47 protein-coding genes and 1 tRNA gene (1 of these 48 running past the window's edge) are annotated in these 57,671 nt (G+C 61.3%); 27 read left to right on the forward strand and 21 right to left on the reverse strand.

Annotated elements, in window-relative coordinates:
- Positions 1-436: hypothetical protein (locus ACR0DA_RS00005; RefSeq protein WP_480752484.1), on the reverse strand; the 436-nt coding region annotated here is incomplete at its 3' end.
- A gap of 45 nt (positions 437-481) precedes the next feature.
- On the reverse strand, positions 482-1,186 hold the full coding sequence (locus tag ACR0DA_RS00010) for a lysophospholipid acyltransferase family protein (RefSeq protein ID WP_480752486.1): 705 nt from the start codon (positions 1,184-1,186) through the stop codon (positions 482-484).
- 144 nt (positions 1,187-1,330) lie between these two features.
- Between ACR0DA_RS00010 and ACR0DA_RS00015 the strand changes: the two genes are divergently transcribed.
- The 8 genes from ACR0DA_RS00015 (at position 1,331) to lptF (ending at position 14,049) form a co-directional block, all read left to right on the forward strand.
- A tRNA-Trp gene (locus ACR0DA_RS00015) sits at positions 1,331-1,406 on the forward strand.
- Between the two features lie 204 nt (positions 1,407-1,610).
- A complete protein-coding gene (locus tag ACR0DA_RS00020) occupies positions 1,611-4,925 on the forward strand; it encodes an adenylate/guanylate cyclase domain-containing protein (RefSeq protein WP_480752488.1) in 3,315 nt (1,104 codons plus the stop codon).
- A gap of 123 nt (positions 4,926-5,048) precedes the next feature.
- The gene (locus tag ACR0DA_RS00025; RefSeq protein ID WP_480752490.1) at positions 5,049-6,608 is read left to right on the forward strand and encodes an FAD-binding oxidoreductase; all 1,560 of its coding nucleotides are present in this window, start codon (positions 5,049-5,051) and stop codon (positions 6,606-6,608) included.
- Between the two features lie 44 nt (positions 6,609-6,652).
- Positions 6,653-8,353 carry a hypothetical protein gene (locus tag ACR0DA_RS00030; RefSeq protein WP_480752492.1) on the forward strand — a complete coding sequence of 567 codons (1,701 nt, stop codon included), beginning with the start codon at positions 6,653-6,655 and terminating at the stop codon, positions 8,351-8,353.
- Positions 8,346-10,103 (forward strand): ferritin-like domain-containing protein, encoded by a 1,758-nt coding sequence (locus tag ACR0DA_RS00035; protein WP_480752493.1) that lies wholly within the window; start codon positions 8,346-8,348, stop codon positions 10,101-10,103. The genes ACR0DA_RS00030 and ACR0DA_RS00035 overlap by 8 nt, the downstream gene beginning before the upstream one ends.
- Positions 10,100-11,407 carry a radical SAM protein gene (locus ACR0DA_RS00040; RefSeq protein WP_480752495.1) on the forward strand — a complete coding sequence of 436 codons (1,308 nt, stop codon included), beginning with the start codon at positions 10,100-10,102 and terminating at the stop codon, positions 11,405-11,407. The genes ACR0DA_RS00035 and ACR0DA_RS00040 overlap by 4 nt, the downstream gene beginning before the upstream one ends.
- Positions 11,408-11,418: 11 nt before the next feature.
- Complete coding sequence (gene qhpG / locus ACR0DA_RS00045; RefSeq protein ID WP_480752497.1) at positions 11,419-12,858, forward strand: flavin-dependent monooxygenase QhpG; 1,440 nt, start codon at positions 11,419-11,421, stop codon at positions 12,856-12,858.
- Positions 12,859-12,909: 51 nt separating this feature from the next.
- Positions 12,910-14,049, forward strand: coding sequence for an LPS export ABC transporter permease LptF (gene lptF / locus ACR0DA_RS00050; RefSeq protein WP_480752498.1), 1,140 nt, complete (start codon positions 12,910-12,912; stop codon positions 14,047-14,049).
- Positions 14,050-14,051: 2 nt separating this feature from the next.
- Here lptF and ACR0DA_RS00055 read toward each other — a convergent pair whose 3' ends face one another.
- Positions 14,052-14,894, reverse strand: a complete 843-nt coding sequence (locus ACR0DA_RS00055) for a LysR family transcriptional regulator (RefSeq protein WP_480752499.1) — start codon at positions 14,892-14,894, stop codon at positions 14,052-14,054.
- 98 nt (positions 14,895-14,992) lie between these two features.
- Here ACR0DA_RS00055 and ACR0DA_RS00060 point away from each other — a divergent pair, with 98 nt between their 5' ends.
- On the forward strand, positions 14,993-15,583 hold the full coding sequence (locus tag ACR0DA_RS00060) for an HD domain-containing protein (RefSeq protein WP_170339515.1): 591 nt from the start codon (positions 14,993-14,995) through the stop codon (positions 15,581-15,583).
- On the opposite strand, the gene speB (ACR0DA_RS00065) is transcribed toward ACR0DA_RS00060, so the two are convergent.
- The 10 genes from speB (ACR0DA_RS00065) to ACR0DA_RS00110 form a co-directional block, all read right to left on the reverse strand.
- On the reverse strand, positions 15,580-16,422 hold the full coding sequence (gene speB / locus ACR0DA_RS00065; RefSeq protein ID WP_480752500.1) for an agmatinase: 843 nt from the start codon (positions 16,420-16,422) through the stop codon (positions 15,580-15,582). The two genes, ACR0DA_RS00060 and speB (ACR0DA_RS00065), sit on opposite strands and share 4 nt — an antisense overlap.
- The gene (gene nspC, locus ACR0DA_RS00070) at positions 16,419-17,588 is read right to left on the reverse strand and encodes a carboxynorspermidine decarboxylase (RefSeq protein WP_480752502.1); all 1,170 of its coding nucleotides are present in this window, start codon (positions 17,586-17,588) and stop codon (positions 16,419-16,421) included. The genes speB (ACR0DA_RS00065) and nspC overlap by 4 nt, the downstream gene beginning before the upstream one ends.
- Before the next feature lie 128 nt (positions 17,589-17,716).
- Positions 17,717-18,928: a saccharopine dehydrogenase family protein gene (locus tag ACR0DA_RS00075; protein WP_170405316.1), complete on the reverse strand. Its 1,212-nt coding sequence runs from the start codon at positions 18,926-18,928 to the stop codon at positions 17,717-17,719.
- Between the two features lie 23 nt (positions 18,929-18,951).
- The gene (speA, locus tag ACR0DA_RS00080; RefSeq protein WP_170593099.1) at positions 18,952-20,841 is read right to left on the reverse strand and encodes a biosynthetic arginine decarboxylase; all 1,890 of its coding nucleotides are present in this window, start codon (positions 20,839-20,841) and stop codon (positions 18,952-18,954) included.
- A 99-nt stretch (positions 20,842-20,940) separates the two neighbouring features.
- On the reverse strand, positions 20,941-22,029 hold the full coding sequence (locus ACR0DA_RS00085) for a DUF1513 domain-containing protein (protein ID WP_480752503.1): 1,089 nt from the start codon (positions 22,027-22,029) through the stop codon (positions 20,941-20,943).
- 3 nt (positions 22,030-22,032) lie between these two features.
- Positions 22,033-23,043, reverse strand: coding sequence for an imelysin family protein (locus tag ACR0DA_RS00090; RefSeq protein WP_170599026.1), 1,011 nt, complete (start codon positions 23,041-23,043; stop codon positions 22,033-22,035).
- A 3-nt stretch (positions 23,044-23,046) separates the two neighbouring features.
- Entirely contained in the window at positions 23,047-24,582 is a 1,536-nt protein-coding gene (locus ACR0DA_RS00095) for a di-heme oxidoreductase family protein (RefSeq protein WP_480753890.1), read from the reverse strand.
- Positions 24,554-25,039: a bacterioferritin gene (bfr, locus tag ACR0DA_RS00100; RefSeq protein WP_149776400.1), complete on the reverse strand. Its 486-nt coding sequence runs from the start codon at positions 25,037-25,039 to the stop codon at positions 24,554-24,556. The genes ACR0DA_RS00095 and bfr overlap by 29 nt, the downstream gene beginning before the upstream one ends.
- On the reverse strand, positions 24,987-25,280 hold the full coding sequence (locus tag ACR0DA_RS00105; protein WP_480752505.1) for a (2Fe-2S)-binding protein: 294 nt from the start codon (positions 25,278-25,280) through the stop codon (positions 24,987-24,989). The genes bfr and ACR0DA_RS00105 overlap by 53 nt, the downstream gene beginning before the upstream one ends.
- Before the next feature lie 116 nt (positions 25,281-25,396).
- On the reverse strand, positions 25,397-26,668 hold the full coding sequence (locus ACR0DA_RS00110) for an imelysin family protein (protein ID WP_480752506.1): 1,272 nt from the start codon (positions 26,666-26,668) through the stop codon (positions 25,397-25,399).
- 284 nt (positions 26,669-26,952) lie between these two features.
- Here ACR0DA_RS00110 and ACR0DA_RS00115 point away from each other — a divergent pair, with 284 nt between their 5' ends.
- On the forward strand, positions 26,953-27,471 hold the full coding sequence (locus ACR0DA_RS00115) for a ZrgA family zinc uptake protein (RefSeq protein ID WP_480752507.1): 519 nt from the start codon (positions 26,953-26,955) through the stop codon (positions 27,469-27,471).
- A gap of 12 nt (positions 27,472-27,483) precedes the next feature.
- Here ACR0DA_RS00115 and speB (ACR0DA_RS00120) read toward each other — a convergent pair whose 3' ends face one another.
- Positions 27,484-28,449: an agmatinase gene (gene speB, locus ACR0DA_RS00120; protein ID WP_480752508.1), complete on the reverse strand. Its 966-nt coding sequence runs from the start codon at positions 28,447-28,449 to the stop codon at positions 27,484-27,486.
- Positions 28,450-28,799: 350 nt separating this feature from the next.
- Here speB (ACR0DA_RS00120) and ACR0DA_RS00125 point away from each other — a divergent pair, with 350 nt between their 5' ends.
- Positions 28,800-32,468 carry a flavoprotein gene (locus tag ACR0DA_RS00125; protein ID WP_480752509.1) on the forward strand — a complete coding sequence of 1,223 codons (3,669 nt, stop codon included), beginning with the start codon at positions 28,800-28,802 and terminating at the stop codon, positions 32,466-32,468.
- On the opposite strand, the gene ACR0DA_RS00130 is transcribed toward ACR0DA_RS00125, so the two are convergent.
- Complete coding sequence (locus ACR0DA_RS00130; protein WP_480752510.1) at positions 32,449-33,621, reverse strand: hypothetical protein; 1,173 nt, start codon at positions 33,619-33,621, stop codon at positions 32,449-32,451. The genes ACR0DA_RS00125 and ACR0DA_RS00130 overlap by 20 nt on opposite strands.
- Positions 33,622-33,662: 41 nt before the next feature.
- Positions 33,663-36,962, reverse strand: coding sequence for an adenylate/guanylate cyclase domain-containing protein (locus ACR0DA_RS00135; protein WP_480752512.1), 3,300 nt, complete (start codon positions 36,960-36,962; stop codon positions 33,663-33,665).
- A gap of 281 nt (positions 36,963-37,243) precedes the next feature.
- Between ACR0DA_RS00135 and napF the strand changes: the two genes are divergently transcribed.
- Genes napF through ACR0DA_RS00175 form a run of 8 tightly spaced genes read left to right on the forward strand, consistent with a single transcriptional unit; the run spans position 37,244 to position 43,741 of the window.
- Positions 37,244-37,756 carry a ferredoxin-type protein NapF gene (gene napF / locus ACR0DA_RS00140; RefSeq protein WP_480752514.1) on the forward strand — a complete coding sequence of 171 codons (513 nt, stop codon included), beginning with the start codon at positions 37,244-37,246 and terminating at the stop codon, positions 37,754-37,756.
- Positions 37,753-38,046 (forward strand): chaperone NapD, encoded by a 294-nt coding sequence (locus tag ACR0DA_RS00145; RefSeq protein ID WP_170365080.1) that lies wholly within the window; start codon positions 37,753-37,755, stop codon positions 38,044-38,046. Before napF ends, ACR0DA_RS00145 begins: the two co-directional genes overlap by 4 nt.
- Positions 38,043-40,535 (forward strand): nitrate reductase catalytic subunit NapA, encoded by a 2,493-nt coding sequence (gene napA / locus ACR0DA_RS00150; protein WP_170420114.1) that lies wholly within the window; start codon positions 38,043-38,045, stop codon positions 40,533-40,535. The genes ACR0DA_RS00145 and napA overlap by 4 nt, the downstream gene beginning before the upstream one ends.
- 27 nt (positions 40,536-40,562) lie before the next feature.
- Positions 40,563-41,381 (forward strand): ferredoxin-type protein NapG, encoded by an 819-nt coding sequence (gene napG / locus ACR0DA_RS00155; protein WP_480752515.1) that lies wholly within the window; start codon positions 40,563-40,565, stop codon positions 41,379-41,381.
- Entirely contained in the window at positions 41,378-42,295 is a 918-nt protein-coding gene (gene napH, locus ACR0DA_RS00160; protein ID WP_170365084.1) for a quinol dehydrogenase ferredoxin subunit NapH, read from the forward strand. Before napG ends, napH begins: the two co-directional genes overlap by 4 nt.
- Before the next feature lie 12 nt (positions 42,296-42,307).
- The gene (locus tag ACR0DA_RS00165) at positions 42,308-42,745 is read left to right on the forward strand and encodes a nitrate reductase cytochrome c-type subunit (RefSeq protein WP_170339556.1); all 438 of its coding nucleotides are present in this window, start codon (positions 42,308-42,310) and stop codon (positions 42,743-42,745) included.
- A gap of 30 nt (positions 42,746-42,775) precedes the next feature.
- Positions 42,776-43,471: a NapC/NirT family cytochrome c gene (locus ACR0DA_RS00170; protein ID WP_170356964.1), complete on the forward strand. Its 696-nt coding sequence runs from the start codon at positions 42,776-42,778 to the stop codon at positions 43,469-43,471.
- A 12-nt stretch (positions 43,472-43,483) separates the two neighbouring features.
- Positions 43,484-43,741, forward strand: a complete 258-nt coding sequence (locus tag ACR0DA_RS00175; protein ID WP_093964456.1) for a hypothetical protein — start codon at positions 43,484-43,486, stop codon at positions 43,739-43,741.
- A 14-nt stretch (positions 43,742-43,755) separates the two neighbouring features.
- Here ACR0DA_RS00175 and ACR0DA_RS00180 read toward each other — a convergent pair whose 3' ends face one another.
- The 3 genes from ACR0DA_RS00180 to ACR0DA_RS00190 all read right to left on the reverse strand — a co-directional run bounded on the left by ACR0DA_RS00180 (position 43,756) and on the right by ACR0DA_RS00190 (position 45,668).
- Positions 43,756-44,226, reverse strand: a complete 471-nt coding sequence (locus ACR0DA_RS00180) for a phage holin family protein (protein WP_170599010.1) — start codon at positions 44,224-44,226, stop codon at positions 43,756-43,758.
- Between the two features lie 11 nt (positions 44,227-44,237).
- The gene (locus ACR0DA_RS00185) at positions 44,238-44,513 is read right to left on the reverse strand and encodes a hypothetical protein (protein ID WP_170339561.1); all 276 of its coding nucleotides are present in this window, start codon (positions 44,511-44,513) and stop codon (positions 44,238-44,240) included.
- A 72-nt stretch (positions 44,514-44,585) separates the two neighbouring features.
- Positions 44,586-45,668 (reverse strand): AI-2E family transporter, encoded by a 1,083-nt coding sequence (locus ACR0DA_RS00190; protein WP_480752517.1) that lies wholly within the window; start codon positions 45,666-45,668, stop codon positions 44,586-44,588.
- Between the two features lie 173 nt (positions 45,669-45,841).
- On the opposite strand from ACR0DA_RS00190, the gene ACR0DA_RS00195 reads away from it, so the two are divergent.
- From ACR0DA_RS00195 to ACR0DA_RS00210, 4 genes are all read left to right on the forward strand, one after another.
- Positions 45,842-47,335: a BCCT family transporter gene (locus ACR0DA_RS00195; protein ID WP_170440402.1), complete on the forward strand. Its 1,494-nt coding sequence runs from the start codon at positions 45,842-45,844 to the stop codon at positions 47,333-47,335.
- A gap of 473 nt (positions 47,336-47,808) precedes the next feature.
- Complete coding sequence (gene xylB / locus ACR0DA_RS00200) at positions 47,809-49,263, forward strand: xylulokinase (RefSeq protein WP_480752519.1); 1,455 nt, start codon at positions 47,809-47,811, stop codon at positions 49,261-49,263.
- Positions 49,263-50,216 (forward strand): aldose epimerase family protein, encoded by a 954-nt coding sequence (locus ACR0DA_RS00205; protein ID WP_480752521.1) that lies wholly within the window; start codon positions 49,263-49,265, stop codon positions 50,214-50,216. The genes xylB and ACR0DA_RS00205 overlap by 1 nt, the downstream gene beginning before the upstream one ends.
- The gene (locus ACR0DA_RS00210) at positions 50,213-51,514 is read left to right on the forward strand and encodes a cytochrome-c peroxidase (RefSeq protein WP_480752523.1); all 1,302 of its coding nucleotides are present in this window, start codon (positions 50,213-50,215) and stop codon (positions 51,512-51,514) included. The genes ACR0DA_RS00205 and ACR0DA_RS00210 overlap by 4 nt, the downstream gene beginning before the upstream one ends.
- Here the strand turns inward: ACR0DA_RS00210 and ACR0DA_RS00215 are convergent, their stop codons facing one another.
- Together ACR0DA_RS00215 and ACR0DA_RS00220 are read right to left on the reverse strand one after the other, a co-directional pair.
- Positions 51,515-53,026 (reverse strand): CRTAC1 family protein, encoded by a 1,512-nt coding sequence (locus ACR0DA_RS00215; RefSeq protein WP_480752525.1) that lies wholly within the window; start codon positions 53,024-53,026, stop codon positions 51,515-51,517.
- A complete protein-coding gene (locus tag ACR0DA_RS00220; protein WP_480752527.1) occupies positions 53,016-54,233 on the reverse strand; it encodes an ROK family protein in 1,218 nt (405 codons plus the stop codon). Before ACR0DA_RS00220 ends, ACR0DA_RS00215 begins: the two co-directional genes overlap by 11 nt.
- Positions 54,234-54,384: 151 nt before the next feature.
- Between ACR0DA_RS00220 and xylF the strand changes: the two genes are divergently transcribed.
- From xylF to xylA, 4 genes are all read left to right on the forward strand, one after another.
- A complete protein-coding gene (gene xylF, locus ACR0DA_RS00225; RefSeq protein WP_480752529.1) occupies positions 54,385-55,404 on the forward strand; it encodes a D-xylose ABC transporter substrate-binding protein in 1,020 nt (339 codons plus the stop codon).
- A 63-nt stretch (positions 55,405-55,467) separates the two neighbouring features.
- Entirely contained in the window at positions 55,468-56,766 is a 1,299-nt protein-coding gene (locus tag ACR0DA_RS00230; RefSeq protein ID WP_170339578.1) for a sugar ABC transporter permease, read from the forward strand.
- Between the two features lie 71 nt (positions 56,767-56,837).
- Positions 56,838-57,569 carry an ATP-binding cassette domain-containing protein gene (locus ACR0DA_RS00235; RefSeq protein WP_093965003.1) on the forward strand — a complete coding sequence of 244 codons (732 nt, stop codon included), beginning with the start codon at positions 56,838-56,840 and terminating at the stop codon, positions 57,567-57,569.
- A 9-nt stretch (positions 57,570-57,578) separates the two neighbouring features.
- On the forward strand, positions 57,579-57,671 hold the start of the coding sequence (gene xylA, locus ACR0DA_RS00240; RefSeq protein WP_480752530.1) for a xylose isomerase. The gene runs 1,215 nt beyond the window's last position; the window shows 93 of its 1,308 coding nt (coding positions 1-93); the start codon lies at positions 57,579-57,581; its stop codon lies off the right edge, out of view.

The raw sequence follows: 57,671 nt of genomic DNA on the forward strand, positions 1-57,671 counted from the left end.
GGTTGCGGCAGGTGGTTTTCCAAAGCGAAGCCAGCCGAAAGCAACTCGGTGAGAAACAAAAGAAGGCCGTCCCAAACCGGGGCGGCCTTTTCTTATTGGGAAGCAGATCAGACTGTTCCAAGTCGGCCAGTGTTTTCGATTTGATGGTGCCCCCGACCCTCGGCTTGAGAAATCTTAACCTTCCGCCCATCTGCTCCAGAAGCTGAATGTCTACCTGATGTGCAACGCCGGCAGCGACCTGTGCACGCTCGGCAGAATGCCCGACCAGCAGGAGGACGCGATGTTTGGCTTTGAGTTTCTGAATTACGGGGCGCAAATCCTTCACAACAAGGACCTTGAAGATATGCGCGAGGCCATTCTCAGCGACGATGGTCACGAAGTCGACTGCACCGTCAGCGACTTTTGTCGGGAACGCAGAAGGCTTGGGGGTAAGCAAACCGGCGCCCCGCGCCGTGACTTTTCCGGAAAGCAGGCGGGCTGATCAGAGCTTCGGTTTCCACGGGGCGCGACCGACCATAAGATCGGCCTCGGCGGTGATGTCATTCATGTGCTTCTCGAGGCTTTGGCGCAGTTGCTCGATCTGCTCTTCCGAGGCCTTGCGGGGTACGGTCTCAGTCCATTCACGGCAAAGGAAGACGCCTTCGTTGCGCCAGGGGCGCGGCAGCAGCAGCCGGTCCCAGGTGCCTGCCTCACGGCCATGGCGGGCCGAATAGGTGATGCCAAAAACGCGTTTGCCCGAGCTGCGCGCCCAGACCAGCGGGACGGTCGAGCACACCCGTTCCGGGCCGCGTGGACCGTCGGCAGCTATGCCGATCGAGATCCCCTGTTTCATCTTGCCCAGCACTTCACGCGACAGGGCCACGTGACGCTTGTGGCTGGACATGGCGATGGTGTCCATGCCGAAGAGCTTCTGCACCCGGCCCACCATGCTGCCGGCGCGCGCGGCCGATGTGATCGAGCAGATGCGCCCCTTTTCCAGCGGAAAGAAATAGGGCGATTGGGCCAACCGCTGGTGCCACAGCACGACGATGACCGGCTCGCCCTGTTCCGCGAGCTTGTCCAGTTCGTCATAGCCGGTCCGCTGCCATTTGGTGTTGCGATGGACCATCCTGATGTAGCTGGCGATGCGGCGCGCGGCCCAGTTCAGGGTCGTCTCGCTGTCGGCAATCTTCTTGCGAAGGCTCAAGGGTAATTTCCTCTCGGTGGGCCGAACCTTGTCTTATAGAACTGCACGACGCACGCAACTTCTTTGTCTAATGCATATGTGTCCGAGAAACTGAAAAAGCCTCTTGAGTCCGTCGCGCCGCTGGCATATCTGATGGCGCACCACAGGGGTATAGCTCAGTTGGTAGAGCGACGGTCTCCAAAACCGTAGGTCGCGGGTTCGAACCCTGCTGCCCCTGCCATTCTCCAAGCAATTCAGCAATGCTGCCTCCAAGGTCAACCGTGCTGTGCCGGTTTGGTTCGCCAAACCTCTTGACGTGCGGGTAAAGAACGAAAAGGCTGTTCAGTCAGTTGGATAATGAACGGGCCACGGTTTGCGACGCGCGATCTGCGCGGGGTGGACCGAGCCAAAACAAACCGGCGTTGGACAGGCCGTTGGGGGAGAAATGACGGATATCGCCGCTTTTCTGGAGAAGTTGGGGCTATCCAAATACGCCCCGGCCTTCGCTGCGGCAGAAGTGGCCTTGTCCGACCTCGTTCATCTGTCCGAGCATGATCTGATCGATCTCGGGCTGCCGCTAGGGCCCAGACGTCGCCTGCTTGCCGCAACCGCGCGTTTTGCCCAGGACACGGCCGGTGACGCCGTGCACACTCGCCGACAGGGCAAAATCGTGGCCGAGCGCCGGCAATTGACGGTCATGTTCGTTGATCTCGTCGGCTCGACGGCAATGTCCGAGCGCCTGGATCCGGAAGATCTGGGCGAGCTGGTGCGGCGATTCAAAGAGACTTGCACAACCGCCGTTTCGAAATTCGGTGGTCACATCGCCTGTTTCATGGGGGATGGCGCGATGATCTATTTCGGCTATCCGCACGCGCAGGAAGATGCGGCCTCGCGCGCGATCGAGGCCGGGTTGCAGATTTTGGACGAACTGCCTGCGATCGACCGAAAGGAAGAGCTGCAGGCGCGGATCGGAATCGCCACGGGACTTGTGGTGGTCGGCACCATCTATGGGGACGGGTTGCGGGAAAACGACGTGGTCATGGGGCGGACGCCGAATCTGGCCGCCCGTTTGCAGGGTCTGGCCGAACCAAATTCGCTGATCATCAGCCCCTCGACGCGCCGCCTGATCGGGGGCGCTTTCCGGCTGAAGGATGCCGGCAGGCATGTTCTCAAGGGGTTTGCGGACGAGATTCAGGCCTGGACCGTGGAGGGTACCGCGCGGATCGAACGGCGGTTCGAGATCAATCCCGAAGCGGGTTCCGGCCGTCTGATCGGTCGCGGCTCCGAGTTTCGCAAGCTGTGTGACAAGTGGAACGAAGCCAGTCACGGGGCGGGTCAATCCGTTCTGATCTCGGGTGAGGCGGGGATCGGAAAGTCGCGGCTGATCGAAGGGTTGGCGCACGAGTTGCAGGGTCAGGACATTCTGCGTCTGAATTTTCAATGCTCGCCGTTGCACTCAAGCAGTGCTCTGTATCCGATCGTGCAGCAACTGGAACGTTCAGCCGGGTTCGCGCCGGCGGATACGGACGCCCAAAAGCTGGACAAGCTTCTGCCGCTGCTGCGGTACCTGACGTCTGAACAGCAGCGCCTGATTGCGGATTTGTTGAGCATCGATGCCGATGATGCACTAGGACCCTTGGACTTGCCGCCGCAGGTCAAGCTTGAAAAGACGCTGGAAGCTGTCACGCAGCAATTGGTGTCGATGGCGCGAAGCAAACCCGTTCTGTTGCTGTTCGAAGATGCGCATTGGGTGGACCCGACCACGCTTTCGCTGACGGATAGGGTGATCGAGCGGATTCGTGACCTGCCGGTTCTGATCGTAGTTACGGCCCGGCAGGGATTCGACCCTAGCTGGGGGCACCACCACAACACGTTGCACATCCCCCTGACCCGATTGTCGAATGCCGAGGTGGCGGAAATCGTCACTGATGTTGCGGGGGGCAAATCTTTGCCGGGACCGGTCTGCGACCTGATTGCCGCCAAGACCGACGGGATCCCGCTCTTTGTACAGGAGGTGACGCGCGGCCTTCTGGAATCCGGCCAGTTGCGGCTGACCGAAGATGGCTATGTCCTGCGCGGTCCGCTGCCGTCGCTGTCGGTACCCAGCACGCTCAAGGATTCGCTGATGGAGCGTCTCGACCGCCTGGGTATGGCAAAGGACGTGGCGCAGACCGGTGCGGTGTTCGGGCGACGCTTTTCGGTGGCTCTGGTTGCGGCGGTCTCAATGCTGCCGGCAGCCTCGATGCAGGCCAGCCTGGAACAATTGGCCATGGCGGGCATCATCCAGCGGCCACCGGACGGGGCCGAGGACGAATACCTGTTTCGCCATGCTCTGATCCGGGACATGGCCTATGACAGCCTTCTGCGGTCCGAGCGGCAGGTCCTGCACGATCAGGCTGCGGGTGTATTGCTGGACCAGCAACCCTATCTTGCGCAGACCCAGCCCGAAGTTCTGGCCCAGCACTATACGCTGGCAAACCGACCCGAAGAGGCCGTTACCCATTGGCAAAACGCCGGTCAGAGAGCGATCGAGCGGTCGGCCCTGTCCGAAGCACTGACCCATTTGTCCAAGGCGCTTGGTCTTGTGTCTGAGCTGCCGAAAAGCCGCGACCGCGACTTGCGCGAGATTGATCTGCAAGTACTGCGGGCGGGTGTCTTGCGCTCGACTGACGGGATTGCGGGCGAAGCGACAGGCGAAGCCTATCGCCGGCTGCGCGAGCTGTGCCGCCGGGCCCGCGAGACGGAACGCCTGTTCCCGGTTCTCAATGGGCTTTATGCGTTTCACCTTGTGCGGGCCGAGTACCGCCTGGCCGGTGAGGTGGCGGACCAGATCCTGGACCTGGCCGAAGTCAGCGGCCGGACCGAGCATCGGATGGTAGGGCACCGCGCCATGGGCGCCGTGCAACTGCACATCGGCAATCTGACAGATGCCAGAGCGCACCTTGAGCAGGCCTGGACCCTTTACGATTTCAAAACACATGGGAAGCTGGCCTATGTCTACGGCACCGACCATGCGGCCATCACAGCCGGCTTCCTGGGGGTCTGTTACAGCCTGATGGGTGAGCCGGCCCGCGCGCGGAGGGTTCAGGCGCAGGCTCTGGAGTGGGCCAATGAATTGCAACACGCGCACAGCGTGGCCCAGGTCCTGACCTATACGTGCATGGTCCATCTGTTGCACCGCGATATCGACGCACTGGTCGCGACCGTCGCACCGCTGGAGGAGATTTCTCGCGAGCACAGGTTGGCCTTCATGTCGATCACGGCCCGCATGTGGCTCAGTTGGGCACGGGCGCACCAGACCCCGGACGCCGAGCACATCGCGGCCCTGCGGCAGGCGTCGGATGACTGGTGGTCCAGTGGCGCCGGAAACTACAAAAGCTTCTTTCTGTCGCTGATCGCGGAACTTCTGGTGCGTGCCGGGGGGCTCAAGGCCGCCAAGCAGGCGCTGACGCAGGCCGAACTTTGGCGCAAAGACACCGACGAAGGATGGGCCGATGCCGAGGTTTTCAGGGTCCGCTCGTTGCTTGACGATCATGGGCGGAAAGATCCCGAACCGATGCTCAAACAGGCGGTGTCCGAGGCGCGCAAATGCGGGGCCAGCCTGTTCGAATTGCGCGCAGCCGTGGCGCTGACCCGCCGCGTATCCAAAACCGGGGGGCGGCCGGGGCCATGGCTGTCCGATGCTCTGGATCGTTTCGACCCAAAGGCCGAGATTCCGGAATTGCTCGAAGCCCGGGCATTGCTTGAAACGATCTCTTGACCGGCACGGAAACTTTCTGCCAGCTTGGGACGGGCAGAAATGGGTTGATGGAAAGACCGTAATACGTGCGCGCAGTGTTTTTTCCCTGCGCGTTCTGCATGTTATGCCAAGGGAGCGTCCATCATGCGCAAGATAAGCAAGACCATTCTGGCCAAGGATCGCGTCGCCTCCAGCCGAACGGACCTGTCGCTGCAGCGCTATCATCCGATCACACCCGAACAGATCCGGGAGTTTGAAAAAGGCCTGGTTGGTTCGGTCGTTTTGCCGACGGATCCGAACTACAACACCGATCGTCAGCTTTGGAACCCGGCCTTTCAGGACTACCCGGAAATCATTGTCTATTGCGAAACCATTCAGGACGTGCGGGCCAGTCTGGCCTTCGCGCGGGCCCATGATCTGTGGGTGGTCAGCCGATCGGGCCGGCACAGCACGGCGGGGTACTCGGTCAACAATGCGATGGTGCTGGATACCAGCAGGATGTGTTACGTGACGGTCGATCCAGATACCCCGATGGCCTATGTCGGCCCCGGTACCCCGTTCAAGATCCTGAACTCGGTGCTGGATTCCTATCATCTGCATGTGCCGGGTGGCGCGTGTCAGGATGTCTGCGTGGCCGGATTCATGATGGGCGGAGGATACGGGTTCACGTCGCGCCTGTTCGGAATGGCCTGCGACAATGTCCTGGGCGTGACGGTGATGCTGTGGGATGGCAGTATCGTGATCGCGGATGACACGACCAACCCCGATCTTTTCTGGGCGATCCGGGGAGGCACCGGCAACAATTTCGGGGTGCTTCTGGAAATCCGGTTCAAGCTGCACAACCTGTACGAAGTTTGGGGCGTTCATATCAAATGGCCGCTGGACAGGGCTGCCAGGGCTTTGGAGTTTCTGCAGGCCAACTACATGAAGGACGGTCTCTCGGACAAATTTGGGGCCTACATCTTTCTTGCGTATCAAGGAGACCAGAAGGTTCTTTTGGTCTCGGCCCTATATCACGGGCCCGAAGACGAAGGGCGCCGGGTCCTTCAGCCGCTGCTGGACGAACCCATTGGCGGCCACATGGAAAACAGCAAGACAGGAACCTACCAGCAGATCAATTCCTGGCTGTATGACGAGAAATACGACATCCCGGTGGTCCCGGACCAAGCCCGCGAAGACAAACAGGGCGGGTATATCGCCCGCCAGTTGTCGCAAGATGAATGGCAAAGGGTCGTCGATTATCTGGACAGCACGCCAAACGCCTACGGGGCGGTGGCGATCGAGCCGTATGGCGGGGCGATCAACCGAATGCCGGTTGGCAAACAGGGAAACGCCTTCATTCACCGCGACGTGTCGATGAATTTCTACGTTGACGTGTTCTGGTTGTCCGAGGATGAGAAAGACGTCGTGGTCCCGTGGCTGGATGGGTTCATGCAGATGATGACGGACGAGGGGTTCTTCATCGACCGCTGTTATCAGAATTATCCGCGGCGCACTCAGTTGAACTATCGTTGGCTGTATTGGGGCGACAACTTCAACTCACTTATGTTCGTGAAGCAGAAATTCGACCCCCATAACTTCTTTCACTACCAGCAGAGTATTTCTCCGGTTCCGGACGAAGCGCCGCCGGACATCATTCGGGACAAGTCGACTCCGTTCTTCTCGGACCCGACGATCACCTATCAAAGCTATTCGTACCCCTGAAAACGGGTTGCGGACCGGCATGGCCAAACTGGAGAGGGCCCGGCATGGACACGATACAGGAAATCTTCTTTCTGCCGCCGATGGCCGTTGCCAGGCTTGGCCCGGGCGAGACCCCGCTGGAAAGCTACGAATGGCAGCAGGATCTGGACGCGCATGGCAACAACAAGACGGTCATACGCTCGAACGTGACTATGCGGGAAAACGAGGATGGGAGTGTCTCGGCCTACCTGCCGGACCCGCGGAAGATCCGATTTCGGGATGAAGGCACCGGCGCCCTGCGCCCGGTCGCGCCGTTCTTTGAACTGTGGGCGCGGATGTTCGATGCTGAAACCGGCGAGGCCTATGAAACTCCTGTGACTCTGAACCTTCTTGAAGGGCAGGGGCTGTCGCTGAAGAACATCCGCTACACGGTCGCTGTAGGCAACCAGAAAGCCGCCCGTCGCACCGGAGATGCAGCCTGCGGGTTTCGCGCCCGGGTCGAGATCGCGGCCGAGGATTTTACTCCCAAACCCGTGCTGGCCTTCAGTCCGCACACGTCGGAACAGCAGCCGCTGGTCTATGAACACAACCCGATCCCGCTGGGCTCGGTGCGGGTTGTCCGCCCGGTCCACGGGACGGACGAGCCGGTGCCCGGCGAGATGGTGGACCGCAGTCTTCTGCGTTTGCGGTTCACTCCGCCCAAGGGCGAGGTCTACGGCCCGCCCGATGCCGCCTTCGGCCCTGCAACCCTTGCTGTGCCGGGATACAAGAATGATCCGCCCAAATCGGAATACGGCCGGATTCATGAGATCGTGCCGGCGCAGAACCGCATCCTGAACCCGGACACGCCCTGGTCGAAATGGATCATGATGTCGGGGTTGTCTGATGATCCCGAACCGCATGACAGTTATGATGGTGCCAGGGTCGGCAACGATCAGTCCTGGGGGGTGGTTGACGACACGTGTGATGGAACGATCGAGGCCACGCTGGCTGTTCGCGGTCAGCGTTTGGTCGCCCGGGCGCGCATCTTCACCGGACCGCCGGATTTCGCACCGGATTGCCGGCCTTTCTACAGCCTCGAAGACGATCTGGCGGATCGCGACATGTCGTTGATCTCGGTTACCGCCGAAAACTACGTTGATGCAAAAACCGAAGTGGTCGACATCTTCCGAAGGGCGTTCGAGACCAACAGCCTGATCAATCTGGATGACATCCGGGCACAGGGCCTTAAGGACAATGCCTCTCTTCAGGTGCAGACCAATATCGCACCTACACCGGGCCTGCCGTCCACCGATGCGGCATCGATGACGGAAAAGGACGCGGTGCCGCCCGACAAGATCGACGAGTTGATCCGCCCACAGCCGGTGTCGGTTTTCTCGAACTCGGTCCCGAATGAACAGCTGCCCTATACGGTCGCCACCAAGTTTGTGCACGAGCAGTTGATCGATGAGGAAAACCTTTTGGATTTTCTGCGCCGCAGGCCTGATTTCGTTCGGCGATTGATGCGCCCACCCTTTGGCGTTCTGGCCCAGTTCGAAGAGGACCCGAACCCTGACCAGACACCCGATCCCGCCTTCCGCGACCCGCGGATCGTGCGCGACATGATGCACGACGCCCGCATGCCGCCCTACATGCGGGATTCCAACTATTTTCCGCTCTCGCTGTCACGGCGGCAGTACCATCTGGTGATGTCTTTCATCGATTACCTCGAGGCGCACCCGCCCGCGCCCGGAACCGAACCGGTAGGAGAGCCTCGGGATGTCTGACAAACCAGCGCCGATCCGCATCAAACCCCGCAATCTGACGGCCCGTGCGGCCTACAAGGTGCCCGGCAACCCTGACAACACTCGGCTGGACGGGTCGGTCGGAAATTGTTTCCCGGGGCTGGAAATGGACGTACGCGACCTTGATCGCCGGTTCTTTCCGGGATTGGTTTTCAATGCCGTACGTGTCCCGCTGAACCCGGTTCCGGAAGCACCCGAAAACACGCAAGGGTTTCATCTGGTCTATGTCGACTATTTCTATGACCCGATGTTGCCCGATGACAGTTCGGCACCTTGGGTGCAGGACTTGCTTGACGCCTATCGTGGCGAAATCGGCGCCGAGCTGTCCAGCGCCCGGTGGTTTCTGGCCTGGGTCGAACAAGGCGGTCGACGTATCTCGTTCCGTGATGACAAGGGCAAACCCTACGACGGCATGCTGGTCTGGCGGTTCATCCGCAGCCTTGAATGCGGCGACGACCATCCGGTGACCATCGCACTGGAGCGGCGCAATCACGACGGTGTCGTCGACGCACCGCCGGTCGTCCTGCACGGATACCGCCGGCAGTACCGCACCGAAGCCGGCGTGTTCGATACGGCCTACGACCCCGGAGAGCTGACCCAAAGCCTGTGCAATCCCTGGTCGCATGACTTTCGGGATTGCGGCTGCCACTACTGGCCATCAAACCACCCGGATGTGGTCACTGCCGAAGTGCCGCATGACACCCGCCTACCGACTGGTGCGCCTGACGATCCGGTCGTGGCCGAAACCTATCTGGACTGGCTGCGTTCGGACAAATCGCCCTCGGGCAATGTGGCGGCGTTGAATACCGTCGAACAGAACCGCCCGTTCCAGATCGACCACTACGAGGTCAACCAGATGTGGAGCGACCTGCCGATCGTCGTCGAGGGACGCGAGACCGGCGAAGTCTATGAGGCCGACACGGACCTGCCCGGTGTAGAACCGTATGAAAGCGTTGCGGCGATGGTCCAGGACCTGCAGACCCGTCTGGCGCCGATGGAGATGACGCTCAGCCTGCAATACCTTTATGCCTATTTCTCGCTGGCCGATCCCGAAACCGTCGATTCCGAGCGCTGGCCAACGCTGAAGGATGATCTGATCTTTGCTCGGCGCGCCCTGCTTGAAGTTGCGATCGGCGAGATGACCCACATGCGCTGGGCAAACCAGTTGCTGTGGTCGTTGCAGGGCAAGGATTACGAACCGGTGCTAACGCCCGCGCTTGCCCTGCCCATCGGACCCAAGCGGATCATCCCACGGTCGTTGCGCCCCCTGACGCCCGAGGCCATCGATGACTTCATCGAGATCGAACGCCCCGACGGCTTCATCGACCGTGCTTATGCCCAGTGCGTGGCGACACTGGAACACAAGGCGTTCACCGATCGGCGTCTGTATGCTTTGGCCGTGCGGATCGACACCGACGGCGACGAGCATTTTCTGCGGTTCCGCCAGATGAAGGACGTTCTGGCCAAATACCAAACGGGCCGCGGCACACCTGCCTATCTGCGCCCGATCCAAGTGGGCTCGGAAACGCAGGCGAAAGAGGCACTGGATCTGTTCCGCCGCATCACCGATGGGCTCGAACAGGCCTATCAAAACGAGGCTCAGAACCGATTTACCGAAGCGCAGAAGTATATCCAGCAGGTGCGCGACACGATGAAAAGCTTCCGGGTCGCCGGTGAAGCCTTGGCGGAAAAGGGTATCGGTATCCCGTTCTGGCCCGAGGTCGAGACATGACCGACCCATCTGCCGAGGTGCATTTTTTCGAAACGACATTGGGCGAGCACATGCTCGCCGTAGATGGCTCGCGCGTGTTCGATGTGCCCGAAGGAACGGCGGATCACTTCGCCCGTATGGCCGCCGAAAGTCAGCGAGAGTTTCTGACGCAGATGGGTCTTGATGGTGTGCCGTTCATTGACGACGCGCCGCCGCGCCGCATGCCGGTCAGGTCTTTGTCGCTGGCGGTCGCGCAGAAATGCAACTTGGCGTGCACCTATTGCTATGCCTCGCAGGGCAGCTTTGGTGGTCCTGCCCGCAGTATGGAATGGGAGGTCGCGAAAGCCTCGGTCGATCGGCTGATCATGGACTCGGAACCCGGCACCCGGATCAATCTTGCCTTCCTGGGAGGCGAGCCGTTGATCAATCGCAACCTGATCCGAAAAACGACGGTTTATGCTGCTGAACACGCGCAACGCAACAAAGTGGATGTGGGATTTTCGATCACGACGAATGGCACGTTGCTGCGCCCGGAAGACGCTGAGTTTTTCGAAGACCACGCCTTTGCCGTCACCATCAGTCTGGATGGCGTTGGCAAGGCACATGACCGGTTGCGCCCCAACCAGGGTGGGCGCGGCAGCTACGACACCATTCTGCGCAAGGTGCAGCCGTTGCTGGACAAACAGCACCGCATGCAGGTGGGCGCTCGGGTCACCGTGACACCGCGCAACATCGAGCTGCCTGAGACCCTGAGCCATTTCATAGGCTTGGGTTTCCACTCGGTCGGGTTCTCACCCATGCTGGCTTCGCCAACCGGGCACGAAGAAATGAGCAGCAAGGACATGGCCGAAATGCTTTCGCAGATGATCCGCTGTGGACGGGCTTTCGAAGACGCCGTGCTGCAGGGCCGCCGCTTTCCCTTCTCGAACATGGCCGCCGCAATGCACGAGATCCACCGTGGCACGCACCGGCCCTACGCTTGCGGAGCCGGTGGCGGATATTTCGGGGTTTCGGCGGATGGCGATCTGTTCGCCTGCCACCGCTTCGTCGAGGATGACTTGGCCGCGATGGGCAACGTCCATGACGGCCCGGATGCGCGGCGAGAAGCCTGGCTGGCCGAGCGCCACGTGCACAACCAATCGCCGTGCAACATCTGTTGGGCACGGTACATGTGCGGTGGCGGTTGCCATCACGAGGTCATTCATCGTGGCCGCCCGGCATGTGATTATATCCGCGGTTGGCTGGATTATTGCCTGCAGGCCTATGTCCGGCTGTCGGCTGCCCGCCCGGATTTCTTCGGCGACGCTGCCCGCCGTTCGGCCTGAGGGCGCAGCGGATGGCGGCCGAGATTGAAGCCGAGATCTGCGTGATCGGCGGTGGTCCGGCCGGGGCCGTAACGGCGATGCGGCTGGCACAGCTGGGGCGACGAGTCTGTCTGCTGGAACGCGCCACCTTTCCACGCCCACACATCGGCGAGTCACTGCCTGCCTCCATCTGGCCCATTCTGCGGTTTCTGGGTGTGGGCGATGCTATGAAAGCTGCGGGATTCCTGCAATCGTCGGGTTCCGTCCTTATGTGGGGTGGGGCGTTTGAAAGGCGGGGTGAACCAACTGACGATCCGGGCCTTCTGGTGGATCGCGGCCAGTTTGATGCCATCCTGCTGGACGCTGCACGCCAGTCGGGTGTTCGTGTGTTGCAACCCGCACGCGCCTATCGACCACGGCGCACCGGGGCCGGTTGGGAGGTTCCGATCCTGACGGCCCGGGGGAAAAGCCGACTGCGCGCTGACCTTTTGGTGGATGCGGCGGGCAAGCATGCGGGACTGGGTCGGAGGTTCCGCCCGGCCTCAGCGCCATTGACGGCGCTCTATGCCTATTGGCAAGCCCCTCCGGGTTTTGGCACACAGGCTCGCGTGGAGGCTGGTGATGCCCATTGGTATTGGGGCGCAGCACAGCCGGATGGTACGGTCAACGCTTGCATTTTCATCGACCCGTCGGATTGCACTGGTTTGTCGCCGGCGGCCCGGCGTGATTTGTATCTGAACCTTCTGGCACGATCGACTCTACTGGCCAGCTGTCTGGAGCAGGCGCGAATGGGCCCGGTGCGCCGGTGTGATGCCAGTAGCCAATGTGAATTGACCCCGCCCGCCGATGATCTGCTGCGCGTGGGTGAAGCGAGTTTCTCGGTCGATGCGCTGTCATCGCAAGGGGTGCAACTGGCTATGGCGCAGGCCATGCAGGCCGCAGTGGTTGCGAACACGATTCTGACTCGGCCCTGCGACACCAACATCGCGCTGGGGTTCTATTCGGAACGACAGCGCGAACGCGTCGAAACCCACGCAGAACTGACGGCGGCATTCTATGCACGTCACCACGAGGTCACCTCTGGGCCGTTCTGGAGCCAGCGCGCACAGCCGCTGGACTGGCTTCGCCGCCCGCCTGCGGACCTGCAGAATGCCGAGCTGTCCACGGGCGAGGTGCTTCGCCTGTCGCCGGAGGCGAAGCTGGTACAGGGTGGTGTGCAAGGCGACGCATATGTTGTGCGGTCAGAGATTCTGACCCACCCCAATTTGCCGCGCCCGGTCCACTCGCTGGCGGGGGCCGAGCTGGCGCCGTTGATATCCGATTTGCACGACCCACGCTCTGTGTCCGATATTTTGCAGCGATGGTCGAGCCGCATCGGCCCCACCTCGGCGGCACAGGTCCTGCGGTGGCTGTGGCACACCAAAATCCTTGTGCCGGCCGGTGAGCTGGGGCGCAATCGCGGTTCCCCTTGACTGGCGAATGGCCTAATGTCCCGCCAGGATAAGACAGGCGAAAGAGGTCACATGTCGCGCTTTGATGGGTATTTCCTGCGGCAGCTATTGGTTCTTTTCGGCTTTTTCACGCTTGTTCTGGTGGGCGTGTTCTGGATCACCCGCTCGGTCAGCCTGTTCGAACACGTCATAAGCGGCGGCCAGTCATCTATGGTGTTTCTGGAGTTCACGGCGCTGACCCTGCCGACGCTTGTCCGAACGGTCATGCCGATGGCGGTCTTCGCCTCCGCAGTCTATGCCACCAACCGGCTGAGCCGGGAAAGCGAGCTGACCGTGATGCTGGCCACAGGGTCCAGCCCATGGCGGCTGGGCCGGGCGGTGTTGCTGTTTGGTCTAGTGGCGGGGCTGATGATGGCGATCGTCAGCGTCATTCTGCGGCCCGCATCCGTGGAACAGCTGGAAATGCGCCAGGCCGAGGTGGCAGGTGACATTACCGCGCAGTTGCTCAACGAGGGGGAGTTCATGCACCCGGCTCGGGGCGTGACCGTCTATATCGGTCGGATTGATCTGGATGGCACATTGCACGAGGTGTTCGTGTCCGACCGTCGCGATCAGGAAAACCCCGCCACATACTCCAGCACGTCCGCCTATCTGGTGAACAACGGATCCGGCGTTCATCTGGTCATGGTGGATGGGGTTGCACTGCGGCTGAACAAGGAAGGCAAGACGCTGTCGTCGACCCTTTTCGACGATGCATCATACGACATTTCGGAGCTGTCCCGAAACACCGACAATGGACGCCGCAGTCTTGAGGCGATTCCGACGATCGAGTTGTTGGGCGATCTTGACGCTGTCGCCGCGGCGGATGGCTACCCGTTGGGGGAATTGGTGGAAGAGCTGCACCAGCGGTTTTCCTGGATCGCGATCTGCATCACCGTGGCGCTGGTTGGGTATTCCACGCTGATGCTGGGCAGTTTTTCCCGGTTCGGCCTTTGGCCACAGATATTCGCAGCATTCACGATTCTTGTCTTGTTGGAAGGCGTACGTGGGTTCGTATCTCCGGTGGTGATCAAGGATGCGAAGCTATGGCCGCTGCTCTATGGTCCGGCCGTTGTCGGGTTCGCAATATCGGCCGTGTTCCTGGCTTTCGCCGGAAGACCGATCATTCGCCGGCGGGTGAGAACTGCCGCACCCGCGCCGTCCCCGGCCTGAGGTCAGCCCCGCAGCTCTGACAGGCACTGGTGTAATTCATCCAACAGTTTTGGGTGGTCATCCTCGGCGCGCGAGACCAGGTGGACCGGTAGAATTAGTGGTGCCGCTTCCTCGACTTTGTGCAGCGCGCCACTTTCAAGGTGCGGGGCGACGACGCTGTACGGGAAAAAACCGCGCCCGCCGCGTTGCAGGATATAGCGCAGTGCCATCATGCAATTGCCCAGAAACACGGTTTGCCCAGCAGACAGCCGGGCCAGACCGCGTACATGCTCCTGATAGCCTTCACCAAGTTCGAGATTGATGAAAACAGGATCGGTACCGGACCCAGCCAGATGGGGCGTCTCGACAAGGATCAAGTGCTCGGGCGGCAAGTCCTGGCACGAAATCCCGGACCGCGATGGCCTCTCATGTGTCAACGCCACGTCCAGAACGTGCGAAGCAACGGCCTCGGCCATGTTCAGCGTGTGGTCATAGTTGAGCGTCAACAGAAGTTTGCCAAACCTCTGCTCGAACCGGACGGCCAGATCGACCAGAAGCGGGTCCCAGATGCTGAGCTGAGCGCCCAGGCGAAGGGCCACACGACCTTGACTTTGGGCCGGCAGGTCCTGCGAGGCGAAGGACCAAAGCGACAGCATCTGTTCGGCATAGGGTTTGAACTGCGCCCCGAAGTCGGTGAGGCTGGTACCGCCGGCACCACGTGAAAACAGGGCTTTGCCCGTGGCGGCCTCAAGCTGGCGGATCCGTGCACTGACAGCCGTCTGTGTCACGTTCATCCGTCGGGCCGCAGCATGGAACCCACCGGTTTCCGCCACGCATAAAAACGTTTCGAGCTCACGCATCTGCATGTGAAACTATTTTTTGATCGACGTGATAAAATCAATTTATTTTTTCTATTGGCTGGTAGCGGCTAGTCTGGCTGTGACCCGCATACAAAGGACCCGCCATGCTGGACAAAAGCCACAAACCCACCTGGACCAGTTTCGAAGAGGCCACCAAGGCCGATTGGGACGCCGTCATGGAATATGAAGAGGCCTATAACGCGGCTTTGCCCGACCGAATTCTGGATGCGATCCGGTCCTTGGACGAGGAATGGACGCCCTATCCGGTCAACCGGTATCAGCACAGCCTGCAGGCCGCGACGCGGGCCTATGAGGATGGCGCGGATGAGGAACTGGTCGTTGCGGCCCTGATCCATGACACCGGGGACATCCTGTCGCCTTACAACCACGGTGAGCTGTCAGCGGCGATGATGAAGCCCTATGTCAGCGAACGGACCCATTGGATTTTGAAACATCACTGCGTGTTCCAGGGCTATTACTACAATCACCATCTGGGCGGAGACCGCAATGCGCGCGACAAGTATCGCGACAGCCCTTACTGGGAGGACTGCCGCTATTTCTGCCACGAATACGATCAGAAGGCGTTCGACCCGGACTATCCGACCAGGCCACTGGAGTTCTTCGAGCCCATGCTGCGCCGCGTGTTGAACAAGGGCGAGGGGCACATGGAACTCAACGAAACCGCCGAGGACTAGCAGGACGCCATCAGGCGATAAACGATCTGTGCCGTGGTGAAATCCCACGCCGCGTTGCCGTCCGGGGCCAGTTCGACCACGTCGAAGCCCACGCAGCGGCGGCCTTTCAAGGCGTGTTCGACCAGATGCAGCGCCTGATAGTATCCCAGCCCGCCCGGAACCGGCGTGCCGGTTGCGGGCATCAATGACGGGTCCAGCCCGTCGACGTCAAAGCTGACATAGACCAGTTCGGGAAAGTCCTCGGGCAGGTCGACGGCATGGATGTTGCCGGTCACCAGTTCTTCGGCATCCACATGGAAGACACGGTTCCTCAGACGGCCTTTGGCTTCTTCGGTCGAGAAGGCGCGTACGCCGAATTGCGCCAGACGGACGCCTTCCTCGGCCAGCAGATGCATGACCGAGGCGTGGCTGTGTTTCTCGCCATGATAGGCGTTGCGCAGGTCGGCATGGGCGTCGATTTGCACGATGCCGAGGGGCTGACCCAATGCGCGGGCCACGCCCATCACCGCGCCATAGCTCAGCGAGTGTTCACCGCCCAGCGTGACCGGCACCTTGCCGGCGTGGATCGCAGCCTCGGTGCGCTGGGCCAGACGCTCCATGACGTCCGGCAGCGGGCCGGTGCAATCCAGCGAAGGTTCGGTGAAGATGCCATCAACACAGGGTTCGGAATGGCCAGTGATGCGTTCGAGTTCATTGCTGGCTGCGATGATCGCGGCGGGACCGCCTGCCGTGCCCGAACCGTAGGAGACCGTGCGCTCCAGCGGTACCGGGATTACACGGAACCGGGCATCTTCGCTGCGTTCGGCCTCGGTCAGTTCGCTGTCGAGAAAAATGCTCATGAAAGCCTCTCTTTGAAGTCGTCGTAGCCGAATTCCCTGATGATCTTCAGGTCATCGGTTTCGCTGTTCCACAGGGCGATGGTGGGCAGGGGCACGCCGTTGAACGTGTTGGTCTTGACCATCGAGTAATGCGCCTGATCGAGGAAGGCAAAGCGCTGCCCGATCTGCAGCGGCTCGGCCCAGGTGTAGTCGCCGATCACGTCGCCCGCCAGACAGGATGGACCGCCCAGACGATAGGTGTGGCCCGCCTCGGCCTCGTCCATCAGGGCGGGGCGATAGGGGGCCTCGATCACGTCGGGCATGTGGCAGGTGGCCGAAATGTCGGTGATCGCCAGATCCATGCCGTTGTGCGGCAGGTCGAGGATTTCGCCCACCAGGATGCCCGCGTCCAGCGCGACCGCCTCGCCGGGTTCCAGATAGACCTCGACGCCGTATTTGGCGCGGATGTGTTTGATGAAATCCACCAGCCCGTCGCGGTCATAGTCGCTGCGCGTGATGTGGTGGCCGCCGCCGAAATTCAGCCATTTCAGGCCATTCAGAAAGGGGGCGAGTTTAGGTTCAACCGCTGCCCATGTGCGTGCCAGCGGCTCGAACCCCTGTTCGCAGAGCGTATGCATGTGCAGGCCATCCACGCCCTCCAGCGCCTTGGCGTCCAGTTGGCTGACCGGCGTCCCGAGGCGCGAGCACGGGGCGCAGGGGTCGTATTTCGCAACCTCGCCTTCGGAGTGTTCGGGGTTGATGCGCAGCCCGACCTGCCGCCCGGCGGCTTGTGCCTCGGCCAGAAAGCGGTCTTTCTGCGCCGGGCTGTTGAAGATGATGTGATCCGAAAGCGCCAAGATTTCGTCAATGTCGGAATCCTTGTAGCCCGCGCAGAAGGTTGCGACCTCGCCGCCATATTCCTCGCGGCCCAGCCGGGCCTCGTAGATACCGCTGGCGCAGGTGCCGCCGAGATACTGGCGCACCAGCGGGGCCAGCGCGAACATCGAGAATGCCTTGAGTGCCGACAGGATATGCGCGCCGGACCGCTCGCCAATATCGGCCAGAACCGCAAGGTTTCGCTCCACCGCCTTTTCGTCGACGACGAAACAGGGTGAGGGGACGCGGGTCAGGTCGAAGTGGCGGAAGGCGCCGGCGTCTCCGGCCTGGGTCTGCATCAGTTGGGTCATGTCCGGCGTCTCCGATTGGTGGGTAGGACGGGGGTGCGACTTGTCGCCATTGTCGCTCGGACCAATGGCGCCCCCCGGATATTTTGGGCCAGATGAAGTAGGGCGGTCGCGCGGACCGCCCCGAGGGTTCAGAACTCGACCGGGCCGTCGAGTTCGTGGACCTGCCAAGGAAGGCCGTGGGTGTTGAGCATGTCCATGAAATCATCTGGGTCCAGCTGTTCCATGTTCCACACGCCCGGCTCGCGCCAGTTGCCTTTCAGCACCTGTGCCGCGCCGATCATGGCCGGGACGCCGGTAGTGTAGCTGACGGCCTGACTGCCGACCTCGCGGTAGCATTCCTCGTGGTCGCAGATGTTGTAGATGTAGTAGGTCTTTTCGCCCGAGCCGTCCTTGGCCTGGCCGGTGGCGATGTCGCCGATGCAGGCCTTGCCCTTGGTTTCGGCGCCCAGATCGCCGGGATCGGGCAGCAGGGTCTTCAGGAACTGGATCGGGATGATCTCGACCCCGTTGTGAACTACCGGATCGATCCGGGTCATGCCGACATTCTGCAGCACCTTGGCATGGGTGATGTAGGCATCGCCGAAGGTCATCCAGAAACGGGCGCGTTCGATCTCGGGGAAGTGGGTCGAGAGCGACTCCAGTTCCTCGTGATACATCAGGTACATGTTCTTGGGGCCGATGCCGGGGAAGTCAAACTCGACCTTGTGGGTCATGGCCGGCGTCACTTTCCACTCGCCGCCTTCCCAGTGGCGGGCGTCGGCCAGCACTTCGCGCAGGTTGATCTCGGGGTTGAAGTTGGTGGCGAATTCCTGATCGTTCTGACCGCCATTGGCGTCCAGCACGTCGATCTGGCGGATCGTGTCCAGCTTGTGTTTCTTGAGCCACTTGGCGAAGACGCTGGTCACGCCCGGGTCAAACCCCGAACCCAGAATGGCGGTCAGGCCGGCCTGCTTGAACTTGTCCTGATAGGCCCACTGCCAGTGGTATTCGAACTTGGCCTCGTCTTCGGGCTCGTAGTTGGCGGTGTCGAGATAGTGGCACCCGGCCTCGAGGCAGGCATCCATCAGCACAAGGTCCTGATAGGGCAACGCCAGGTTCACCAGAAGCTCGGCCCCGGTGTCCTTGATCAGCTTGACGGTGTCGGCGACCTTGTAGGCGTCAAGCTCGGCAGTCTTGATGTCGACGCCGGTGCGCTCCTTGACCGATTTGGCGATGGCATCGCATTTCGCCTTGGTGCGGCTGGCCAGCGTGATCTCGGTGAAGATGTCGGAATTCATCGCCATCTTGTGCACGGCGGCGTGGCTGACGCCACCCGCGCCAACAACCAGTGTCTTGCCCATGGGAAATTCTCCTTTCGCCGGGGTTATTCGTAGTAGGTATAGCCGTTGATGCTGTCGCGATAGGCAGTCATCAGGGTTTTGCGTTCATTCGCCTTGAGCGTACCGGTCGAGATCGCCTCGTCGACCATCTTGCGGAAGGCAGCGATGCAGTCGCTTGGGTCGAACTCGACATAGGACAGGACTTCGCTGATCGTGTCGCCCTCTTGTTCATGCAGCAGGTCGAACCCGCCATCGGGGCGCAGGTCGATGGTGACCACGTTGGTGTCGCCGAACAGGTTGTGCAGGTCGCCTAGGGTTTCCTGGTAGGCGCCGACGAAGAACACGCCCATGTAATAATCGCGATCTTCGGGCAGGGAATGCACCGGCAGGCTGGGCGAGACGCCGTCGGCCAGAATGAACCGGTCGATCTTGCCGTCGCTGTCGCAGGTGATGTCGGACAGTACCGCGCGGCGGTCGGGCGCTTGATCCAGCATCTGCAAAGGCACGATCGGGTGCAACTGGTCGATCGCCCACACGTCGGGCAGCGACTGGAACAGCGAGAAGTTGCAGTGATAGATATCGGCCAGCTTTTCCAACTGGTCGTCCACATCGGTTTCGACCTCGTCCGAGGCCGCCAGCGCCTTGATCCGCGCCATCAGCGACAGGTAGATGCGCTCGGCCCGAGCCATCTGGCGCAGGTCGACATAGCCGCGGCGGAACAGGGCGCGCAGTTCGTTGCGGTAGAAAGTGGCGTCGTTCCAGCATTCTTGTAGCCGGTCGTGGCTGAGATAACCGTTCACTGCCGCCAGATCGGACACCATGTGGTGGTCGTCGGGTTCCACCTCGGGGCCATTGGGTGCGTCATAGAGCGTGCTTTCCAGCACGTTGAACACCAGCATCGACGAGGTCGCCACCACCGCGCGGCCGCTCTCGGTCACCAGCGTGGGGTGGTCCACTTCGGCCTCGTCCATGGCATAGGCCACTGTTTCCACCACATTGGCGCTGTATTCCTCGACCGTGTAGTTGATCGAGTTTTCGGTCGCCTTCTTCTCGCCCGTGTAATCGACGCCCATGCCGCCGCCCAGATCCAGGTGCGTCAGCGGCACGCCCTCGCGGGTCAGTTCGGTGTAATATCGGCAGGCCTCGCCCACGGCGCGGCGCACGTCGTTCACGTCGGGCACCTGGCTGCCCAGATGCGAATGCTGCAGTTTCAGGCAATGCAGCAGGCCCGCATCGCGCAGCTTGTCGACGACCGCAACCAGCTGATCGGTGTTCATGCCAAAGGTCGACCGATCCCCCGAGCTTTCCTGCCACTTGCCGCTGATCTGGTTGGTCAGTTTCACCCGCACGCCAAGCAGTGGTTCGATGCCCAGCCGTTCGTAAACCTCGATGACCGTGTCGGCCTCTTTCGGGCTTTCCAGAACGATGACCGTGTTGAACCCGATCTTGCGGCTGAGGATGGCCAGCTCGATGAACTCTGCGTCCTTGACGCCGTTGCACACGATCAGCGCCTCGGGGGCCAGACGGTGCGCCAGGGCGATCACCAGTTCGGGCTTTGAACCGGCCTCGAGCCCGTAATTGAATTGCTTGCCGAACTCGACGATCCGGTCGACGACCTGCGCCTGCTGGTTCACCTTGATCGGGAATACGCCGCGATAGGACCCCTTGTAGCCAGTACGCGCGATCGCATCGCGGAAGCTTTCGTTGATATGCGCGATCTCGCGTTCCAGATACGAGCTGATGCGCAGGATCATCGGTGCCTTGATCCCTCGCTGATCAAGGTCGTGCAGAATGCCGGGCAGGCTGATGGCCGCCGCATCGGGTGCCATGGGATTGCGCAGACCGATCTCGCCGTCCTCCGTCACCTCGATGAGACCCTTGCCCCATTTTTCAACCCCGTAGATGGAATGCGGTGCGACGGGCGTTTGTTTCAATCAAGTCAGTCCTTGCGTTGCAGGCGTGGAAATTTCGCCCGCCAATACGGCAGCCGTTCGATTCTTCCAAGTGTAATCTGTATCGGAGGTTAGCCCAATTCAGATCGCAGGGCGAATGGGAACCAGATGGTTGTCCCAACGGACCCGAGGATGGGGCGATACCGCCGGGTTTGACCCAACCAGATGCCCCACATCGCCATGCCCGGTGGTAAAGACAAAGCCGGATGGCCCGGGGCCCAACCCGCACACGTCGCTGAGCGAATGGGCGCGGTCAAAACGAGCTGCCTCGGCATCAAAGACGTGCAGCGCGTTGCCGCGTGGGCAGGTGATGGCGACCTGCCGCCCCTCGGCGGAAAAGGCGACACTGCCTGCATAGCCGGCCAGCGTCGCCTGAATGTCATCCGGCGCGGACAGAAGGTGGTAGCGGCCATCCCGCCGATGCAGCCCCAGCAGGGCCGGCTTGTGGGACAGGTCGCCCTGCCACTGCATCGCAAAGGCCATCAAGCCATCCGCGCGAACGGCCAGGTGCCGGATCGAGTTCTTGTGCAGCGCCGCGGGCAGCTCGACCTGTTCCAGAACCGATCCGTCGAGGCTGACATAGGTCAGGTTCGGGCGCATGGTCGGCAGGTTCAGCTTGGTGCGCCCGGTATCCGGATGGGTTTCGATGCCGCCGTTGGCGATGGCCAGAGATTTGCCGTCGGGCATCAACACCACGTCATGGGGGCCGACCCCCGCCGAAGAAAACTCGCCCAGCCGGGCATAGCTGTTGGCCGCGTCCCAGACGCCGATGACCCCGGTGCCTGCCTCATAGTCGTTTTCGGTGGTGAACAACCGGCGGCCGTCGGGCGAAAACGCGCCGTGGCCGTAAAAATGGCGCCCGTCCGGCGCGTCGAGCCGGGTCAGCTGGTCCCCGGTCGCGCAATCGATCACAAGCGCAAATCGCCCCGGACGGCGCGCGAATGCAACGGCCCGCGCCAGATGGGGATGGGCGGCGGCGGCATGCCCGCGGCCGGGCAGGGGGACCGAGAACCGAAACTCTCCTGAACCGGTCAGCCCGACCAGGCGGTACGACCCATCGTCGAACAGCGCAGCCGACAGGAAATCGGGCGAACCGACCTCAGCCCAGCCCGGCAGGGGGGCAAGAGTGGTCGCTGCCAAACCGGCCAGGAATCCTCGGCGGCTGGTCATCGGTCAGTCTCCGTCCAGCGAATTGAACCCGGCACTGATGCCGAGGGTCGGGCCCAGCTGTGCGGCGGCCAGGCTGCGGATGTCGTTGATCGACTGTTGCAGCGCCTCGACCCGCAGCCGCCCCTGGGGCTCGGCCACGCCGGCCAGCGCGGGATCGTCCAGCGCCTGCGCCCGGGCAATGCTGCGGGCAAAGGCATCGTCCAGCGCGGCGGCAATCTGCGGGTGGTCGGCCGCCAGCCGCGCCGCCAGATCGCGCAGCGCCACCAGCGACAGTTCCACGTGCCGCAGCGACCGCAGCGACCGGCGGGCCTCGGCCCGGTTGGGGCGGGCGCGGTCGAAAGTGCCCATCGGGCGGCCCAGGCGCGTATCGGCCGTAAACTCGAGCCCGGTGGTCAGGGCCTTGTAGAGCTCCTGCAGGGCTTCGTCGGAGGACCGATAGGGGCTGTCCGGCCCGGGTTGGGTCATGATGCGGGCATGGCCGTACCAGTCCCGGTCGATGGCCCGGGCGGTGCGATGGATGTCGGCGGCGATGGCGCGGATCAACCCGCAGCGATAGGCCGCATCGCCCTGATCGGCAAAGGCCGGGTCGTACAGCATCCTCTCGAGCGCGAGGAAGCCGCGCCCCGCGATCGAGGTTTCGGCAAAGGCATCGGGGTCGGCAATGGCCGGGTCTTCGGCCGCGATCATCGCCGACAGCGCCTTTGGCGTGAACCCTTTGCTGTCGGGCCAGAAGGCCAGAGCAAAGGCACGGTCTCCGACCTCGGTCGGGCCGAACCGCAGGTGGCTGTCGGATATCCAGGCGTCGAAGGCGGCGTGATAGGTCGCGCGCAGATCGGCGGACCCCGGCGCGCAGTCGGCGCGTGCGGCAGCATCCAGCGTGGCCGTCGCTTCGACAAGGTGGTCGAAACGCGGCAGGATATGGGCTTGGGTCACGTCGGTCAGGATCGCATCGCGGCTTTGTGCCACCGCGCAGAGCGGCATCAATGCGGAAAGGATCACGGCAATCAGGCGCATCGGTCAGAGGCTTTCAAGAAATTCGATCAGGGCGTCCCGATCCGGTTTTGGCATGGAAACGACTGCATCGCGCGCGGCCCGGGCCTCGCCGCCGTGCCACAGGACCGCTTCGAGAAGCGAGCGCGCGCGGCCGTCATGCAGGAACTGAGTGTGCTCCGAGACCCGTTTGGTCAGGCCGATGCCCCATAGTGGCGCGGTGCGCCATTCGCGGCCTGTGGCGCGGGCCTCGGGGCGGTTGTCGGCCAGTCCCTCGCCCATGTCGTGCAGCAGCAGGTCCGTGTAGGGCCAGATCAGCTGGAAACTGTGCTCGGGCCGGTCGGGCAGGCGGTGGGTGACGAAAGCGGGCGTGTGACAGGACGCGCAGCCAATGGTGTGGAACACCTCTTTCCCGCGCAGAACCTGCGGGTCATCCACATCGCGCCGGGCGGGAACGCCCAGGTTGCGGCTGTAGAAGGCCACCAGATCCATGCCTTGCTGGTCGATCTCAAAGCCGCGTTCGTCGCCGTCACCATGCGGTGCGGTCTGGCAATCGGCCTGCGCCGGGGTGCAATCGCCAAATGGCGCGGGGTAGAGCGGGCTGGAAATGCCGATATCGCCGGCGAAGGCCGCAGCCGACTGCTCCATGATCGTCGGCATGCCCGCCTTCAGCCCGAACCGGCCCAGCATGGGTTCGCCGAATTCCGTCGACCACACGATGTTGGGCCGCCCCGAGATCCCGTCCCCATCGGCGTCGTCGGGGTCGGCCTTGGCCAGGATGTCCTCGGCCGGGATCGCCTCGAGCAGGCCCAGACCGATCATCTGCGGCGCCACGCGTGGGCTGAGCATCGCGTCCGGGTGCAACGGCCCATAGCCCAGATCGGCCGCTCTGTAGGTGGGCTTGCGCAGCGACACGGCTTCGCCGTCGGACAGTTCCACCGGGATTTCTTCGTAGGTGATGTCCAGCCGGTATTCGGCCTGGTGGCCGGGCAGGGCGAAATCCTGCATCTGGCCGCCATAGGTGGGTTCGGGCAGGGTGGCGAGATACCCCGCGATCTCTTCCGGCGCGTCCGCGGGCATTCCGGGGATGGAAACGCGCAGGAACATCGAAATGGCGTTGTCTTCGGGTCCGGCCGGGGTGTGGCCACGCCCGTCCTTGATGTGACAGCGTTGGCACGACCGGGCGTTGAACAGCGGCCCTAGCCCATCCGAGGCCAGAGTCGAGGACGGAGACGACACCCAGACCTTCTTGAACAGCCCGTTGCCGACCTTGAAATCCAGCTCCTGCTCAAAGCTCAGGTTGGCCGAGGGTTGCGAGAACGCATCCGCATCGGTCCGGGCGCGCACCGTCGCGGCGCCTGCCGGCAGGTCCTCATAGCGCTGGGGCTGCGTGAAATCCGACGGCGCTGCGGTGACTGTGGCGATCCGTGCCCGTTCAGCGTCGGTTCGGGGGAGGGGGTTCAAATGACTGTCCCGCAGATCCTGAGACAGGGAGGGGGTGGCCGCAAAAACGGCCACCACGAAGAGGCCCGTCTTATTCGGCCTCGTCCATTTTCGATGCATTGAGTTGCGCATAATTTGCTTCGCCGAGTCTTTCGTACAGATCGAGCTGGGTTTCGAGGAAATCGATATGGCCTTCTTCATCGGCCATCAGTTGTTCGAACAGCGCCATCGACACGAAGTCGCCGGCCTGTTGGCAGTATTCGCGCGCTTCCTTGTACAGGGCCCGGGCGTCGATCTCGGCCGCAAGGTCGCATTCCAGCGTTTCCTTGGGCGTCTGGCCGATGCGCAGCGGGTCGAGCTTTTGCAGGTTGGGGTGGCCGCCGAGGAAGATGATCCGCTCGATCAGCTTGTCCGCGTGCTGCATCTCTTCGATGCTTTCCTCGCGGCTTTTTTTGGCCATGTGGCCCAGGCCCCAGTCCTCCTGCAGGCGGTAATGCAGCCAGTACTGGCTGACTGCGGTCAATTCATGCCGCAGGGACTTGTTTAAGTATTCGATGACTTTGGGGTCGCCCTTCATCTGCACTCTCCTGTGTATCATCCACGCGCAGGGCGCGGAATTGCATGGGTACTTCGAGGTTATCGGTTGCGCGCATCGTGTCCAGAAACAGCGGCATACACCCGCCACAATCCGCCGATTTTCCCAAAGCATGGTAAATCTTGCCCGGCGTGATGATGGTTTGAGGATCTGCCGCGCGCATCCAGTCGATTGCCGCGCGGATCTCGCGATCCGTGATGTTGGTGCAGTGGCAGACGATCATGGCGACTCGGCCTTTCGTAATTCCTAGTCAAATAGTAGGGTATTTGCTTCGGGTCCAGACACAGCTTGTCGCAGGGTCGGGCGCAAGCGGTCGCTGCGCCCGGCTGCTTTGGTTCATCAGTGGAAAACGGCGTCGGGGTTGTCGAGGCTGTCGGACCCTTCGAATGCGACATTTCCCAAGCCCAGCACGGACACGATACGTTCGATCGTCTTGGTCTGATCGATCAGGCCTTCGACGCCGCCCATGATCAGCGTTTCGCCACCGACATTCCCGCGCTCGAGCATCTGATCGTAGGCAAATCCACCCTCGGCTGCGGTTTTGATCTGGCCCAGCGCGTACATTGTGTTGGCCAGCTTTGTCTTCATCTCGGTGTCCAGAGCCGGCTCCGAGGCCGCAACCAAATCCGACAGGGACGGACCCGAAACCGGAGTGCCGTCAATCCGGACATACCGACCCAGATAGACGTTCTGAATCCCCAACCCGTCATAGTAGTGGCTGTTGTGCGTGTTGTCCGAGAAACAGTCATGCTCTTCTTCCGGGTCGTTCAGCATCAGTCCAAGGCGCATGCGCTCACCAGCCTGTTCGCCATAGGACAGGGATCCCATGCCCGTCAGAATTGCACTGATGCCCGAGTCAGCGTCGTCGGTCAGGGCCGCCCGCGCGGCACCGTCGTCCTGCCATTGCGCGGCCATCCACTCCAGATCCGAAACCAGCAGGTCGGTCGCCGCCACCAGATACTGGGCTCGGCGATCGCAGTTGCCGCCGGTGCAGGACTCGTCCTGCGCGTAGTCCGTCCACGGACGGTTGCCGGCGCCCTCGCCGTGACCGTTCAGATCCTGGCCCCACAGTAGGAACTCGATGGCGTGATAACCCGTTGCCACATTGGCCTCGATCCCGTCGGCCTCGTGCAGGGTCTCAGACAGCAGTTCGGGCGTGATCTCGGTCGCGTCGACCGGCTGGCCAGACAGCTCAAAGCTGGGCGAGGCAATCACGTTCAGAACCGCAAGCTCGTTTTCGTCCGTCGCGCCGCCATAGGCCGCATCCACATAGTCGATCAGTCCCTCGTCCAGAGGCCACGCGTTCACCTTGCCTTCCCATTCGTCGACGATGGGATTGCCGAAGCGATAGACCTCGGTCTGTTGATACGGAACACGTGCCGCAACCCAGGCCTGGCGTGCTGCGGTCAGGTTTTCAGCAGAAGGCTGGTCAACCAGCGCGGCAACGGCGGCCTGCAACTTGCGGGCAGCACGCAAACTGTCGTCGTATTTTGCTTCGGCAATGTCAGCATAGGTTTCCAGAATGTCGACCTTGGCGGGGGCGTCGCCGGCGGCTGCCGCTGTTGCCATCAGCAAGGCTGCCAGGCTGGTCGTCGAAAATACGCGGGTCATGAAGTTCAGGCCTTCCTGTCGAAATGAATGGGCAAGAGCACCCGGTGCGGGTGCAGAGATGAATATTAACTGAGTGAAATTGTAAGTTATGTCAACCCGAGTCTTTAAGTCGGAAATTAATTGTGAAACACGCCGTTGTTTTGGCAAAATACGGTTTGGCTGGATGGGTTCTCTGGATCTGCCTAGCCATTTCCAGCGGGGTCAGACGGGGTTGCGCGCCGTTGCCTGCCGATTGCGCGCAGATACAATGATGGTGTGATTCTTGAGTTGGTGGTGGTTGCGTGATGAGATCCCTGGCGTTTGCCCTTTGCGTGTTTCCCCTTGCGTTGGACGCGCAGCAGGAAAGGGCGCCAAAACCCGCAGCGCTGGAGATCGCGTTTTTGGATTCGGGGTACACGCTGTCCCTGTCTGTTCCTGCGTCAGAAATCGTTGGCTTTGAACTTCCCGCTTCGAGCGCAGAGGAAAAGGCGAAGGTCGCGGTCGCCATTTCGGACCTGTCACAGCCCATGACCCTCTTCGCGGTCACCGCCGAGGCGGGTTGTGCCACGGCCACGGCGAACGTGGCGCTGGTCGGCGGCGAAGCCGGTTCGGCCTTGGGGCCTGACGATCACCGGCCCGAATTTCAGGCCGAATACACGATCAGGTGCAGCAACCTTCAGGCGCTTGGTGAAATGAGATTTGACTACTTCGACCGGTTTTCGCAGGCTGAACATATGGACGTGCGGGTTCAGTCCCCGGGTGGTAGTCACACCGTCACGGTTACTCGAGAGACCCCGTTGGCTGATCTCTCCGAGTTGATGTGACCGGAGTTTCTTTCATTCTTTGTGGTGAAAGATGAAGCCGATGAAGTTCAGCAACAGCTGCGCGGCAAGGATCTGCGTGCTTTCGGTCGGGTCATAGGCCGGGGCAACTTCGACAAGGTCGATGCCGGCGACCTGCCCTTTCCGGGCAAGGCCCTGCAGGATTTCCAGAACGTCGTAGTACAAAAAACCGCCGTGGCTTGGCGTTCCGGTGCCCGGTGCAATGGATGGGCAAAACGCGTCAATGTCGATGGTCACGTAGTATCGGACGCCCGAGGGGATGCGGTCCAACACCCCTTCGGTCCCCAGCTTGCGGACCTGCCGCACCGACAAGATGTCGGAGCCGCGCGCGCGTGCATCCTCGTAACCTTCTTTCGCGGTCGATGAGACGTTGCGGATGCCCAGCTGGGTCATACCCGAGACATAGTCCTTCTCGATCGCCCGCCGCATCGGGTTTCCATGGCCCGCCGTAACGCCATGGCGCTCGTCCACGAAATCCAGATGTGCGTCGATCTGGACCACGTGAATGGGACCGTTTCGGGCGCAGTCCTGATCAAAGGCGTTGATGCAGGGAATGTTGACGGAATGGTCACCACCGATCGTTACGGGCAGAGCGCCGGCCTGAAGGATCTTGCGCACCCCGTATTCGATATTCGCGTGGCTGGCTTCGGTTTTGGTGTGGATGATGTCTGCATCCCCCAGATCGACGATGCGCACCTCTTCGCCCAAATAGGTGGCATCGTCCTCGTGATCATAAGCACCTGCATGACCAAAGCTGAACAGAGTCGATGCCTCGCGCACCGCACGCGGGCCGAACCGGGCTCCGGACCGGTATTGGCAGCCGAAATCGAACGGGGCGCCCAGGATGGCGACATCGGCATCGACCCGGTCCCAATCCTGCACATATGGCTTCTTGCCGAATGTGGCGATGCCGACGAACGGCAGATTCAGGCGGCCGGATTCATATCCATGTTTTGACATTGGGGGCTCCGTTGCTTTGAACCGGCCGCGGGTCTGGCGGGTTGCTTGCACGTTGGCGTCTATCACCCGATCAATCAAGGCCGCTCTGCCCCAGCGGTGCATCAGGTCGCGAAGCTGGGTAAACCCCACAATCCCAGTGATTTTTCTGAAAATCTGTACTAAGAATGCAGGTATCGCTCGTATTGCCTGCGCAAATTGAGGGGTGGAGCCAGCATTGAATGGCGCCACGCGTCGGGCGGCCTGCCGTTTGTCCGGCGGGGGAGACTGCAAAATACAAATACTGATTTCAGGAAAGTGACCACGAAATACGAAACCATTGCGCCACTGACTTTTTGGGGGAGGAACTGGCCGTGACCACACAAACGATTTCCAATTCAAAACCGATTGAAGCCACATCTGCCGATTGGGAGAAGATATTCGCAGTCCTGCCCGGCGAAAAGGTGCGGCAGAGCGCCGAGCGGCTCAGGCAGCATTTCGATCTGTTCGAAGTTCTTGAGGACACGGTTCTGCCGCCGCGCGGGATGTATGTGGTTTTGGACGGCATCGTGAAGCTGCGCCAGAACGACGTTGATCTGGCGACCGCCGATACCGGGGACTATTTCTACGAGGAGCATCTGGAGATCCGCGACATACCGGTCAGCCTGCAGGCCGTGGCCTTGCCCGGCACTCGGCTGGCCTTTCTGGCCAGTAACGAGTGGCTGGATATCCCCGCGGAAATTCGACGCGAATGCTACGCCACGCTGTTCGGCGATTTGGTCAGTGTGCATCTTCAGAATTTCCAGCAACCCATCAACTGCTGCAGCGTGACCGCGGCCGCGCTGAGCATGTCGGCGCTGGGCTTCAGCTGCGAGGTGAACGACATCTTCCGCGTCTGCGAACTGCCCACCAGCTTTGTCGTCAATGACGGCATCTCGCTGGGTGAACTGTTCGACGTGGCGTGCACCTATATCCATTCGCAGGGTCTGCGCGACCTGGTGCAGGTCCAGGCCTATTTCATGGACGAGGCCACGACCTCGGTGCCGCTGCTGCTTGAGGCGATTGACGAATCCAATCGACTGGGCGGAGACAACGACATTCTGGTGGCGAATTTTCAGGTTGGGGTCGCGCATGGCAAGCCCACCATGCCCGGCGGCCATTTCGCGGTGATCGCCAAGTGCAACCCCAGCACCGGGTTGGTGCACATGATGGACGTGCATCCCGAAAAATACGGCAAGCTGTGGGTCACCACGATCGACCGCCTGTACGCTGCCATGTCCGACCGCGACGGCACTTCGATGCGGGCGCGCGGCCTGCTGCGGTTCTCTGCACGCGAAGCGGTACAGACCACGCTGCAGACCTTCCGGCAGGACTGCAACTATGTGGACAGCACCAGGTATCTGGCCCGCGATCCCAAGAAGCGCCGCAACCTGTTCCGGCGGGCCAGCCCGAACATGAACAGCCTGGGCGTTCTGGCCGAAAGCCTGCAGATCTTGGGCGATGTCCAGGTCACCGAAGACAAGCTGCTTATTGCGACCCAGACCTCGTACACCGAGGCGCTGAGCCGGGTATCGACCGCCAAGAAGATGAGCGAGATGGCCCAGCGGTATCTGGCTGGAACGTCCGAGGTGCATATCGGCAGCACGTTCCGCAGTTATGCCGAACGATCCGGGAAGGACAAAAGGTCGCCGCAAGACTGGTTCCGGGATCAGCTGCGCAGCCTGAACGAACATGAGGGGCGCCACCTGATGATCAACATCGACTTCAACCGCGTGTTGGGGTTCGAGGTGATCCGGCCGCCCGAAAACGTGTTCCGCGAGACGGCGCTGCTGGAAGAGTTCTGGTGCTTGTGCGTGGCCTATGATGAAAAGGCCGATCTTGTAACGGTCGTAGATATGAGCCCGGCGACTTCGCAGGTTTGGCAGGCGCCGCGCGGGCATATCTTTCGCGGGCTGCGCGACCTGAAAAGCCCGGCCATGCTGGTGATCGAGGAGACCCAGCCCCCGGAAGACCCCAGCGACGTGGCTCGGATCGTCCGGGAAAACCCGCTGGTTCTGTTCTACGAGGATGAGGACCCATGGTCGAACATGCTGAAGAACATTCTGGCCAATATCGGCGCGACCGGTCTGAAATTGGTCGATGTCGCCGGACACGGGGCCAACGCCATGAAAATGCGCAGGCAACTGGTGGCGGAAAGCGGCAAGGAAAAGGTGCCTTATCTCTTCTTCCATGGGAAATGCCTGGGCAAGCGCAGCGATATCGTTGACATGATCCTGGAAGGCGGCCTGCAGGAAGACATGAAGAAAGCCGGTCTGCCTGTCTTGCTGCGCCACGAGTCGCCGAGCCTCGACAAGAACATCTTCGGGTATCCCAAGGGCGGTTTGACAGCCCCGCCAAACGGGCGCCGGAACGTTCTGCTATGCGCCTGCGGCTCGTCGGCTGCGGACAAGGTGCCTCAGTTGGTCGCCCGGATCACCGAGGCAGGTCACAATGTGAAACTGATACCTTCGGTTTCGGCCGAAAAGTTCTTTCGCGATATCGGGACCGACAAGGCCAGCGAGGCCCGCAAGGCAAAAAAGACCGGGAAGAAAAGCAAGACAGTCGACGACTACATCACCCACAATGACTACTACCGCGACGATGACGAGTGGAACTTTCGCTATACCGAGTTCGGAATGCCCTTGCGCGCCTCGCATCTTGCGCTGTGCGACTGGGCCGATTGCGTCATTGTCGCGCCGGTCACCTGCAACACGATGGGCAAGATCGCCAACGGCATTGCCGACAACCTGCTGACCTCGGTTTTTGTGGCCTGGCAGTACCGCAATAAGCCGGCGATCCTTTGCCCGGCTTGCAACACCAACATGTGGAACAACGTCACCACCCAGAACAATGTCGAAAAGCTGCGCGATCTGGGGATTGATCTTGTGGGTCCCCGCAAGGGGCGCTTGTCGAACGGGATGATGGGCATCGGCATGATGGCCACGCCCGACCAGATCATGGAGGTGTTGGAAGAAGCCTTCGAAGAGCTGGAAAACCACGAACACAACATCTGCAAATGGGCGCAGGATGCTGCGGCCTCGGATGACTTCGCCCAATGGGAGCCGGTGTTTCAGGCCATAGATGATGGGGTCGCCGGTATCGACATTGTCGATGACCATAATGGCGACACGCTGCTGCACTATGCGGCAGGCGGCGAGGGGGAGTTGACCGAGAACGGGCAAGACCTGGGAAAACCGGACATCGAGGCTGCCAAAGCCCTCATCGCAAGAGGTATCAACGTGAACGCGGTCAATGATCACGGATTTACCAGCCTGCATGTCGCCGCGATGAACAACTCGGCCGAGATGGTCGAAACCCTGCTGGCGGCGGAGAGCATCGATGCAAGCCCTCTGATCCACTTTCTGCAGGATCCGGTGCGGTCCAGGGGCATCAGGGTGTCGGACGAGATCCGCGCGATGCTGGACGAATGGGCCAACACGCACGCCCTGTCAGAACCGGAAGAGGTGGAAGACGAAGACGACCTGATCGATGAACGCGAAAAGACCTATCTGTATTTTACCTACGGATCGCTCAAAAAAGGATTTCCCAACCACGACACTCATGCGGACGTCCTGGATGATTTCGTTGGACAGGCGGTCACTCGGCAGCCCATGCCCCTGATCGTTCCGAAAGAGCCGTTTTGCGACAACCCGAACTGTGCCTATCTGCACCGCATGGCCACACTGGTGGATCGCAAGGGCACTGGCCGTCCAATCAAGGGCGAGGTCTACCGGGTCACCTCGGGCGGGTTGAAGGAACTCGACAAGCTCGAGGGTTTTCACGGACCGGGCGCGGCTGACAATGTCTATGTCCGCAAGCGGATCAATGTCCTGATGGATGGCGTAAAAAAACCGGCCTATGTCTACGTCATCGCCAATCCGGAAAAATACCTTGCCGAACTGGAAAGCGGTGCGTCCGAGTTGGTCGACGAATACTCGATCGACATGGCCACAGGGACGCTCAAGCCCGGGTATGAGGCGGCCGCTAGCCGTCCTGATGCGTGATGGCCTCGGGAGCATCCGTTGGCGGAGGTGACTTGAGGCTGAGGTTGTAGGCGGTGATCGCGATCATGCAGCTCAGGACAAATGGCCAGAACGCGGCCTTTGGAATCAGGTTGTCACGATAGTGGATCAAGCGCAGCGACGGTGCGGACTCGGAGACGAACAGATAGGTGTTCACCGAGACAACAAGCAGCATGAAGTACATCAGGAAAAAGAAGGACTCCATGTAGATTACCGGTGACCCGGCAAAACCCTCGCGCAATTGCACATGGGCCAGCAGGATCACGAAGAACAGGACCGAGCAGGTTCCGATCACGCTTGAGGTGCTGAAATCGTGCCGTTCGACCAGGTTCGGCTTCCGCGTCACCGTCATTACGGCGCCGAACAGAAGCATCGTGACTACGATCAATGGGATCATATGCACCACGAAGGCGTTCGCAAAGTTGCGTTTGATGACAAAGTTGTAGTGCAGTTCGGGCAGTCTGGTCTGAAACTCGTTCTGGTTGATGCCCAGCGTCGTGTCCAAATCGGACAGCTTGTAGTCAAAATAGGTGTTTTCGCGTTCCCAGGTGCCCATGACGATGCGGTTGTCGATCCCGAAAATGTCCTTTGGCCCAGTCGCGGGATAAGCGTCGAAGTCGGGAACCAAGGCGACGTTCACGTCAAACCGGCCTGGCCAGAACCGCACCCAGACGGTTTTGTGGTCGAAAGGATAGCTGGTGTAGTCGAAGGACTGGCGCAGGGTCTGCTCAAAGTACCAGCCGATCACTTCGCCACCGGGTTCTGGCATCCGGTAGGCTTCTTCGATAAGGCCGCTCCCGACATCCACGGACTCGGGCAGAAGGAACCCGGCCTGACCGGGTTCGGGTTTTATCGCGTCATGGATGCCGGTTTGATAGTGCTGCCAGACATAGCCCGTGACGTGGACATCGCTCGCGTCGACGAAACTGAAGGATTTGAGGAATATTCCCGTCCTGACCCGATAATCCGGCGGGTTCTCCAGCGACTCCAGATAGGTATCGACCGAGGCCTGATCCGGCAATTGGGTCGGGTCCTGCTCGAAATGGTTCAGCGAGGCCCAAAGGTAGAACAATACGGCCGTCAGGATCAGCGACACGAGGCCTGACAGGCCCCAGACCTTTTTCTCGACCGTCATTCCGCGCTCTGTTTCTTTCTGTTGTTCCATCGTCGTGCGGTTCATGCCGTCGGTTGACCGGCCATCCCGGCCACCGGGAAATCCAGATGCCCCATCAGCGACCGCACCACGCCCAGATCGTCGAACTGTGATCGAAGTTCTGGAAACTCGGCGTGGTCAGACAGGGCGAGGCCCTGTTGCCCGGTCGCAGCAAGAAGACGGGTGTGACGGATGGACAGATCGGCCATCGGCAGTGGTTCTGAGGCGGTGAACTCGGACAAGGCGTCGGCAAAGCGGATCGCGCGGTCCCAATTCTGGCGGGCCAGCATCACGGCGCAGGCATCTGCGTAAAAATGCAGGTGGCTATGCCCAACGCAGCCTTCGCCCAGTATCCGGACGCCCTGATCCAACAGTTCATCCTGGGTATCCGGATCGTCCAGAGCTAAGGCCAATGCCGACAGCGCCTTGGGGCCGACAAAGTTGCGGCCATGTTCCAACGCGATTTCCACGGCGCGCCGCCCCACCTGTTCAGCCTCGTGCCTTTGCCCGGCATAAACCTGCGCCCGCGCTAAGTGTTCCAGAGCCTGAGCCTCGAGTCGCTTGGCACCGACGCGCTGGGCGATATCGGCGGATTGGATGAAGGCCTGCAGCGCACCGTCCATGTCATCCTGAAAGGTGCACGCGACGCCCAGGCAGGTCTGCGCGACACATTCCGGCACGAAGGCAAAGTATTTCTGCGAGATTTCGATGGCTTCCTGCGCGTCGGCCCGACCTTGCTCCACGTCACCTGAGTAACTGCGGGCGACACTGAGATTGTGAAGGTTGGCGGCCAGGTCCCGGACCAGTCCTTTGTCCCGCGCTCTTTCGACGGCCTGAGTGTAGAACCCTGCGGCGGTGCGCATGGCGGCATTCATGAAATTCGCATCGCCAAAGCCGCTGAGGGCGCCGACCTCCAGCCGGACGGATTCCAGTTTGCGCGCCAGCGTCAGTGCTTTTTCGTTGCTTTGCAGAGCATCCGCGACCCGTCCCAATGGGAAATAGATGTTTCCGCGAACATAGCTGATCTGGGCCAGATCCCGTTCCGATCCGATACGTTCAGCGGCGGCCTCGGCGATGTTGAGGCTGTGCAGCGCATCCTGGTACAGGCTGGCCTGGCGTGCGGCTTGTGCAAGACCGATATGAACGCGGCAAATCTGCGCGTCAGTCTCGGCCAAGGCAGCGGCTTCGTTGAACTCGCTCAGGGCCTCGTCCGACAGGCCCTGAAGTCGATGGGTTTCCGCGCGGGCACACATCAGGTCAAACCGGATACCCGGCGGCGCCGAAAGCTCGAGCGCGCGTTCGATCAGCGGGCTGGCCTCGTCAAACTGGAAGGCCTGGATCAGGTTTTCGGCGGCCTCCAGATAGGCTTCGGCTGCGTTTGAGGCGTCGGCACGGTCCAGGTGTTGGGCGCGCAAGGTGGCGTCCTTGCCCTCGTACCAGCTTGCTGCCTGCCGGTGCAGTCGGGCGCGCTCGGACTTGACCAGTGTCGCATAGGATCCGTCGCGGATCAGAGCATGCGCAAACATCAGATCTGCCCCGGCCTCGCGGATCAGGGCCGAGCGGATCAGGTCGGACGTGTCCAGATGGCCTTCACCCAGCAGATAGTTCAGAACTTCGGGCGAGAACCGCTGCCCCAGAACCGATGCTGCCTGAATCGCCGTTCTGCTTCGACGATCCAACCCGTCCAGACGGGATTGCACGATGCCTTGGATGCTGCCGGGGACGGTGTCGCGGGTCAGGCCGTCGATATTGCGCAGCAGTTGCTCGAGAAACAGCGGATTGCCTCCGGCGCGTTGCACGCAGGTTTCCAACAGCTCGGGGTCGATGGCGGTGAATTCTTCGACCAGTTTCCGCGCCTGTTCGTCGCCCATCGGCGAAAGCTCAAGCTTGGACACCAGCGCACCGTCCGTTCCCATCTGCCATTCCCGATCGATCGGGTCGCCTTCGACCCGGCTGGTCATCATCAGAACGCAAGGCAGGTCCCGCGTCGCGGCAGCCATGTAAGAACACATGGTCAGAATGTCCGGTGGCGCCCAATGTATGTCCTCGACCTGGAGCAGAAGGGGGGCCTCGCGGCTGCGGGCCTGCAGCAGTTCGTCGATGACCTGTCGCCGACCCCGCATGCGTGCGGCGTTGTCCATCGCGGCATAGACTTCGGCCAATCCGGGATCCTGTTCAAGTTCGAGCAAAGCGTTCAGATGGGCTGAACTGGCAGGGTTGATCCACCCCCGGTTGATCGCGTCATGAGCGGCCGCGGTGCTGGCATCGGAGTCGTCGATCGGGTCGAGCCCCAGAAGGCTGCGGGCGATGGACTGGATGGCCGAATGTCCCTCGCGTGTGCCGAAATCCATCACCACGCCCCCGTGGATCGAATAGGAGCGGTTTGCGGCCAGCTCGGCCACCTGTTCCGAAAAGTGGGTCTTGCCGATACCGGGTTCGCCAAGAATGATGTGAACCTCACCCTTTCCATGGCGCTGGCACCGGTCGAATGTCGCCGAGAACAACGACATCTCGCGTTCCCGCCCGATGAATTTGTGGCGCCGCGTGCGGATGTTCCGGGCCAGACGGTCCAGACGCCAGATTTCGACATCCTTGTTCAGGCCTTTGATTGCCTTGGTGCCGATCGCCTCGCCCACGAACAGAGGGCCAAGCGCGCGCTGGATGTCATCCGACACCAACGTTTGACCCGGCGCAGAAATGTCGGTCAGGCGGGACGCAAGATTCACGCCGTCCCCGGTTACGGTGTATTCGGTATGGGCTTCGCTTCCGGTGGTGCTGGCGATGACCTGCCCCGAGGCGATGCCGATATGGCAGGACAGGGGCGGGTCAAGTGTGGGCAGCGCGGCGTGAATCTCCAACGCAGCCCGGGCCGCCCGTTCGGTGTCGTTGGTGTGCGAGATCGGCGCCCCGAACACCGCCATGACAGCGTCTCCGATATGCTTGTCGATCCGGCCTCCAAATTTCTCGACGGCGCGGTCGACCTTGCCAAAGAACGCATTCAGCAGCGCGTGCATGTCTTCGGCGTCGTGTTCGCTGGACAATTTGGTAAAGCCGGTCAGGTCCGCGAACAGAACCGTGACCTGACGTTTTGCCGGCTCCAGTTCGACCTCGGGTTCAAACGCGCCGACGCTTTCGGGGACGTCCAGCTCGGATATCGCGCGCAGCAACCTGCGACGGTCGCCGACGGCGGTCACCCCGATCTCGCGCAAATCCTCGCCCGTAAGTTCAGGAAGAATTGCAAAGTCGATTTTGTTTTCCGCGAACGCTTGGGTGTAATCGGACAACCCAAGGGCGCTCAGCCATTCCCTTAGGTCGCCAGACATTGGTGCCCTCAGAAGTATCCACCCGCAGGCAGCCTAGTACAGACCACCGGGTCGAGTCTGCATTTTTTATAGTAATATTCGATTATGACTGCGCAATCCGCCGTTTCCGGAATTTCGGATCAGCTTTGTGCCGCGCCTTTCCAGGGTTGTGTTTAAGGAAGGATTCGTTTGCTTAATCCATGAGCAAATCTGATCAAGATCAAGTCAGAGTTGACTCGTATCCGCTATCCACGCAGCATGAACGGAGTACCACAAATGTTTCTAGAACAGGTGGGCGGCACATGTCTGCGGTAGCCAGCAGGCGCGCGTTCCTGACGGGACGCCTGCCTCGCGAAGACGACAGCGTGAAGCGGCCGCCAGGAGCGGCGCGCGAAAACTTCCACGATCTCTGCACTCGATGCGGCGACTGTGTCTCGGTTTGCCCCGAGGATGTTCTGGCTTTGGACGACGCGGGCTTGCCGGTGTTTCAGCCGCAGCAGGGTGGCTGCACCTTTTGCGGAGACTGCGCCGATGCGTGCAATACCGACGCATTGAGCCTGGACCGGTTCGCCGAGTGGCCGTGGCGCGCGAAAGTGTCCGACACCTGCCTTTCGGCAAATGGTGTCAGTTGCCGGGTGTGCCAGGACAGCTGCGATCAAGGGGCCATCCGATTCCGCCTGAAAACCGGAGGCCGTGCCGAAGTGAACCTGGACCTGGCATCATGTGTCGGTTGCGGAGCCTGTTCGGCCGCATGCCCGACCGGTGCCGTTTCCCTTGAGAGATACCAGCCCGCCACAGTGGAGGTGCGTGAATGAATATCTGTGGATGCCTCGTGCATGTCGCGCCGGACCAGACCTCGGCAGCACGGTCGGCGATGACTGCGTTTGACGGGGTCGAGGTCCATGCCGAATCCGACGACAGCCGGTTCGTTGTCGTTGTCGAGGACACGCCGACACGGTTGGCGTCCGAGATCATCATGGACCTGCACCAGATCCCCGGGGTCGTCTCGCTGACCCTGACCTATCACCATTTCGAAGATCTCGCGGAGACCCGTCCGCGTCCTGAAACTCCCAGCCAAGATTCCAGCCGGAGGCCCTTGTCATGACCATTTCCGAATCTCGCCGTACGTTTCTGAAAGCAACCGCCGCCGCCGCGACCGCGTCCGCGGCCGGTATCCCGCTGGCGACGGGCCAAGCTGCCGCCCAAGTCGCCAATGCCGACATCCGATGGGACAAGGCACCTTGCCGGTTCTGCGGCACGGGCTGCTCGGTTCTGGTGGGCACCAAGAACGACCGCGTGGTTGCCACGCAAGGCGACCCGGACGCTCCGGTGAACCGGGGGCTGAACTGCATCAAGGGCTACTTCTTGTCTAAGATCATGTACGGCAAGGACCGTCTGACCACCCCGCTGTTGCGCAAATCGAACGGCGTCTATGACAAAAACGGTGACTTCGAGCCCGTCAGCTGGGACGAAGCCTTCGACGTGATGGCCGAGAAGTGGAAAGAGGCGCTGGCCAAGAAAGGCCCGACCAGCGTGGGCATGTTCGGCTCGGGACAGTGGACCGTGTGGGAGGGCTATGCCGCGGCCAAGTTGATGAAGGCCGGGTTCCGCACGAACAACATCGACCCGAACGCGCGGCACTGCATGGCCTCGGCCGTGGTGGGCTTCATGCGGACCTTCGGCATTGATGAGCCGATGGGCTGCTATGACGACCTCGAGCATGCCGACACCTTCGTGCTGTGGGGCTCGAACATGGCCGAGATGCACCCGATCCTGTGGTCGCGCTTGACCGATACGCGCCTGACCAAACCGGGCGCGCAGGTGCATGTGCTGTCGACCTTCGAGCACCGCTCGTTCGAACTGGCCGACAACGGCATCATCTTCAAGCCGCAGACCGATCTGGCCATCCTGAACTACATCGCGAACCACATCATCCAGACCGGCGCGGTGAACGAGGAGTTCGTCAAGAACCACGTCAACATCACCAAGACCGCTACCGACATCGGTTACGGCCTGCGCGAGACCAACCCGCTGCAACAGGCCGCGGCGAACCCGGACTCGGGCAAGCTGGAGCCGATCTCGTTCGAGGAATACGCCGCCTCGGTCGCCGACTACACGCTGGAATACGTCTCTGAACTGTCGGGCGTACCGGCGAACCAGCTTGAGCAGCTGGCCAAGGAATATGCCGACCCGAACCGCAAGGTCATGAGCCTGTGGACCATGGGCTTCAACCAGCACACCCGCGGGTCCTGGGTGAACTCGTTGATGTACAACGTGCACTTGCTGGTGGGCAAAATCTCCGAGCCCGGCAACTCACCGTTCTCGCTGACCGGTCAGCCTTCGGCCTGTGGCACCGCGCGCGAGGTTGGCACTTTTGCCCACCGCCTGCCCGCCGACATGGTGGTGACCAATGATGAACACCGCAAGATCACCGAGACCAAGTGGAACATTCCCGAAGGCACCATTCCGCCCAAACCGGGCTTCCACGCGGTTCTGCAGAACCGCAAGCTGAAAGATGGTGATCTGAACGTCTATTGGGTGCAGTGCAACAACAACATGCAGGCCGCCCCCAATATCAACGAAGAAGGCTATCCCGGCTATCGCAACCCCGAAAACTTCATCGTCGTATCAGATCCGTACCCAACGGTGACTGCCGTTGCGGCCGACCTGATCCTGCCGACCGCCATGTGGGTCGAGAAAGAAGGGGCCTATGGAAACGCCGAACGCCGCACCCAGTTCTGGCGTCAGCAGGTCAAGGCCCCGGGCGAGGCCAAGTCGGACCTGTGGCAGCTGATGGAGTTCTCGAAACGCTTCACCGTCGAGGAAGTCTGGGACGAAGAGTTGCTGGCCAAGATGCCCGAGCATCGTGGCAAGACCCTGTTCGACGTACTGTATGCCAACGGCAAGATCGACCAGTATCCGCTGTCGGAAACCGCCGAAGGGTTCCACAACGACGAATCCGAGCATTTCGGTTTCTACGTTCAAAAGGGCCTGTTCGAGGAATATGCCAGCTTTGGCCGCGGCAAGGCGCATGACCTTGCACCCTTCGAAACCTACCATCAGGCGCGCGGGCTGCGCTGGCCTGTCGTAGACGGGAAAGAAACGCTCTATCGCTTCCGCGAAGGCTATGACCCGTATGTGCCCGAAGGCTCAGAGGTCAAATTCTATGGCCATAAGGACGGCAAGGCCAAGATCATCTTCGCGCCCTACGAACCGGCAGCAGAGGAGCCGGACGAAGAGTTCGATCTTTGGCTGTGCACCGGCCGGGTGCTGGAGCACTGGCATTCCGGGTCGATGACCCGCCGCGTGCCCGAGCTGCACCGCGCCTTCCCCGCCGCCGTGGTGTTCATGCACCCCGAGGACGCCAAGGAACGCGGCGTGCGCCGCGGGCAGGAGATCGTGCTGTCCACCCGCCGCGGCGAGGTGATCAGCCGTGTCGAGACCCGTGGTCGCAACAAGGTGCCGCGTGGCCTCGTGTTCATGCCGTGGTTCGACGAGGGCCAACTGACCAACAAGCTGACGCTGGATGCGACCTGTCCGCTGTCGAAAGAGACGGACTTCAAGAAATGCGCCTGCAAGGTCGAGCGGGCGTAAGGGCAGGGGTCGCAAAGGTCGCGTGTAATGTCTCTGGTCGGCAAACCTCTTTCGCCGCAACGGCGCCGGTTCCTGCAGGACTCGGCGCGCGCGGCGGGTGGCTGTCTGGTCGCCGGGTCGGTGCTGGCCTATCTGGCCCGCGACGCCCGCGCCCTGCCGGCCGAGGCCTTGCGCCCACCGGGGGCGTTGCCCGAAGATGGCTTTCTGGGGGCCTGCATCCGCTGCGGGCTTTGCGTCCGCGATTGCCCCTATGACACGCTGAAGCTGGCCGAGCTGGGGGTTGATGCGGTGGCGACCGGTACGCCGTATTTCATCGCCCGCGACGTGCCCTGCGAGATGTGCGAAGACATCCCCTGTGTTGCGGCCTGCCCGACCGGAGCGCTGGACAAGGGGTTGCAGGACATTGACGACGCCAAGATGGGTGTTGCGGTTCTGGTGGATCAGGAGAACTGCCTGAACTTCCTGGGGCTGCGCTGCGACGTTTGCTATCGCGTCTGCCCCGTCATCGACGAGGCGATCACGCTGGAGTTGTCGCACAACGACCGTTCCGGCCACCACGCGATCTTTGCGCCGACGGTTCATGCCGACCACTGCACTGGCTGCGGTGTCTGCGAGAAAAGCTGCGTTCTGCCCGAGGCGGCGATCAAGGTTTTGCCCGCACGGCTGGCGCGTGGCAGTTCGGCCGAGCACTATCGCAAGGGATGGGAAGAAAAGGCCGAAAAGGGCGGGCCGCTGGTCGAAGGCATCATCGACCTGCCCGATCGCCTGCCCGGACAGGGCGCGGACAACCTTGCCGCGCCGGGCGGGTACGAACCGGGCTACAACCTTCCGGGGGCAGGCCAATGACGGCGCGGACACATATGCCCGTCGGGCACGAGGCCCGCGAGGTCAAGGGATGGGTCGGCGCCCATCGGTTCCTGCTGCTGCGGCGGTTCAGTCAGGTGTTCTTTCTGGCGCTGTTCCTGTTGGGACCGTGGTTCGGCATCTGGATCGTCAAGGGCACGCTGGCCGGATCGTTGACGCTGGACGTGCTGCCGCTGACCGATCCGTTCATCCTGCTGCAGGGGCTGGTGGCCGGCCACTGGCCGGAAATGACCGCGCTGATCGGCGGGCTGATCGTTCTGGTGGCCTATGCGCTGATCGGAGGGCGGGTCTATTGCTCGTGGGTGTGCCCGATCAACCCGGTCACGGATGCCGCGCATTGGCTGCACCGTCGGCTGGACCTGTCCAAAGGCTGGCAGCCCAAACGCAGCACCCGATTGTGGATATTGGCGACCGTTCTGATCGTGTCCGCCCTGACCGGCGTGATTGCATGGGAACTGGTGAACCCCATCACCATGCTGCACCGCGGGCTGGTCTTTGGCATGGGTTTTGTCTGGGCGATGGTCGTGGCGATCTTTGTCTTTGACCTGTTCGTGGCCCGGCACGGATGGTGCGGCCATATCTGCCCGGTCGGTGCCTTCTACGGCCTGATCGGCGCCAAGAGCCTGCTGCGGGTCAGCGCGACCAATCGCGCCGCCTGTGACGACTGCATGGATTGCTATGCGGTCTGTCCGGAGAACCAGGTGATCTCGCCCGCACTGAAGGGCAAGCCGGGATCCAGCCCGCTGATCCTGTCGCCCGATTGCACCACATGCGGCCGCTGCATCGACGTGTGCTCGGTCGACGTATTCAAACTTACCCACCGGTTCGATGACGCCGTCGTCGCGCCACCCGATCCAGCCGCCGCGCCAGAACCGCGCGCCGCCAGACCTGCTTAAGGGAGTGCCAAGATGAAAAAATCAATAGCGACAGGCGCAATAGCCCTGATCCCTGTTCTTCTTGTGACCGGGCTTGCCTTTGCGCAATCCGCGTCCGTGACCACGTTGCGAGGCGTGGATATCGATGATCCGGCCATCCTAGATGATGTGCACCGCAACATCGAAGGGCGCATGCAGCGCAACTATCGCCAGCAGCCGCCGCTGATTCCGCACAAGATCGACCAGTACCAGATCGACATCCGCACCAATCAGTGCCTGTCCTGCCACGACTGGACCAAGGCCGGTGAGCGCAACGCGCCGACCCTGTCGATGACCCACTATCTGGATCGCGAAGGCAACGAGCTCGATCAGATCGCGGGCACCCGGTATTTCTGCAACCAGTGCCATGTGCCGCAGGCGGATGCGCCGGCCCTGGTCGACAACCTGTTCCAGCCCTCGGCCGGAAACTGATCCAGCTTTGGACTGAAAGGAGCACCAAATATGGCAGACTCTCCTGAAAAGCGCGGCTTGATCGGCCGCATCTGGGCGTGGATCTGGACTCCGGCCGCCGCGTTCAGCGCAGGCTTTCTGGTTCTGGCGGGCTTTCTGGCCGGCATCCTGTTCTGGGGTGGGTTCCACTGGACCCTTGAGATGACGAATACCGAAGAATTCTGCGTCTCGTGCCACACGATGGAAACCAACCTTGGCGAATACCGGGAAACGATCCACTACAACAACCATTCCGGCGTACGGGCCATCTGTTCCGATTGCCACGTGCCCAAGGAATGGAGCTTCAAGATCGAAGCCAAGATCATGGCGGTGAAAGACGTCTATCACGAGCTGGTCGGCACCATCAGCACGCCCGAGAAATACGAGGATCACCGCCTGAAGATGGCCTCGGCCGTGTGGAAAAAGATGAAGGCGTCGGACAGCCGCGAATGCCGCAACTGCCACAATTTCGAATACATGGACTTCACCATTCAGGAAACGCGCGCCGCCAACGAACATCAGCGTGCGATCGACGAGAACATGACCTGCATCGACTGCCACCAGGGCATCGCGCACAGCCTGCCGCCGGGCTATCTGGAGGAGTATCAGAAAGTGGTCGCCTCGCTGGATCCGGTGACCGGCACTGAAATTGCGCAGAGTACCGGCGCGGCCGAGATCCGATCATTCCTGAACAGCGCATCCGACTAGGAGTGGCACGACATGCTTGAGATTCTTGGAACAATCGGCGGCAACATCCTGAGCCTGCCCGGCATTCTGGGCCTTGCGGTGGGCATGATGACCCGCCAACTGTGGTTGGCCGCGACGATGGGCGCGGTGATCGGCATACTGGAAACCCTGGCTTTCGCGCATTGGACCTTTGCCAAGGTCGAGCCCATGGAGCTGATCATCGGCGTTCTGGTCGGTGTTTGCGCCAGCAGCATTGGTTGTCTGATCCGCCAGAAAGGGGCGACCGTCTAGGCGACAGTCGCCGCTTACTCTTTGCGGTTCTTCAGGTGTTTCAGAACGGCGCTTGCGATCATGGTCACCAACCCGGGGGCAAGCGTTCCCAGAGGGTCGCGTGAGACGGTTCTAAGGTCGCGGACCGTCTCGCGAGCCTCGGCCATCATGTCCTGAACCTCGGCCTCGATATCGCCGATCGCCATGTCGCGCAGTTCTGCTACTGGCGCAGTGTCGGCCTCGGCGCTGACCGAGTTGGCGATAGCCGCGAGTATCAGCGCCACGATCAGGTTGATCAGGGCGATGACCAGTGCAGCCAACGGCTTGGACATCACTGACGCCAGAGCAAGATAGCCCGCGACATTCAGCATGATGATGGCCAACCCGCCCGCCAATCCGGCTGCGGCGAAAAAGCCCGCGCGTTTGGCCAAGACGGTCATGTTCCGCTGAGCGATCAGCCGTTCGGTACGCAGGATGATGGAAATGTTTCGGGAAATGCGGCTCATCTGACTGTCTCCTACCTGGACCGACCGATCACGTAGCCCAGAGCGAAAACGCCCAGGGCGAACAGGATGGCTTTCTTGTGTGGCATGGCATCCAGCTCGGCCAGCGCGGTTTCGATCTCACCGGACCAGTCTTCGAACTCGGCCGACAACTTGTCGGGAATGTCCTGGACGGCCTCTTTCACCTTTTCGCCCGCCTTGCGCGCGCCCGACTTTTTGTCCTCGGCCTGCTCTTCAAGCTGTCGCTTCAACTCAGCAACCTGCTGTTCAAGTTCCGCTTTGGTAACCATTGGCGTTGTCCTTTCGTGAAGCGGCCAGTCGCGCGGGCGATGGGCCGATAATCCGGTTTGGCGGCATCGAGATCAGTCTTTGGGGCCCACACGGCCATCGCCCGACATCAGTATGGCGATGGGGCGCGTGGCCGGAATGTGGGTCAGAATGATCATGATGCAGACAGTGATCGGCACGCTCATCAGCGCACCGGGAATGCCCCAGATCGCGGTCCAGAATGTCAGGGCCAGTATGACCATGAGAGGGGACAAGTTCAGGCTTTTGCCCAGCAAGGTCGGCTCAAGAATGTTTCCGACCGAGAATTGCACGGCCCCGCACCCCAACAGCACCATCAGGAACGGGCTCAGTTCCTCGAACTGGACAAGAGCGACCAGAGAGGGCAGGGCGACACCGATGATCGAGCCGACCGTGGGGATGAAATTCAACAGAAAGGCCAGAACCGCCCAGGTCTCGGCGAAATCCAACCTGACCGCCCACATGACAAGAAAGCTGCCGAACCCGGTTAGCGCGCTGACGAAAGTCTTGATCCCGACATAGCGCTGGATGCTGGCGGACGTGCTGTGCAGCACGTTGCGAACTTTGTTGGCAAGCATTGGATCCGGGATCGCGAGGTCAATCTTGGTTTGCATCGGCACGCGTTCAACCAGCATGAACGGCACGTAGAGCAGCACCAGGAAAAAAGCGCTGAGAAAGGCGCCCGCGGATCCGATGATGCTGCCGGCAAAACCCGACAGATTGATCTGGCTCAGCGCCTTCTGGGCCGCGGCATAGTTCTCGTTGCCGACGAGGGCGACAAGTTTTGCCAGAATACCGGACAGGCGCTCTTCGTATTTAGGGAAAGCCTCGGACACCAGACCGGCCTGGCTGGACAGGATCGACAGGATGATCAGCAATCCAAACAGGATCAGGCACAATGCCCCAAGATGCGCCATCCATTTCGGTACGGAATGGCCCAGAATGACGATCCGGTGGATCCGGTCAGATGTTGCAGTAAGCAGCACAAACAACAGTATGGCGAAGGCAAGCGGTATCAGAACCGAGGACGCCAGCACCAATGACGCGATGGTCAGAAACAGCAGAACAACCAGCTGATACCAGAAGGTCAGCCCAGGCTTGCCCACGCGCTGGTTGTCGGCCTTGGGTTGAGTTGCCATGCACGTCTCCTGCGGGCTCAGCACCATTGCGGCCCGCCACCGTTGGTCGGTTCCGCCATTAGGCACAGATATTCGGCTGTTCTCAAACAAAATTCTCGAAAGAGTTGATTTCTGGACAGGTTGCAAACGGGTCTCTACGCTCGGCCTTGGATCAAATCCAAGGACCAAAGCCCATGCGCCGCACATCGACCAACACGCTGCTTGTTATCGCGCTTGCGATCAGCGCAGGCATCGCGATTTGGGGTCTTGTCGACCCGGCGGGGCTGGGCCGGTTGGCGTCTGCCGCGGTTGCGACGCAGTTCGAAAGCCGGGGCTGGTTCATCATGCTCGAGGCCAGCGGCCTGTTGTTCGTTGCGCTGTTTCTGGCCTTTTCGCGCTTTGGGCGCATTCGGTTGGGGCCGGATGGTGCCGAGCCCGAGTTTTCGACTCCCGCATGGATCGCCATGCTGTTTGCGGCCGGGATGGGGGTTGGGCTGCTGTTTTATGGTGCGGCCGAGCCGCTGACTCATTTCGAAGAGCTCAGAAAATACGAGCCAGATCCGAGGGCCGCCGGAAACGCTCTGTTCGTAACCTACCTGAACTGGGGCTTTCATGCCTGGGCAATCTACGGGGTGGTCGGTCTGATCATTGCCTATTTCGCCTTCCGCCGTGGGGGCACTCTGCTGCTGAGCGCGCCGTTGAACGACGCTCTTGGGTCGGCCCCGTGGGTTCGGGCGATGGGCTGGGGCTTTGACCTTCTGTCAATCGTTGCCATTGCCGTGGGGTTGGCTGGCTCGCTGGCCATGGGGGTGTTTCAGGTGCAAACCGGGCTGGCCGGATTGCTTGGCGTGGCGGATTCGGCGGCTCTGACGCTTCCGGTCTTTTTCGCCATGTGTGTGGCATTTGTCATCCCTCTGCGGCGGGATCTGGGGGACGGCATGGCCAAGCTGTCCAATGCTGCGATGCTGATCGCCGTGGCAATGATGATCTATCTGTTGGTCCTTGGCCCCACTTCATACCTGATGAATGGTATCGTGAGCGGCTTCGGGAGATACGTGTTCCACGTTCTGCCCGCAGGGTTTGCCACGGCCGAGTTCTTTGGTGACGACCTCGTCAACTGGTTCCAGGATTGGACTCTGAACTACATGATCTGGTGGCTGGCCTGGTCGCCGTTCGTCGGTATCTTCATCGCCCGGATTTCCCGGGGCCGAACGATCCGGGCTTTTCTTTTGGGTGTGATCGTCGCGCCAACCTTGTTCTCGATCCTTTGGTTTGGCGTGTTTGGCGGGCTTGGGTTTTTCGACGCGCTGCGGCAGCAAGGTTCCTTGTCCGTGGTCAATCAGCAGAATCTTGACGCGACCACATTCGCGTTGCTTCAGCGTTTTCCTCTGTCCGGTCTGACGCAGACAGCGACCATTGTCGCGGCGTTTCTATTTGTGGTCACCAGCGTCGTCAGCGCCGGATTTACCCTCGCGATGATCGGAACCGGTGGTGATGAAAACCCGTCTCCCCGGATCCGCACGGTGTGGGGGGCAATTCTGGGTGCGCTTGGGCTTGCCATGGTCTTTGTCGGGGATATCGGGCTGGTGCGATCTGTGATCGCAATTTCGGCGATCGCCTTTGTTTTCATAGTTCCGGTTCTGGTGGTCTGTCTGTTCCGGGTGCTGGCGCGGGAGGAAGGGCCATGACAGGCGAGTTTCTGGATACCGTTCTGAACGTCACCGTCTTTCTTTACCTGGGCTTTCTGATCTGGCTGTGCCTGCGCCCGGATCCCTGAGGCCCGTTCGCCGAGAAAGGGGATGTCGCCATCCGTCAAACCTGATGGGCGCAACCCAAAGAACGCGCGCGCTTTCCTTGCAGGTTGAATTTCAGCCATGCCCCATGTTGCGGTCGTCATGCAATGAGACTCCCGCCTTGATCTCGGAGATATAGGGCAGCATGCGCAAGAGTTGGCAAACTACAGCGAACTACGTCTTCAGCGCGCAAACAGCCTATTGGCAGAGTACTGGCTGATCCGCTGCCGATCAAAGAAGCCTGGTGGGGCCGAACGTTCCGCCCTATTTGTCTCGTATGAATTTGCGCGGCGGATTCCGGTGTTGACATTTTCTGATCTCGGTTAATAATTTTACCAACTAAAATAATATGGGTGAGGGCGCGTCTCGTGTATCTGGGTTTGGATCTGGGGACCTCGGGTCTCAGGGGAATTCTTGTGGACGAAGCCGGGCAGGTTCTGGCCGATGCTGAGGCTGAGATCGCCACGTCGAACCCGCAACCGGGCTGGTCCGAACAAGCCCCGCAGGATTGGATCGACGCCTGTGTAACCGTCATGGGCCGGCTGCGTGAGACGAACGGCGATGCACTGGCGCAACTGCGGGCGATCGGACTGAGCGGCCATATGCACGGCGCAACGCTGATGGATCAGGACGGCACCGTCCTGCGGCCATGCATTCTGTGGAATGACACCAGATCGGCGAAAGAGGCCAAAGAATTGGACCGGACCCCCGGGATGCGCGAGATCACGGGCAATATCGTGTTCCCCGGGTTCACCGCGCCCAAGCTGGAATGGGTCCGTGCCCATGAACCCGACCTGTTCGCCTGTACGGCCATGGTGTTGTTGCCGAAGGATTATCTGCGGTTCTGGCTGACCGGGGAATATGTCAGTGACATGTCCGACAGCGCGGGAACGTCCTGGCTGGATGTCGGCGCGCGAGACTGGTCGGACAGGGCGCTGGAGTTGGGTCACATGAGGCCCGATCAGATGCCGCGACTGGTCGAGGGCACTGACCATGGTGGCGAACTGCGGGATGAACTGCTTCGGGAATGGGGGCTGTCCGGCCCGGTTGTGGTCGCTGGCAGTGCTGGCGACAACGCCGCTGCCGCTTGCGGTATCGGCAGCATCGACGAGGGGTCCGGGTTTCTGTCTCTTGGCACCTCGGGTGTGCTGCTGATGGCCCGGAACAGCTATGCACCGGCGCCCGAGACGGCGGTTCATTGCTTTTGCCATTCGGTGCCTCGGCGATGGATACAGATGGGCGTCATCCTGTCGGCGACCAACAGCTTGAACTGGCTGTCACGCAATCTGGGCCAACCGGTCGAGGCGCTGGCAGGGGCGCTGCCCGCCCAGCCAAGCGGTCCGTCGTCGCTGACCTTTCTGCCCTACCTGTCCGGCGAGCGGACGCCGCACAATGACAGCGCCATCCGAGGGGCTTTTCTGGGCCTCGACATCGCCTCGGGGTCGGCGGATTTGGTGCAGGCAGTGATGGAGGGTGTCGGTTTCGCAATGCGCGATTGCCTTGAGGCCCTGAGGAGCACAGGCACCGAACCGGCGCAGTTGATTGCCGTAGGTGGCGGTGCGCGGTCCCGCTATTGGCTTCAGACCCTCGCGACCACGCTGAATGTGCCGCTGGCCCTGCCCAAGGGAAGCGCGTTCGGGGCTGCGACTGGTGCCGCGCGGCTGGCCATGTGCGCAGCCGGAGACGCAACACCCGAACAGATCATGACCCCGCCAGAGATCGACGCCATCATCGAACCGCAGAGTGATTTGACCGAAGCCTATGACAGCGCCTACAGACGATACAGAGCGTATTACAAGGCGCTGGCGCCATTGGCTGGATGATGAACAAAAGTCGCACTGATTGCACTGATATCCCGGTTATCGTCCTGCAAGACGGGGACATGCGGGTGTCATTGCTGGGCTATGGAGCGATCACGCAAGGGTGGTGGTACAAGGGCCAACCGCTGATCCTTGGCTATGACGACCCGACCGAATACCTGAACGATCCGTTCTATCTGGGCGCGATCGTCGGGCGGGTCGCCAACCGGATCGGCGGCGCAGGGTTCGATCTGGACGGCACCCATCATGCGCTGATTGCGAACGAAGGCGCGAACACGCTGCATGGGGGGCCAGAAGGGCTCTCGCGCCAGTTCTGGCAGGTCGAGCAGCTTTCGCCGCGCGAGGCGGTGCTGGTCCATGTCTCGCCCCACGGCGCGGGCGGATTTCCGGGGGCTGTGCGCTTCGAGGTCAGGGTCCGGTTGGATTTCCCTCGCCTGACATATTCGATCTCTGCCTGGCCGGACAGGCCGACCCCGATCAGCATCGCGCAACACAACTACTACACGTTGGGGTCCGCTCGAGGCATCTCCGAGCACCGATTGCAGTTGGCGTCAGATCGTCACTTGGAACTGGACGATCAGGGGATACCGTCTGGCGGGATCGTCGACTCTGCATCGGTCGGGCTGGATTTCGCGGCCCCCGAACCGATCGGACAGGCCGCCACGGACCTCGATCACTTCTTCCTGTTCGGCACCGGCGGCAAGGTGGCCCAACCGGTTGCCACCCTTGCGGCGCCGTCGGGATTGACGATGACGGTCCATTCCGATCAGCCCGGGGCGCAGGTCTACTCTGCCGCCCATTTGTCCGCGCCATTTGCGCCGCATGCCGGGCTCTGTATCGAGCCATCGGGCTATCCGAATGCGCCGAACGTCCCCGCGTTCCCCTCGATCATATGTACGTCCGAGAAACCGTATCACCAGACGCTGATGCTTGAGATATCCGAGGCAGGGGCATGAGCGTGATCCGTTCCTTATCGGCCTTGGCTGTTCTTGCCAGCTTTGCCACCGGGACAGCGGCCCAGAACCTGGGCCCGACTCCCGAGTTCATTGAGCCCGACCTTGCCATCGTGGAACTCGGCCAAATGCTGTTCTACGACCCGATCCTGTCGGGAAACGAAAACATCAGTTGCGCCACATGCCACCACCCAAGGTTCGGGACCTCGGACGGGATGTCGCTGGGTATCGGAGAAGGCGGGGTGGGGCTGGGCAGCGCCCGCAGACTTGGGTCCGACAACCTGCCCGAACAGCGCATCCCGCGCAACTCTCCAGCTCTCTGGAACCTTGGCGCGACCGAGTTCACGACGTTTTTTCACGACGGCAGGCTCGAGGATGATCCAGAGCAACCTTTCGGCATAAGAACACCGTTGGGGCAGCATATGCGGCCGGGGTTCCGCTCGGCATTGGCGGCTCAGGCCATGTTCCCGGTTCTGTCGCCCGATGAGATGGCCGGACATTATTCGGAAAACCCGATCAGCAAGGCGGTGCGGCTGGGCCTTCTGACGCAACAGGGTGGTGCATGGGACCTGATCGCCGGGCGGGTGGCTTCGGTTCCGGAATATCAAAGGATGTTCCGAGACGTGACCCCCGAAAAGGAGGTCTCGTTCGTTGCCATCGCCAATGTGATTGCCGATTTCATCGCTTTTGAATGGCGTGCCGACAACAGCCCCTTTGATCGCGCGATGCGCGGAGAAGAACCACTACCGCCCGACGCGGCGCGCGGCATGCAGCTGTTTTACGGCAAGGCCGGTTGCGGATCGTGCCATTCGGGGTGGTTTCAGACTGACCACGGGTTTCATGCGATCGCGATGCCGCAGATTGGTCCGGGAAAGGCCGCTCGGTTTGAAAACCATGTCCGGGATGATGGCCGACTGCGCGTAACCGGTGCAGCCGAAGATGCGTTTGCGTTCCGGACGCCGTCGCTGCGCAATGTCACGCTGACTGCGCCCTATGGCCACGATGGGGCCTATGCTCGGCTCGAGGACGTGGTGCGGCACCACCTTGACCCCGAAGGCGCGTTGCGGCGCTACTCGATCGAAATGGCAGAGCTGCCCGCCTTTCCCGGGGTCGATGATCAACGGCCGCTACAGGATCCGGCCGTGGCTGATGCCATCGCCGCGGCCAACGAACTGCAACCGATTGCCCTGTCAGACGCAGAGATTGACGACATCCTGAGTTTTCTAGCCGCACTGGAGGATCCTGCCGAACGGCTGGGTGTACCAGAGCGAGTGCCCAGTGGGCTGCCAGTCGACAAGTGATCAGCGCTGCAGTCGGATGATCCGGTTGGTGTCGTATGTCTCCCAGTCCGAAGGGGCTCCGCCGGGCCAGACGACACGAATGTCCACGGTCTCGGCGTCTCCCAGACCGAAATGATGCGGCCCTGCCATCCCGCTGGCATGGCCGCCGCCGATCGTGATCTCGCGGGTCTGAATTCCGGCAGCGGTCCGGACTTCGACGAAGGCGCCGATGGCCTGCGAATTGACGTCGTGCTGGCCCAGATCCACCATGACCCAATTCCCTGTTGCGGGCTGGTTCTGATAGATTTCGGCGGGTGATCCGCGATTGACCACAACCAGGTCCAACCAGCCGTCATTGTTCAGATCAAGCAGCGCGGCGCCGCGAGATTTGGCCATCGATGCTACACCGGCCCCAGCCGCAGATTCGAAAAACTGACCGGATTCCAGCTGCAGCAACAGGCTGTTTGGGTCGTCTTGAGCCGCATCCGGCATCTGTTCGACATTGCCCTTCGCGACGAAAATGTCGTCACGCCCATCGTTGTTCACATCCGCGAATTGCGCGTGCCATCCGGTCGATGGTCGCCCGTCCGCGCCGATGTGCGGCCGATGTGCGGTCGTGCCCTTGTCATAGGTCGCATCACGCCATGTGGGACCGCCGGCTTCGGGGTCGAAAATCTGGAATTTCTGATCTCCCATCGAGGTCAGGTAGACATCGGGATAGCCATCCCCCGTCAGATCGCGCGACGCGATGCCCATGCCCCAGATCGAGTAGGGCAACCAACCTTCTGCCTGATCATACAGGCGCGGAGTTTCTTCCATCGCCCACATCTGTTCCTGTCCGCCACGGACATAGTAGTGCCGATCGTTGCTGATCCGCAGATCCGCGCGCCCGGTCCGGCCCCAATCCGAGAACAAAGCCGACAGCGCACAGTACCCAGGTTCCAGCCGAACGGGCGGGCCATAGGTTTCACCAAGGGGGCGGTACAGCAGAGTGGGGCCGCAGGCCTCGAATGGGCCATTCGGATTGTCGCGGTCCACATAGGTTCCGAAGGCGAGAGTGGGCAGTGTCTGTCCGGGTTCCCACGTGGCCGTGAAGGCCGTGGTCCAGTGGTCATCGGGCTCAAACCCCGGCCCCGCGAATGGGCTGAACTGGCAATCGGGCCCACCTTTGAGCAACAGGTCCGGCCCAACGCGCAGAACCACAAGGTCCAGGATGGCGTCGCCGTCGATGTCCATCGGGTAGGCGCCGGTCACACCTGTCAGGGACAGCGGCTCTGGCGTGCTTGCCTGAAAGGAGATTTGCGCTCGAGAGGTGTTTCGGAACAGCTGCGATGGGTTCGCCCCACCAGCAAGGAAGAGTTCCGGCAAGCCGTCCCCGCTGCAGTCGAAAACCGCGACGCCGCCACCCACGAAATGCTCCCAACCGCCGTCGTAGACATGAGAGGGAATGTCGATCGGTTGATACCGGGGAATGGCAGGATCGGCACTGGCGGTCGTGGCGAGGGCCGCCACCAGGGCGAATTCAGCTCGCATGGGCTGCGATCTCCTGCACCTTCAGGATGGACACTTGCTCGATCCCGTAGGCCGCCGCGCCCTTGGCCCACATGAGGTCGCCCCAATGATGCACCTTGATCTCGGGCAGGGCGGTGTCGACATTCACCACTCCGTTTCGAATGCGCGCCATCACGTCGTCCGAACACAGGTGCTCAAAGCTGACCTGGGCTCCGGACAGAATGATGCAATCTGGGGCAAACAGATTGATGAGGTTGGACAGGCCCAAGCCGAACATCTGGCCCGCGCGAGCCAGAACGGAAATCGCCCGTTGGTCTCCGGCGTGCGCGCGGTCGTGAATGTCGGATACGGTTTCCAACGCGCTGCTTTGCCCGGCGACCGTCATTTCTCGGATCAATGCATAGTCGCCGACATAGGCCTCGAGGCATCCCCGTTGCCCGCATTGGCACAGCGCCCCGTCCAACTGGACCTTGGCATGCCCGAATTCGGCCCCGCAGCCATGGTTGCCCCGGAACAGCTTGCCGTCCAGAACGATGCCCAGTCCGACACCGTGTTCGATCGTGACGACAAGAAAGTTCGACAGGCCCTTGCCCAAGCCGAAGAGCTGTTCGGCCTTGGCCACCAGGTTTGCATCGTTTTCAATGAAGGCCGGGCAGGGCAGGCCTTCGTCCAGAAACGCGGCGAAGTTCACATTGCGCTCGGTGATCGAAGATGACCAGTGCACGAAATTCCTTTCGGCATCGACCAATCCGGCGATGCCTATGGAAACACCTGAAAGCCCGTCGATCGTACGGTCGATCTTTGCGCAGGTCTCCTCAAGCGCAAGGCGCACGGTGCGGACGAAATCGCGCGGGGACATCCTGGCATCTTGCAGGGCGTACATGTGCGAGGTGACTTCGTTGCCTTCGAAATCGACCAGAATGACCGAGATGACCTGACGCGCGACCTTGAGGCCCGCCACAAGATAGGAGGGCCCGTCCAGTTGCAGAAGAACCCGCGGCCGCCCGCGTTTGGCCGATCTGGAATGCGCCTCGCCTTCGGTCTCTCGGACCAGGCCGGCGGAAATCAGGTCAGCGGTTGCGGCGGTGACGGTGGCCGGGCTGGTCTGCAGGGCCGATGCGATATCGATCCGCGAAATCGACCCCTTGGTTCGGATATGCTCCAACACCCGAAGGCGCGTGGCATTCCGTTGGTCCAGCGAGTTTTGAGAAGCCTTGCTTTTCAGCATCTTGTCTCCGCGAATCTTCTGTTGGCCTCAATCTATTGGGATTTGGAGCCTGCGAACAGAGTAAATATTTTACCCACTGAAATAAATATGATACGCAGAAATACGAGGGCCGCGAATCATGACGCGATGGCCCCATCAACGGGAGGAAATCATGAAACGAATTCTCAGCTTTTCAGCTGCTGTTGCCATGGTTGGCTCGGCTGTCTTTGCCGAGCCGGTCGTCGGTGTAAGCTGGTCCAACTTTCAGGAAGAGCGCTGGAAGACGGACGAAGCGGCAATCAAGTCTGCGCTTGAGGCTGGTGGCGCCGAATATATCTCGGCGGACGCCCAGTCGTCCTCGGCCAAGCAGCTGTCGGACATCGAAAGCCTGATCGCGCAGGGTGTGGACGCTCTGATCATTCTGGCGCAGGACGCGCAGGCCATCGGTCCGGCCGTACAGGCCGCCGCGGATGAGGGCATTCCCGTCATCGCCTACGACCGCCTGATCGAGGACGATCGCGCCTTCTACCTGACCTTCGACAATGTCGAAGTGGGGCGCATGCAGGCGCGCGCCGTGTACGAGGCGATGCCCAAGGGAAACTACGTCATGATCAAGGGTTCGCCTACGGATCCGAACGCGGACTTCCTGCGCGGTGGCCAGCAGGAAATCCTTCAGGCGGCGCTGGACAGTGGTGAAATCGTGATCGTCGGTGAAGCCTATACCGATGGCTGGTTGCCCGCCAATGCGCAGCGGAACATGGAACAGATCCTGACCGCCAATGAAAACAAGGTCGATGCGGTTGTCGCGTCGAATGACGGGACCGCAGGTGGCGTTGTCGCGGCGCTGACCGCGCAGGGCATGGAAGGTATCCCAGTGTCGGGTCAGGATGGCGATCACGCCGCGCTGAACCGCGTGGCCTTGGGTACGCAGACCGTTTCCGTCTGGAAGGACGCACGCGAGCTGGGCAAGGCCGCCGGCGAGATTGCCGTCGCACTCAGCAGTGGCACCGACCCGTCGGAAATCGACGGAGTGGTCAGCTGGACCTCGCCGGGTGGAACGACGATGAATTCCGTCTTCCTGGCTCCGGTTCCGATCACCAAGGACAATCTGTCGGTTGTTGTGGATGCCGGATGGATCGCGCTGGAAGATCTGTGCCAAGGCGTCGAGAACGGCCCAGCACCCTGCAACTAAACTCCAAAGTCCTCGGCCTGCATGGGCGGGCCGGGGACGCTTGCTGAATTTGAAAGATCGGAAATGACCGAAACTTCGTCTCAGCCGATACCTCAGAAAACCAAGCCAAGCCTGTTCCAACAGCTGGAACTGGACATGCGGCTTTTGGGTATGATCGGCGCATTCGTGATCCTGTGCATTGGGTTCAATATCGTCACTGACGGACGGTTCCTGACGCCCCGCAACCTGTTCAACCTGTCGATCCAATCGGTTTCGGTGGCGATCATGGCCTGTGGTATGGTGTTCATCATCGTAACCCGGCACATCGACCTGTCCGTTGGCGCGTTGCTGGCGACCACCTCGGCGGTGATGGCCATGACGCAGACCGAGTTGTTGCCGCGCGTGTTGGGGATGGGGCTGGACCATCCCGCCACCTGGATCATCACCATCCTGGTCGGTCTTGCCATCGGAACGCTGATCGGAGCGTTTCACGGCTGGATGGTCGGCTACCTGACCATTCCGGCGTTCATCGTGACTTTGGGTGGCTTTCTGGTCTGGCGCAACGTCGCCTGGTATCTGACAAGCGGGCAGACAATCGGGCCGCTGGACAGCAATTTTCTGATGTTCGGGGGAACGAACGGAACCTTGGGAACAACGGCAAGCTGGCTGTTCGGGTTGTTTGCGGCGGCCATTGCGATCTGGGCGCTGTGGGGCAGCCGCCGGGCCAAGGCGGCGCATGGCTTCCCGGTCAAACCCGTCTGGGCCGAGGCAACGCTCGCCGGGATCATTGCCGCAAGCATCCTGGGATATGTGTACATCCTGAACAGCTATGCCATTCCGACGCGCCGGTTGCAGCGTATGTTCGAAGCCCGCGGCGAGACGATGCCCGAGGGCCTGATCGTCGGATACGGCATCCCGATCTCGGTCCTGATCCTGATCATTGTCGCCGTGACCCTGACGGTCGTGGCCCGCAAGACCCGGTTCGGGCGCTATATCTTCGCGACCGGCGGCAACCCGGACGCAGCCGAGCTGTCGGGCATCAATACCCGCCTGCTGACCGTCAAGATCTTTGCGTTGATGGGCTTCCTGTGCGCGGTTTCTGCAGTGGTCGCCTCGGCGCGGCTGGCCAACCACTCCAACGACATCGGAACACTGGACGAACTGCGGGTGATCGCGGCAGCGGTCATTGGCGGAACCGCCCTGTCCGGCGGGATCGGTACCATCTATGGCGCGATCCTTGGTGCGCTGATCATGCAGGCGCTGCAATCGGGCATGGCCATGGTCGGCGTGGATGCGCCGTTCCAGAACATCGTCGTCGGCAGCGTGCTGGTTCTGGCCGTCTATATCGACATCGTCTATCGCAAGCGATTGGGTGGAAAATGACGCAAGCGCAGGAAACTCAGAAAACGCCGCCGGCATCCGGTCGCGGTTCCGGGCAACCACCTCTGGTCGAGATGCGAGACATTTCGATCTCGTTCGGCGGGATCAAGGCCGTCGACCAGGTCTCGGTCGATCTGTATCCCGGCGAGGTGGTGGGATTGCTGGGGCACAACGGGGCTGGCAAATCGACGCTGATCAAGGTCCTGTCCGGCGCCTATCAGATGGACCACGGGCAGATCCTGATCGATGGCAAGCCGGTCGAGATCAACAATCCGCGCGACGCGCGGGCCAACAATATCGAGACAATCTACCAGACCTTGGCCTTGGCCGACAATCTGGACGCCACCTCGAACCTGTTCCTGGGACGCGAAATGACTACGCCTTTCGGTCTGGTCAACGACGCAGCGATGGAGGCCGAATGCCGTAAGATCATGGCGCAGCTGAACCCCAATTTTCAGAAGTTCAACGATCCGGTTTCGGCTCTGTCAGGTGGCCAGAGACAGTCGGTGGCCATCGCGCGGGCTGTCTATTTCAATGCCCGCATCCTGATCATGGACGAACCGACCGCCGCCTTGGGCCCGCACGAGACGCAGATGGTGGCCGATCTGATTCATCAGCTCAAGGCGCAGGGGATCGGAATTTTCCTGATCGACCATGATGTCCATGCGGTCATGGATTTGTGCGATCGGGCCTCGGTCATGAAGAACGGCAAGCTGGTCGGCACGGTCGATATCGCGGACGTGACCGACGACGATCTGCTGTCGATGATCATTCTGGGCAAGCAGCCCGGGCAAAACTCGGAATAGGGGGCAGGTATGACAAGCGGTTTCTTCGAGGGTATCGAAAAGGTCCGGTACGAAGGCGTAGACAGTCGGAACCCGCTGGCGTTCCGTCACTATGACCCGGAC

Source organism: Ruegeria sp. CI8 (assembly GCF_056536865.1).

Excerpts from the sequence above, each read along its gene's own strand:
- ACR0DA_RS00020 (WP_480752488.1), top strand. The coding sequence starts at position 1,611 with ATGACGGATATCGCCGCTTTTCTGGAGAAGTTGGGGCTATCCAAATAC.
- ACR0DA_RS00060 (WP_170339515.1), top strand. The coding sequence starts at position 14,993 with ATGCTGGACAAAAGCCACAAACCCACCTGGACCAGTTTCGAAGAGGCC.
- napH (WP_170365084.1), top strand. The coding sequence starts at position 41,378 with ATGACGGCGCGGACACATATGCCCGTCGGGCACGAGGCCCGCGAGGTC.
- ACR0DA_RS00055 (WP_480752499.1), bottom strand. The coding sequence starts at position 14,894 with ATGCAGATGCGTGAGCTCGAAACGTTTTTATGCGTGGCGGAAACCGGT.
- lptF (WP_480752498.1), top strand. The coding sequence starts at position 12,910 with ATGTCGCGCTTTGATGGGTATTTCCTGCGGCAGCTATTGGTTCTTTTC.
- ACR0DA_RS00085 (WP_480752503.1), bottom strand. The coding sequence starts at position 22,029 with ATGACCAGCCGCCGAGGATTCCTGGCCGGTTTGGCAGCGACCACTCTT.
- bfr (WP_149776400.1), bottom strand. The coding sequence starts at position 25,039 with ATGAAGGGCGACCCCAAAGTCATCGAATACTTAAACAAGTCCCTGCGG.
- speB (WP_480752508.1), bottom strand. The coding sequence starts at position 28,449 with ATGTCAAAACATGGATATGAATCCGGCCGCCTGAATCTGCCGTTCGTC.
- ACR0DA_RS00030 (WP_480752492.1), top strand. The coding sequence starts at position 6,653 with ATGGACACGATACAGGAAATCTTCTTTCTGCCGCCGATGGCCGTTGCC.
- ACR0DA_RS00195 (WP_170440402.1), top strand. The coding sequence starts at position 45,842 with ATGCGCCGCACATCGACCAACACGCTGCTTGTTATCGCGCTTGCGATC.
- napG (WP_480752515.1), top strand. The coding sequence starts at position 40,563 with ATGTCTCTGGTCGGCAAACCTCTTTCGCCGCAACGGCGCCGGTTCCTG.
- ACR0DA_RS00180 (WP_170599010.1), bottom strand. The coding sequence starts at position 44,226 with ATGAGCCGCATTTCCCGAAACATTTCCATCATCCTGCGTACCGAACGG.
- ACR0DA_RS00075 (WP_170405316.1), bottom strand. The coding sequence starts at position 18,928 with ATGGGCAAGACACTGGTTGTTGGCGCGGGTGGCGTCAGCCACGCCGCC.
- ACR0DA_RS00135 (WP_480752512.1), bottom strand. The coding sequence starts at position 36,962 with ATGTCTGGCGACCTAAGGGAATGGCTGAGCGCCCTTGGGTTGTCCGAT.
- ACR0DA_RS00040 (WP_480752495.1), top strand. The coding sequence starts at position 10,100 with ATGACCGACCCATCTGCCGAGGTGCATTTTTTCGAAACGACATTGGGC.
- ACR0DA_RS00115 (WP_480752507.1), top strand. The coding sequence starts at position 26,953 with ATGAGATCCCTGGCGTTTGCCCTTTGCGTGTTTCCCCTTGCGTTGGAC.
- xylF (WP_480752529.1), top strand. The coding sequence starts at position 54,385 with ATGAAACGAATTCTCAGCTTTTCAGCTGCTGTTGCCATGGTTGGCTCG.
- ACR0DA_RS00175 (WP_093964456.1), top strand. The coding sequence starts at position 43,484 with ATGCTTGAGATTCTTGGAACAATCGGCGGCAACATCCTGAGCCTGCCC.
- speB (WP_480752500.1), bottom strand. The coding sequence starts at position 16,422 with ATGAGCATTTTTCTCGACAGCGAACTGACCGAGGCCGAACGCAGCGAA.
- ACR0DA_RS00190 (WP_480752517.1), bottom strand. The coding sequence starts at position 45,668 with ATGGCAACTCAACCCAAGGCCGACAACCAGCGCGTGGGCAAGCCTGGG.
- ACR0DA_RS00235 (WP_093965003.1), top strand. The coding sequence starts at position 56,838 with ATGCGAGACATTTCGATCTCGTTCGGCGGGATCAAGGCCGTCGACCAG.
- ACR0DA_RS00090 (WP_170599026.1), bottom strand. The coding sequence starts at position 23,043 with ATGCGCCTGATTGCCGTGATCCTTTCCGCATTGATGCCGCTCTGCGCG.
- ACR0DA_RS00170 (WP_170356964.1), top strand. The coding sequence starts at position 42,776 with ATGGCAGACTCTCCTGAAAAGCGCGGCTTGATCGGCCGCATCTGGGCG.
- ACR0DA_RS00095 (WP_480753890.1), bottom strand. The coding sequence starts at position 24,582 with ATGCATCGAAAATGGACGAGGCCGAATAAGACGGGCCTCTTCGTGGTG.
- ACR0DA_RS00220 (WP_480752527.1), bottom strand. The coding sequence starts at position 54,233 with ATGCTGAAAAGCAAGGCTTCTCAAAACTCGCTGGACCAACGGAATGCC.
- ACR0DA_RS00025 (WP_480752490.1), top strand. The coding sequence starts at position 5,049 with ATGCGCAAGATAAGCAAGACCATTCTGGCCAAGGATCGCGTCGCCTCC.
- ACR0DA_RS00165 (WP_170339556.1), top strand. The coding sequence starts at position 42,308 with ATGAAAAAATCAATAGCGACAGGCGCAATAGCCCTGATCCCTGTTCTT.
- napF (WP_480752514.1), top strand. The coding sequence starts at position 37,244 with ATGTCTGCGGTAGCCAGCAGGCGCGCGTTCCTGACGGGACGCCTGCCT.
- ACR0DA_RS00230 (WP_170339578.1), top strand. The coding sequence starts at position 55,468 with ATGACCGAAACTTCGTCTCAGCCGATACCTCAGAAAACCAAGCCAAGC.
- ACR0DA_RS00145 (WP_170365080.1), top strand. The coding sequence starts at position 37,753 with ATGAATATCTGTGGATGCCTCGTGCATGTCGCGCCGGACCAGACCTCG.
- ACR0DA_RS00215 (WP_480752525.1), bottom strand. The coding sequence starts at position 53,026 with ATGCGAGCTGAATTCGCCCTGGTGGCGGCCCTCGCCACGACCGCCAGT.
- nspC (WP_480752502.1), bottom strand. The coding sequence starts at position 17,588 with ATGACCCAACTGATGCAGACCCAGGCCGGAGACGCCGGCGCCTTCCGC.
- ACR0DA_RS00035 (WP_480752493.1), top strand. The coding sequence starts at position 8,346 with ATGTCTGACAAACCAGCGCCGATCCGCATCAAACCCCGCAATCTGACG.
- ACR0DA_RS00210 (WP_480752523.1), top strand. The coding sequence starts at position 50,213 with ATGAGCGTGATCCGTTCCTTATCGGCCTTGGCTGTTCTTGCCAGCTTT.
- napA (WP_170420114.1), top strand. The coding sequence starts at position 38,043 with ATGACCATTTCCGAATCTCGCCGTACGTTTCTGAAAGCAACCGCCGCC.
- ACR0DA_RS00130 (WP_480752510.1), bottom strand. The coding sequence starts at position 33,621 with ATGACGGTCGAGAAAAAGGTCTGGGGCCTGTCAGGCCTCGTGTCGCTG.
- ACR0DA_RS00105 (WP_480752505.1), bottom strand. The coding sequence starts at position 25,280 with ATGATCGTCTGCCACTGCACCAACATCACGGATCGCGAGATCCGCGCG.
- qhpG (WP_480752497.1), top strand. The coding sequence starts at position 11,419 with ATGGCGGCCGAGATTGAAGCCGAGATCTGCGTGATCGGCGGTGGTCCG.
- ACR0DA_RS00110 (WP_480752506.1), bottom strand. The coding sequence starts at position 26,668 with ATGACCCGCGTATTTTCGACGACCAGCCTGGCAGCCTTGCTGATGGCA.
- ACR0DA_RS00205 (WP_480752521.1), top strand. The coding sequence starts at position 49,263 with ATGAACAAAAGTCGCACTGATTGCACTGATATCCCGGTTATCGTCCTG.
- ACR0DA_RS00185 (WP_170339561.1), bottom strand. The coding sequence starts at position 44,513 with ATGGTTACCAAAGCGGAACTTGAACAGCAGGTTGCTGAGTTGAAGCGA.